Origin of the sequence: Evtepia sp., from assembly GCF_034090835.1 — a bacterium.
Classification (GTDB): Bacteria; Bacillota; Clostridia; order Oscillospirales; family Oscillospiraceae; genus Evtepia.
The window spans coordinates 1-52,286 of sequence record NZ_JAXDRS010000005.1 but is presented as its reverse complement, the minus strand read 5'-3'; the positions used below and the strand labels follow the sequence as shown (position 1 = coordinate 52,286).

At 57.3% G+C, this 52,286-nt stretch carries 57 protein-coding genes, 1 tRNA gene, 2 pseudogenes and 2 riboswitches; of the genes and pseudogenes, 6 read left to right on the top strand and 54 right to left on the bottom strand.

Annotation, left to right across the window (positions count from 1 at the left end; genetic code table 11):
- The 6 genes and pseudogenes from SOR61_RS00800 to SOR61_RS00775 form a co-directional block, all read right to left on the bottom strand.
- A pseudogene (locus tag SOR61_RS00800) lies at window positions 1–94 on the bottom strand (30S ribosomal protein S7); the annotation flags it as partial.
- A gap of 210 nt (window positions 95–304) precedes the next feature.
- Window positions 305–727, bottom strand: a complete 423-nt coding sequence (gene rpsL / locus SOR61_RS00795; protein WP_320610804.1) for a 30S ribosomal protein S12 — start codon at window positions 725–727, stop codon at window positions 305–307.
- A 98-nt stretch (window positions 728–825) separates the two neighbouring features.
- Window positions 826–1,068, bottom strand: a complete 243-nt coding sequence (locus SOR61_RS00790) for a ribosomal L7Ae/L30e/S12e/Gadd45 family protein (protein ID WP_320610803.1) — start codon at window positions 1,066–1,068, stop codon at window positions 826–828.
- A gap of 200 nt (window positions 1,069–1,268) precedes the next feature.
- Window positions 1,269–1,547, bottom strand: coding sequence for a DUF1294 domain-containing protein (locus SOR61_RS00785; RefSeq protein ID WP_320610802.1), 279 nt, complete (start codon window positions 1,545–1,547; stop codon window positions 1,269–1,271).
- Window positions 1,544–2,797 (bottom strand): DNA polymerase IV, encoded by a 1,254-nt coding sequence (locus tag SOR61_RS00780; protein ID WP_320610801.1) that lies wholly within the window; start codon window positions 2,795–2,797, stop codon window positions 1,544–1,546. Before SOR61_RS00780 ends, SOR61_RS00785 begins: the two co-directional genes overlap by 4 nt.
- A 108-nt stretch (window positions 2,798–2,905) precedes the next feature.
- Window positions 2,906–3,526 carry an ECF transporter S component gene (locus tag SOR61_RS00775; RefSeq protein ID WP_320610800.1) on the bottom strand — a complete coding sequence of 207 codons (621 nt, stop codon included), beginning with the start codon at window positions 3,524–3,526 and terminating at the stop codon, window positions 2,906–2,908.
- A gap of 135 nt (window positions 3,527–3,661) precedes the next feature.
- A riboswitch (FMN riboswitch) is annotated at window positions 3,662–3,790 on the bottom strand.
- Window positions 3,791–3,945: 155 nt separating this feature from the next.
- On the opposite strand from SOR61_RS00775, the gene SOR61_RS00770 reads away from it, so the two are divergent.
- A complete protein-coding gene (locus tag SOR61_RS00770; protein ID WP_320610799.1) occupies window positions 3,946–4,455 on the top strand; it encodes an SLOG family protein in 510 nt (169 codons plus the stop codon).
- 55 nt (window positions 4,456–4,510) lie between these two features.
- Here the strand turns inward: SOR61_RS00770 and ftsZ are convergent, their stop codons facing one another.
- The 24 genes and pseudogenes from ftsZ to SOR61_RS00650 all read right to left on the bottom strand — a co-directional run bounded on the left by ftsZ (window position 4,511) and on the right by SOR61_RS00650 (window position 28,436).
- Window positions 4,511–5,611, bottom strand: coding sequence for a cell division protein FtsZ (ftsZ, locus tag SOR61_RS00765; protein WP_320610798.1), 1,101 nt, complete (start codon window positions 5,609–5,611; stop codon window positions 4,511–4,513).
- Between the two features lie 154 nt (window positions 5,612–5,765).
- Window positions 5,766–6,524: an FtsQ-type POTRA domain-containing protein gene (locus SOR61_RS00760; protein ID WP_320610797.1), complete on the bottom strand. Its 759-nt coding sequence runs from the start codon at window positions 6,522–6,524 to the stop codon at window positions 5,766–5,768.
- A gap of 11 nt (window positions 6,525–6,535) precedes the next feature.
- The gene (locus tag SOR61_RS00755) at window positions 6,536–7,291 is read right to left on the bottom strand and encodes a hypothetical protein (RefSeq protein ID WP_320610796.1); all 756 of its coding nucleotides are present in this window, start codon (window positions 7,289–7,291) and stop codon (window positions 6,536–6,538) included.
- Entirely contained in the window at window positions 7,239–7,712 is a 474-nt protein-coding gene (locus SOR61_RS00750) for a hypothetical protein (RefSeq protein ID WP_320610795.1), read from the bottom strand. Before SOR61_RS00750 ends, SOR61_RS00755 begins: the two co-directional genes overlap by 53 nt.
- Before the next feature lie 125 nt (window positions 7,713–7,837).
- On the bottom strand, window positions 7,838–8,950 hold the full coding sequence (murG, locus tag SOR61_RS00745; protein ID WP_320610794.1) for an undecaprenyldiphospho-muramoylpentapeptide beta-N-acetylglucosaminyltransferase: 1,113 nt from the start codon (window positions 8,948–8,950) through the stop codon (window positions 7,838–7,840).
- Between the two features lie 32 nt (window positions 8,951–8,982).
- Window positions 8,983–10,191 (bottom strand): putative lipid II flippase FtsW, encoded by a 1,209-nt coding sequence (gene ftsW, locus SOR61_RS00740; RefSeq protein WP_320610793.1) that lies wholly within the window; start codon window positions 10,189–10,191, stop codon window positions 8,983–8,985.
- 46 nt (window positions 10,192–10,237) lie between these two features.
- A complete protein-coding gene (gene mraY, locus SOR61_RS00735) occupies window positions 10,238–11,266 on the bottom strand; it encodes a phospho-N-acetylmuramoyl-pentapeptide-transferase (protein WP_320610792.1) in 1,029 nt (342 codons plus the stop codon).
- 86 nt (window positions 11,267–11,352) lie between these two features.
- Window positions 11,353–12,798 carry a UDP-N-acetylmuramoyl-L-alanyl-D-glutamate--2,6-diaminopimelate ligase gene (locus SOR61_RS00730; RefSeq protein WP_320610791.1) on the bottom strand — a complete coding sequence of 482 codons (1,446 nt, stop codon included), beginning with the start codon at window positions 12,796–12,798 and terminating at the stop codon, window positions 11,353–11,355.
- Between the two features lie 44 nt (window positions 12,799–12,842).
- A complete protein-coding gene (locus SOR61_RS00725; protein WP_320610790.1) occupies window positions 12,843–15,230 on the bottom strand; it encodes a penicillin-binding transpeptidase domain-containing protein in 2,388 nt (795 codons plus the stop codon).
- Window positions 15,231–15,348: 118 nt separating this feature from the next.
- Complete coding sequence (locus tag SOR61_RS00720; protein WP_320610789.1) at window positions 15,349–15,873, bottom strand: hypothetical protein; 525 nt, start codon at window positions 15,871–15,873, stop codon at window positions 15,349–15,351.
- 41 nt (window positions 15,874–15,914) lie between these two features.
- Entirely contained in the window at window positions 15,915–16,856 is a 942-nt protein-coding gene (gene rsmH, locus SOR61_RS00715; RefSeq protein WP_320610788.1) for a 16S rRNA (cytosine(1402)-N(4))-methyltransferase RsmH, read from the bottom strand.
- Between the two features lie 272 nt (window positions 16,857–17,128).
- On the bottom strand, window positions 17,129–17,608 hold the full coding sequence (locus SOR61_RS00710; protein WP_320610787.1) for a hypothetical protein: 480 nt from the start codon (window positions 17,606–17,608) through the stop codon (window positions 17,129–17,131).
- A gap of 46 nt (window positions 17,609–17,654) precedes the next feature.
- Window positions 17,655–18,164, bottom strand: coding sequence for a pantetheine-phosphate adenylyltransferase (coaD, locus tag SOR61_RS00705; RefSeq protein ID WP_320610786.1), 510 nt, complete (start codon window positions 18,162–18,164; stop codon window positions 17,655–17,657).
- Between the two features lie 40 nt (window positions 18,165–18,204).
- Window positions 18,205–18,753 carry a 16S rRNA (guanine(966)-N(2))-methyltransferase RsmD gene (rsmD, locus tag SOR61_RS00700; RefSeq protein ID WP_320610785.1) on the bottom strand — a complete coding sequence of 183 codons (549 nt, stop codon included), beginning with the start codon at window positions 18,751–18,753 and terminating at the stop codon, window positions 18,205–18,207.
- 3 nt (window positions 18,754–18,756) lie between these two features.
- Window positions 18,757–20,583 carry an excinuclease ABC subunit UvrC gene (gene uvrC / locus SOR61_RS00695; protein ID WP_320610784.1) on the bottom strand — a complete coding sequence of 609 codons (1,827 nt, stop codon included), beginning with the start codon at window positions 20,581–20,583 and terminating at the stop codon, window positions 18,757–18,759.
- A 105-nt stretch (window positions 20,584–20,688) separates the two neighbouring features.
- The gene (locus SOR61_RS00690) at window positions 20,689–20,952 is read right to left on the bottom strand and encodes an HPr family phosphocarrier protein (RefSeq protein WP_021920272.1); all 264 of its coding nucleotides are present in this window, start codon (window positions 20,950–20,952) and stop codon (window positions 20,689–20,691) included.
- A 132-nt stretch (window positions 20,953–21,084) separates the two neighbouring features.
- Window positions 21,085–23,460, bottom strand: coding sequence for an endonuclease MutS2 (locus tag SOR61_RS00685; protein ID WP_320610783.1), 2,376 nt, complete (start codon window positions 23,458–23,460; stop codon window positions 21,085–21,087).
- Complete coding sequence (gene recO, locus SOR61_RS00680; protein WP_320610782.1) at window positions 23,444–24,229, bottom strand: DNA repair protein RecO; 786 nt, start codon at window positions 24,227–24,229, stop codon at window positions 23,444–23,446. The genes SOR61_RS00685 and recO overlap by 17 nt, the downstream gene beginning before the upstream one ends.
- A complete protein-coding gene (locus tag SOR61_RS00675) occupies window positions 24,183–24,347 on the bottom strand; it encodes a hypothetical protein (protein WP_320610781.1) in 165 nt (54 codons plus the stop codon). The genes recO and SOR61_RS00675 overlap by 47 nt, the downstream gene beginning before the upstream one ends.
- Window positions 24,348–24,434: 87 nt before the next feature.
- Window positions 24,435–25,355 carry a GTPase Era gene (gene era, locus SOR61_RS00670; protein WP_407066486.1) on the bottom strand — a complete coding sequence of 307 codons (921 nt, stop codon included), beginning with the start codon at window positions 25,353–25,355 and terminating at the stop codon, window positions 24,435–24,437.
- Window positions 25,356–25,400: 45 nt separating this feature from the next.
- Window positions 25,401–25,877 (bottom strand): annotated as a pseudogene (gene ybeY, locus SOR61_RS00665) (rRNA maturation RNase YbeY); the annotation flags it as partial.
- The gene (locus SOR61_RS00660) at window positions 25,864–26,847 is read right to left on the bottom strand and encodes a PhoH family protein (RefSeq protein ID WP_320610780.1); all 984 of its coding nucleotides are present in this window, start codon (window positions 26,845–26,847) and stop codon (window positions 25,864–25,866) included. The gene SOR61_RS00660 and the pseudogene ybeY, both read right to left, overlap by 14 nt.
- Window positions 26,844–28,112 carry a sporulation protein YqfD gene (locus tag SOR61_RS00655; RefSeq protein WP_320610779.1) on the bottom strand — a complete coding sequence of 423 codons (1,269 nt, stop codon included), beginning with the start codon at window positions 28,110–28,112 and terminating at the stop codon, window positions 26,844–26,846. The genes SOR61_RS00660 and SOR61_RS00655 overlap by 4 nt, the downstream gene beginning before the upstream one ends.
- Before the next feature lie 27 nt (window positions 28,113–28,139).
- Window positions 28,140–28,436 (bottom strand): YabP/YqfC family sporulation protein, encoded by a 297-nt coding sequence (locus SOR61_RS00650; protein ID WP_320610778.1) that lies wholly within the window; start codon window positions 28,434–28,436, stop codon window positions 28,140–28,142.
- Window positions 28,437–28,614: 178 nt separating this feature from the next.
- On the opposite strand from SOR61_RS00650, the gene SOR61_RS00645 reads away from it, so the two are divergent.
- Window positions 28,615–29,094 (top strand): GNAT family N-acetyltransferase, encoded by a 480-nt coding sequence (locus SOR61_RS00645; protein WP_320610777.1) that lies wholly within the window; start codon window positions 28,615–28,617, stop codon window positions 29,092–29,094.
- 57 nt (window positions 29,095–29,151) lie between these two features.
- Here the strand turns inward: SOR61_RS00645 and SOR61_RS00640 are convergent, their stop codons facing one another.
- Window positions 29,152–30,546, bottom strand: coding sequence for a citrate synthase (locus SOR61_RS00640; protein ID WP_320610776.1), 1,395 nt, complete (start codon window positions 30,544–30,546; stop codon window positions 29,152–29,154).
- A gap of 314 nt (window positions 30,547–30,860) precedes the next feature.
- On the opposite strand from SOR61_RS00640, the gene SOR61_RS00635 reads away from it, so the two are divergent.
- Both SOR61_RS00635 and SOR61_RS00630 read left to right on the top strand, forming a co-directional pair.
- Window positions 30,861–33,104: a hydratase gene (locus SOR61_RS00635; RefSeq protein ID WP_320610775.1), complete on the top strand. Its 2,244-nt coding sequence runs from the start codon at window positions 30,861–30,863 to the stop codon at window positions 33,102–33,104.
- 8 nt (window positions 33,105–33,112) lie between these two features.
- Window positions 33,113–34,333 carry an NADP-dependent isocitrate dehydrogenase gene (locus SOR61_RS00630; protein WP_320610774.1) on the top strand — a complete coding sequence of 407 codons (1,221 nt, stop codon included), beginning with the start codon at window positions 33,113–33,115 and terminating at the stop codon, window positions 34,331–34,333.
- Window positions 34,334–34,388: 55 nt separating this feature from the next.
- Here the strand turns inward: SOR61_RS00630 and SOR61_RS00625 are convergent, their stop codons facing one another.
- Both SOR61_RS00625 and SOR61_RS00620 read right to left on the bottom strand, forming a co-directional pair.
- Window positions 34,389–35,732, bottom strand: a complete 1,344-nt coding sequence (locus tag SOR61_RS00625) for an acetyl-CoA hydrolase/transferase C-terminal domain-containing protein (RefSeq protein WP_320610773.1) — start codon at window positions 35,730–35,732, stop codon at window positions 34,389–34,391.
- Window positions 35,729–36,166, bottom strand: a complete 438-nt coding sequence (locus tag SOR61_RS00620; protein ID WP_320610772.1) for a MaoC/PaaZ C-terminal domain-containing protein — start codon at window positions 36,164–36,166, stop codon at window positions 35,729–35,731. The genes SOR61_RS00625 and SOR61_RS00620 overlap by 4 nt, the downstream gene beginning before the upstream one ends.
- Window positions 36,167–36,340: 174 nt before the next feature.
- Between SOR61_RS00620 and SOR61_RS00615 the strand changes: the two genes are divergently transcribed.
- Both SOR61_RS00615 and SOR61_RS00610 read left to right on the top strand, forming a co-directional pair.
- The gene (locus SOR61_RS00615; RefSeq protein ID WP_320610771.1) at window positions 36,341–37,249 is read left to right on the top strand and encodes an AraC family transcriptional regulator; all 909 of its coding nucleotides are present in this window, start codon (window positions 36,341–36,343) and stop codon (window positions 37,247–37,249) included.
- A 38-nt stretch (window positions 37,250–37,287) separates the two neighbouring features.
- A complete protein-coding gene (locus SOR61_RS00610; protein WP_320610770.1) occupies window positions 37,288–38,319 on the top strand; it encodes a putative ABC transporter permease in 1,032 nt (343 codons plus the stop codon).
- Between the two features lie 39 nt (window positions 38,320–38,358).
- On the opposite strand, the gene thiT is transcribed toward SOR61_RS00610, so the two are convergent.
- The 21 genes from thiT to rplR all read right to left on the bottom strand — a co-directional run bounded on the left by thiT (window position 38,359) and on the right by rplR (window position 52,209).
- Entirely contained in the window at window positions 38,359–38,919 is a 561-nt protein-coding gene (thiT, locus tag SOR61_RS00605; RefSeq protein WP_320610769.1) for an energy-coupled thiamine transporter ThiT, read from the bottom strand.
- Between the two features lie 59 nt (window positions 38,920–38,978).
- A riboswitch (TPP riboswitch) is annotated at window positions 38,979–39,089 on the bottom strand.
- Window positions 39,090–39,174: 85 nt separating this feature from the next.
- Window positions 39,175–39,250, bottom strand: a tRNA-Thr gene (locus SOR61_RS00600).
- A 224-nt stretch (window positions 39,251–39,474) separates the two neighbouring features.
- The gene (tsaD, locus tag SOR61_RS00595) at window positions 39,475–40,485 is read right to left on the bottom strand and encodes a tRNA (adenosine(37)-N6)-threonylcarbamoyltransferase complex transferase subunit TsaD (RefSeq protein WP_320610768.1); all 1,011 of its coding nucleotides are present in this window, start codon (window positions 40,483–40,485) and stop codon (window positions 39,475–39,477) included.
- A 15-nt stretch (window positions 40,486–40,500) separates the two neighbouring features.
- A complete protein-coding gene (locus tag SOR61_RS00590; protein WP_320610767.1) occupies window positions 40,501–41,130 on the bottom strand; it encodes a GNAT family N-acetyltransferase in 630 nt (209 codons plus the stop codon).
- Window positions 41,127–41,573, bottom strand: a complete 447-nt coding sequence (rimI, locus tag SOR61_RS00585) for a ribosomal protein S18-alanine N-acetyltransferase (protein ID WP_320610766.1) — start codon at window positions 41,571–41,573, stop codon at window positions 41,127–41,129. The genes SOR61_RS00590 and rimI overlap by 4 nt, the downstream gene beginning before the upstream one ends.
- A gap of 24 nt (window positions 41,574–41,597) precedes the next feature.
- A complete protein-coding gene (gene polA, locus SOR61_RS00580; protein WP_320610765.1) occupies window positions 41,598–44,243 on the bottom strand; it encodes a DNA polymerase I in 2,646 nt (881 codons plus the stop codon).
- A gap of 179 nt (window positions 44,244–44,422) precedes the next feature.
- The gene (gene rplQ / locus SOR61_RS00575) at window positions 44,423–44,764 is read right to left on the bottom strand and encodes a 50S ribosomal protein L17 (RefSeq protein WP_320610764.1); all 342 of its coding nucleotides are present in this window, start codon (window positions 44,762–44,764) and stop codon (window positions 44,423–44,425) included.
- Window positions 44,765–44,816: 52 nt separating this feature from the next.
- Complete coding sequence (locus SOR61_RS00570) at window positions 44,817–45,764, bottom strand: DNA-directed RNA polymerase subunit alpha (RefSeq protein ID WP_320610763.1); 948 nt, start codon at window positions 45,762–45,764, stop codon at window positions 44,817–44,819.
- Between the two features lie 77 nt (window positions 45,765–45,841).
- The gene (gene rpsD / locus SOR61_RS00565) at window positions 45,842–46,444 is read right to left on the bottom strand and encodes a 30S ribosomal protein S4 (RefSeq protein WP_320610762.1); all 603 of its coding nucleotides are present in this window, start codon (window positions 46,442–46,444) and stop codon (window positions 45,842–45,844) included.
- Window positions 46,445–46,468: 24 nt separating this feature from the next.
- A complete protein-coding gene (gene rpsK, locus SOR61_RS00560; protein ID WP_021918811.1) occupies window positions 46,469–46,867 on the bottom strand; it encodes a 30S ribosomal protein S11 in 399 nt (132 codons plus the stop codon).
- 17 nt (window positions 46,868–46,884) lie between these two features.
- On the bottom strand, window positions 46,885–47,253 hold the full coding sequence (gene rpsM / locus SOR61_RS00555) for a 30S ribosomal protein S13 (RefSeq protein WP_320610761.1): 369 nt from the start codon (window positions 47,251–47,253) through the stop codon (window positions 46,885–46,887).
- 20 nt (window positions 47,254–47,273) lie between these two features.
- Window positions 47,274–47,387: a 50S ribosomal protein L36 gene (gene rpmJ / locus SOR61_RS00550; protein ID WP_006573428.1), complete on the bottom strand. Its 114-nt coding sequence runs from the start codon at window positions 47,385–47,387 to the stop codon at window positions 47,274–47,276.
- A 29-nt stretch (window positions 47,388–47,416) separates the two neighbouring features.
- Entirely contained in the window at window positions 47,417–47,644 is a 228-nt protein-coding gene (infA, locus tag SOR61_RS00545; protein WP_320610760.1) for a translation initiation factor IF-1, read from the bottom strand.
- Window positions 47,645–47,647: 3 nt separating this feature from the next.
- Complete coding sequence (locus SOR61_RS00540; RefSeq protein WP_320610759.1) at window positions 47,648–47,932, bottom strand: KOW domain-containing RNA-binding protein; 285 nt, start codon at window positions 47,930–47,932, stop codon at window positions 47,648–47,650.
- On the bottom strand, window positions 47,929–48,690 hold the full coding sequence (gene map / locus SOR61_RS00535; protein WP_320610758.1) for a type I methionyl aminopeptidase: 762 nt from the start codon (window positions 48,688–48,690) through the stop codon (window positions 47,929–47,931). The genes SOR61_RS00540 and map overlap by 4 nt, the downstream gene beginning before the upstream one ends.
- A 2-nt stretch (window positions 48,691–48,692) precedes the next feature.
- On the bottom strand, window positions 48,693–49,325 hold the full coding sequence (locus tag SOR61_RS00530) for an adenylate kinase (RefSeq protein ID WP_320610757.1): 633 nt from the start codon (window positions 49,323–49,325) through the stop codon (window positions 48,693–48,695).
- Window positions 49,326–49,338: 13 nt separating this feature from the next.
- On the bottom strand, window positions 49,339–50,679 hold the full coding sequence (gene secY, locus SOR61_RS00525) for a preprotein translocase subunit SecY (protein ID WP_320610756.1): 1,341 nt from the start codon (window positions 50,677–50,679) through the stop codon (window positions 49,339–49,341).
- The gene (rplO, locus tag SOR61_RS00520; RefSeq protein ID WP_320610755.1) at window positions 50,679–51,119 is read right to left on the bottom strand and encodes a 50S ribosomal protein L15; all 441 of its coding nucleotides are present in this window, start codon (window positions 51,117–51,119) and stop codon (window positions 50,679–50,681) included. Before rplO ends, secY begins: the two co-directional genes overlap by 1 nt.
- 13 nt (window positions 51,120–51,132) lie before the next feature.
- Window positions 51,133–51,315 (bottom strand): 50S ribosomal protein L30, encoded by a 183-nt coding sequence (gene rpmD, locus SOR61_RS00515; protein WP_320610754.1) that lies wholly within the window; start codon window positions 51,313–51,315, stop codon window positions 51,133–51,135.
- Between the two features lie 15 nt (window positions 51,316–51,330).
- Window positions 51,331–51,831, bottom strand: coding sequence for a 30S ribosomal protein S5 (gene rpsE, locus SOR61_RS00510; RefSeq protein WP_320610753.1), 501 nt, complete (start codon window positions 51,829–51,831; stop codon window positions 51,331–51,333).
- An 18-nt stretch (window positions 51,832–51,849) separates the two neighbouring features.
- Window positions 51,850–52,209 carry a 50S ribosomal protein L18 gene (gene rplR, locus SOR61_RS00505; protein ID WP_320610752.1) on the bottom strand — a complete coding sequence of 120 codons (360 nt, stop codon included), beginning with the start codon at window positions 52,207–52,209 and terminating at the stop codon, window positions 51,850–51,852.
- Window positions 52,210–52,286 lie beyond the last annotated feature (77 nt).

Below are 52,286 nucleotides of genomic sequence, written 5' to 3'. Positions count from 1 at the left end.
GCATAATGCTGTTGATCAGCTTAGTTACCAGTACGGAACGGTACATAGGATCGGGCAACACTTCCCGCTTGGGTACGTTTCCTCTTCTGGGCACTTTGCTTCCCTCCTTCATAAAAAAATGATTTCATAGGTACTCGAAAGGCCGTTGCCTTCCGTGTTGGACAAAAGGTCTTGTCCTGTGCCTGCCTTGAGAGCTTCCCTAAACCGTACCGGTTTTATATGGTAAGCGACTCACGGCAAAGCCATTGCTTTGCGCTTGAGCGCAAAATTGCGTTAAAAAGTTGGTTTGGTCGGAACCGAATGATTACTTCTTGCCGGCCTTGGGTCTCTTTGCACCATACTTGGAGCGAGCCTGCATACGGCCCTGCACGCCCTGGGTATCCAGGCTGCCGCGGATGATGTGATAACGAACACCGGGAAGGTCCTTCACACGGCCGCCGCGGATCATAACCACAGAGTGCTCCTGCAGGTTGTGACCAACACCGGGGATGTATGCGGTGACTTCGTAGCCATTGGTCAGACGAACACGGGCGATCTTACGCAGTGCGGAGTTCGGCTTCTTAGGAGTAGAAGTACGAACGGCGGTGCACACACCTCTCTTCTGAGGGGAGGGCAGATCAGTCTCCTTATTCTTCAGGGTGTTCAGGCCCTTCTGCATAGCGGGGGAGTTGGACTTGTAGGTCACCTGCTCTCTTCCCTTGCGGACCAGCTGATTAAAAGTAGGCATATTGTTCCTCCTTTCCTAAAAAATACATTGGATTTATATTCTAACCGCATAGAAGAAAACTATGCGGAGAATATCAAATGAATGGATTTTTTCTGGATTCACTCCACAATGGCGGCCACGGCGCTGCCCACTGCGATCCCGCAGGCATTGCCCAGCGCTGCCATGGTCGGTACCAGTTCTGTCTCAGTCCCATTCTCCTGGCACAGAGCTGCGATGGGTTCCGTCACCCTGGGGTCAGCATTCTCTGCCAGAAACACCCGGCGGGCGCTGCCGTTTTTCAGTGCGCGGGCCACCTGCTTGGCGCCAGTCACTTTCTTGGCCGTTTTCAGATCGGTCAACATGGTGTTTCCCTCCCCCGCTCCAGAAGATTCCCGGGCACCTCTGTGCTTTTTCCGAAAATCCTCTGTCTAAAATAGTTCATCGCAAGCTTGAATTTTAGCATACTTTCCCCTCTTCGTCAAGTAGTGACTCTGTGAGAAGATCAGTCCGCTTTTCCTGGCGGCTTGGGCAGTTTTACCCTGAATCCATCCCTCTGTTTTTCTCAGCGGATGAATGTATGCCAGTAAGAGACGCCCAGCGCTGCCGCGATCTGAAGGACCAGGATCGCCGGCATCCCCAGCTTGAAGGTCCAATGCCGGGTCTTATGGTGAAACATGCTCATGCCAAGGATGGCGCCGATGCTGCCCCCCAGAAGCGCTGACAAGAAGAGGGTCCTTTCCGGAATACGCCACTTGTCATGGGCCGCTTTCCACTTGTCGATCCCCATGAGGGCAAAGGCAATTAGATTCCACACCACCAACCAGATCAGAAGTAGTATCATTCCTCTTTCTCCTCCTCGTCTCCTACGCTCTGCTCATCGCCTGCAATCTCCCGGGCCAGTCTGGTCTCCCGGGGCCCATATCCTATGATGCTGCCGCCATATTTATCCCGCAGCAGATCCATGGTCTGTTCCAGTTTCTCCTGCTTCACCCGACGCAACGGGACTTGCGGGGCAAACAGATCCAGCTGTTCCCCTGCCTGGTCCTCAGGCAAAAGCCCGGTTGCTGTGACCGTCAAAGCCCGGACCGGCGCACTCCAGTTCCAGCAGCCAGCCAAGAGCTCCATGACGCCCTCCACCAGCTCCCTGGTCAAATGGCTGGGGGCAGCCAGCCGCTTCTGTCGGCTGACCGTCTGAAAGTCCGGACTTCGCACCGCAATCTGCACGGTGGTACACTTCATCCCGTGCCGCCGCAGTCGCATGGCCACCCGCTCGGAAAGCATCTGCACCCCGACCAGGATCTCTCCCCGCCCCACCAGATTCCTGCGGAAGGTCAAACCATTTCCCACAGACTTGGGAGGCGGCCGGTCCCCTGCCGGGCGCACCGGGCTCCGATCCTCTCCCAGGGCATACTGATGGAGCTGCGCTCCGTTTTTCCCCAGGAGTTTCTCCAGCTTCTCCTGCGGGACCGCCGCCAGATCTCCGATGGTCTCGATCCCATGGGCGGCCAGGATCTTACCAGAGGCCCGCCCAACAAACAGCAAGTCTGTCACCGGCAGCGGCCATACGATATCCCGGAAGTTTTCCCGGCTGATCACTGTGGTCGCATCCGGTTTTCGATAATCGTTGCCCAATTTCGCAAAAATTTTGTTGAAAGATACCCCCACCGATACGGTAAGGCCCAGTTCTTCCCGGATCACCCGCCGGATCTCGTCCACCAGCTCCCTGGGGTCTCCCCCAAACAGGTGCAGGGTCCCCGTGACATCCAGCCAGCTCTCGTCGATCCCAAAGGGCTCTACTAAATCAGTATATCGTTCATAGATCTCCCCGGCCAGCTTGGAATAATAGCGGTACTTCTCATGGTGGGCCGGCAGCAGGGTCAGATCTGGGCATTTCCGACGAGCCTGCCAGATGGTCTCCGCCGTTTTTACCCCCATGGCCTTAGCCGCTTCGTTCTTTGCCAGGATCACCCCATGGCGGGAGGCCGGGTCACCGCACACCGCCACCGGCTTGTCCCGGAGCGCAGGAAACCCCAGAAGTTCCACTGAGGCGTAGAAGGAATTCAGGTCGCAATGAAAAATGATCCGCTCCATAGCGCTCCCTCCTCTCCGGTCTACTTTATCATAGAAAAAAGAAAGCGGCGAGACGCTCCCACCGCTTTCTTTTGATTCATAAGATCCTCTTTCGACCCTGCTGTATCCTTACTGCTCCGCCTGGACGTTGCCTTCCATGTTCGTGTGCTTCTTCCAGCTCTCCCCATGGATAAGGTGGCGGGAAACCGTCTTGTAAACTACGAAGGTGATCACGGAGTTGACCCCTGCCTTAATAAGGTTGAAGGGAACGATCACAGGCACCAGCAGGGTTGCCACGAACCCACGGTTCGCCGCCACAGCAGCCGCATCGCTGATGTCGGGGGTGATGAAGTAAGGCGTAATGAAGTAGTTGAACACCACCATTGCCATGGTCATAGCCAGGGTGCCCACAACCAGAGCCACAACAGCCCCCTTCTTGGTCCGATGCAGACGATAAATGTTGCCTGCCACCAGAACCAGCGTGGAAGTCGCAAAGATGTGCATGGCGATGCCCATCACACCGCTCTGGGCGCTCACGGTAAAGCCCTGGATGAGGGAGGTCACCACCGTCAGCATCACGCCAGCCAGAGGTCCAAAGGCAAAGGTCCCGATCAGGATGGGGATGTCTGCCGGGTCATATTCCAGGAACGGTGCAGCCGGGAAGATGGGGAAATGGACCACATAGACCAAAACGATGGACAGGGCCACCAGCATGGCCATTACAACAAGCTTACGGATTTTTTGATTCATAAAAAAACACTCCCAATTTGCAATGTAACACCCGAAAAACAATGTCTTCCAGGTGCTAACAGGCATACTGGGGGCGCTCAAAAACCGCAAAGCCCAAAAGGCTTTACGCTATGACACCACAGATATGGTGCGTCAGCACGTCTTCTCCCATCCAGACTATTACTGTCGGTCCCGGAATTGCGCCGGGTCAGCTGCCTTTGGAACACCAAAGCGCTCGCGGACTTTACCGCCGGTGGGGACTTACACCCCGCCCTGAAGACATCCTATTTCGTTGTCCGGTTCTATTATACCTGCTTCTTTCAAAAATGCAACCCTAAAATGACACATCTTCCAGCCCTTCTCCCCCTGGTTTTCCGTTGACTTTCCACAGGCCCCGTTATACTATAAGTCATAGTGCAACATTTCTTTCCGAAAGGAGGATGACTGTGACCCCAGATATTACCTGCTGCTTTACCGGACACCGTCCCAGCCGCCTGCCCTGGGGAAGCCACGAGGAGGATCCCCGCTGTCTGCGTCTCAAAAAACAGCTGGATTCCGCCATCCTCCAGGCCTATGAACAAGGATACCGCCACTTTATCTGCGGAATGGCCCGGGGCGCCGACCTCTATTTTTGTGAAGCTGTGCTCGCACTCCGCTCTCTGCATCCTGAGATCACCCTGGAAGCTGCCATCCCCTTTCTGGGGCAAGCCGACTACTGGCCCATTGCCGAACGCCAGCGCTGGAACGCCCTTCTTCTGCAATGTGACTTTGAAACCGTAGTGCAGCACCACTATTCCAATGGGTGCATGGACCGGCGCAACCGCTATATGGTAGACCATTCCTCTCTTCTCATTGCCGTGTACGACGGCATCCCCAGCGGCGGCACCAAGAATACCCTGCTCTACGCCTTGAAGAATGACCTGCAGGTCTCCATCTTAGATGTCGAATGACCGCTCCCCGATAAAAAATGCCCCCTGCGGATCCGCTGGGGGGCATCGATCATTTTTATCTCTCGCGGTTGAAGATCTTGAAGATCTCCTTGTAGGGATCGTCGTCCTCGGAAGAACCAGCATCCTTGCCGGCAGCAGCGCGGCCACCCTTTACACCCTTTTCCGGTGCAGCCGTTGCAGTGGACTTGCTGTTCATGATCTTCTCGTCGAAGCCGGTAGCAATAACGGTGACGCAGATCTCGTCCTCCAGGTTCTCGTCGAAGGTAGCACCGAAGATGATGAGGGCGTTGGGATCGGCAGCCTCCTGCACCAGGTTGGCAGCGATCTCCACTTCTTCCAGACCCACGTCGGTGGAACCGGTGACGTTCACCAGCACGCCGCGGGCGCCGTTGATGGAAGTCTCCAGCAGGGGGCTGGAAACCGCTCTGCGGGCAGCTTCCTCTGCCTTGTTCTTACCAGCAGCGCGACCCACACCCATGTGTGCCATACCGGCGTCCTTCATGACAGCGGACACGTCGGCAAAGTCCAGGTTGATGAAGCCGGTATTCTTAATGAGGTCAGAGATGGACTGCACTGCCTGACGCAGCACGTCGTCGGCCACTTCGAAGGCGTTGGCCAGGGTGATCTTCTGCTCGGTCACAAACTTCAAACGGTCGTTGGGGATGATGACCAGAGAGTCTACCTTGGTCCGCAGGTTCTCAATGCCCAGCTCAGCCTGCTGCAGACGGCGGCGACCCTCGAAAGAGAAGGGCTTGGTCACAACGCCTACGGTCAGGATATCCATCTCCTTGGCCAGATCAGCCAGGATGGGTGCAGCGCCGGTGCCGGTGCCGCCGCCCATACCAGCGGTGATGAACACCATGTCGGTGCCCTCAAGCGCCTTGGAGATCTGGGTGCGGCTCTCTTCTGCGGACTGACGGCCTACCTCAGGATTGGAACCTGCGCCCTGGCCCTCGGTCAGCTTTTCGCCGATCTGAATCTTCTGGTTCGCGCTGGAGACGGCCAGTGCCTGCTTATCGGTGTTAACAGCGATGAACTCAACGCCCTTCACACCAGACTCAACCATCCGGTTGACCACGTTGCTGCCGCCGCCGCCAACGCCAATTACCTTAATATTAACAACGGAATCTACTCCGGTATCCAATCCAAACGCCATGATCGATCCTCCTAAGTGTGTTTATCTAAAAATGCAGCCAAATTCACGTTTTGTTTTATTGTATCTCCCTTTCTCCGGCAGGTCAATAGAAAAGTGCGAATTATTCTCCATCTTTTTTTAAAATTTTCCCACGGCAGAAAGACGCTTTTTTTCCTTACATATCGCTGGAAGCGATGGGTGTATCCGTTTTCAAATCAATGGTTCCCCTCTCATTTGCGCCTAAAGTGGCCACAATCGCCTCCAAAATCCGGATTTTTCTTTCAAAATCCGCATTGTTCAAAATCTTTACTTTCAAGCGGTCCTCATAGAAGAAAACCACCTCTGTCCGGGACGATGCATCGATCTCAGAAATCTTATCCACAATGCCCCGACTTTCTATGGCCTGGAGGAGTTTCAGCAGCCCGGCCAGCTGATCCCCGTTTTCCTGCGGCACCTGCGCCTGCTGGCCCTGCTGAGGATTCTCCAGCGTCAGTCCCTCTACGTCAATGTACTCCAGGGCCAGGGTGTCGTCTACTTTCTCCAGCAGCTTCCCCTGGGAGTCAATGACCCACTCTGCTCCGTCCCCACTGGACATGACCGCCACAGGCACTGACTCGGTCAGCACCAGTTTCAGCGTGGTGGGAAACCGCTTCTGTACGTCCACATGGTTGACATAAGAAAGCCCCTTGTAGATCCGCTGGGCGATCTGCTCCCCCGGCGTGAGAATCAGGTTGGCTCCCAGCTCTACATCCGCCACGGACAGCACCTGCTCCTCAGAGTAACGTTCGTTCCCCTCCACGGAGACGAACTCCACCCGGAAAAACACCGTACATGCTCCTACCACAGAGACCACGATCAAAAGGCAGGTCACGATGGTATAGAGCAGGCTGTTTCGCCGTCCTTTCTGTTTCTTTTCCCTTTGCTTTTTTGCCATGCCGTTTTCCTCTATCCTGTCCGGCGGCTGATCCTGCCGCCTAATTCCTGCAATCCGGCCTCCAGCCGCTCATAGCCCCGGTCCATATGCTGCAATCCCCAGATCTGACTGCTCCCTTTTGCACCCAGGACCGCTACCACCAGCGCAGCACCCCCGCGAAGATCCGTGGCCTCCACGCAAGCGCCTCTCAGGGGGCTCCCCAAAATATGTGCGGTGTCCCCCTCTGCCCTGATCGATGCCCCCATGCGGGCAAGTCCCTGAAGATATCGGAACCGGTGGTCAAATATCTTCTCAATGATCCGGCTCTTTCCCTCTGCCGAAGCCAGCATGGGCTGCGCATCCGTAGGAAAGCCCGGATACGGCCCGGTGGTCACCGTGCCGATCCCCCGCAGGGGCCGTTTTCTCTGGATCCAGATCCGGCGGTTCTCTTCGCAGACAATGCGGCAACCTGCTCCTGTCAGCGCTTCCAGCACCGGCAGAAGATGGCCGCTCTCTGCGCCCAGGATCTCCCCTTCTCCTCCTGCAGAGGCCACCGCGCAGAGATAGGTCGCCGCTGCGATCCGATCGCTCATCACGGTATACTCCCCGGCGTGGAGAGGGCGTCCTCCCTGGACCACGATGCATCCCGAGCCCGCGCCGGTAATCTCCGCACCCAAACTCCGCAGAAACCCTTGCAGATCGACGATCTCCGGTTCCCGGGCTACATTATAGAGTTCAGTCCTTCCCTTGGCCCCGCAGGCCGCAGCTATGGAAAAACAACCGTCCATTCCAGCTGCGCACTTCCGCACCCAGGCCCTGGAAGGCTCGAATATGCAGGTCAATGGGCCGGGACCCCAATGCACATCCCCCAGGCCAGCAGGCCGAAGCCTGCCCGCCGCTGGCCAGCAGCGCCCCCAAAAAGAGAACGGAAGCCCGCATCTGGCCCATCAGTCCGTCCGGTATCGAATTGCCGCACCGATGGGTGGTATCCACATACACCGTATGTCCCTCTCGCCGGACCTTGCAGCCCAAACTGCGCAGGATCTCCATCGCTGCGGAAACGTCACTGAGGTCCGGGCAGTTATGTATCACGCTCTCCCCTTCCGCCAGCAAGGCAGCCGCCAGAATGGGTAAGGCACTGTTCTTCGCTCCCTGCACAGCAACGCGCCCCTCCAGGGGAAATCCGCCTGTTACCGCAAAATATTCCATCTTCTCTCTCCCCCACTTCCGGTCTGAGACGATCCCGGCTTCTTACAGGCAGGCACACTGTCTGTAAGATCCTGTATGGAATTCGTATCAGGCCATCCTATGCTGGAGAGAGCCCATTGGTTCCCTTAGGCTTTCACCAGGGAAAGCAGGGTCTCATAAATACTTTCCGCCGCCTGGGGATTCCCCATGGCAGCCATGGCACGGGACATATCCTGCCGCCGCTGCTCGTCTTTGAGCAGCTCTGCCGCCGTGCGATACAGGGTCTCCCCGCTGCACACCGGCTCAAGCAGCACCACCGCGCCGCCTTCCTTGGCCAGGACGTTGGCGTTCTTCTCCTGGTGGTGATTGGTCACGTTGGGAGAGGGCACGATCACCGCAGGCTTGCCGATCGCCGTCAGTTCCGACAGCGTGGACGCACCACCGCGGCACAGCACCAGGTCTGCCGCCGCCATCACCACCGGCATGTCGTAAATGTATTCCAACAGCCGAATCTCAGGCGGGAGCTTCTGGCCACCCAGGACCTTCGTCATGGAAGCGTAATTCCGGCCAGCACCATGGATGTGGTGGAAAAAGGGGCCCTCGTCCAACTCCCGGCGGATGAAGTCGGTCATATAGCCGTTCATCACGTCGGCACCCAGACTTCCCCAGTAAGACAGCAGAAGCGGGCGGTCATCCTGGATGCCCAGCGCCTCCCGGGCCTGCTGGCGTGTCAGCCGGAAAAAATCGCCCCGCACAGGGGTGCCGGTGACCACCACCTTCTCCGGGTCGCTGTAATGGGCCCGGGACTCCTCGTATCCGACCATCACCCGGTCGGCTACCTTTGACAGCCGCTGGGTGGTCAGGCCGGGCACAGCGTTGGACTCGTGCACTGCCGTGGGGATCCCCCGCCGGGCTGCCTCATGCACCACAGGATAGGATGCATAGCCGCCGGTCCCTACCACCAGGTCAGGCTGAAACTGGTCCAGAATCCGGACGGCTTCCTTCTTGGACACCGACAAATTACGCAGTGTCTTCAAATTATGCCGGATGCCCGCCGGGCTCAAAGTACGCCAAAAGGAGCTGATGGTGACCGTCTCCAGAGGGAATCCCTCCTTGGGTACCAACCGCTCCTCCATCCCGCCTTTGGCGCCCACAAAGAGCACCTGGCAGTTCTCCTGTCTTTCCTGAAACATCCGCGCCAGGGCGACGGCAGGGTTGATATGCCCTGCCGTGCCGCCGCAGGTAAATAGAATCTTCATGGTCTTCCTCCCTTTCCGGAATGGAACCGATATTATGTGATCGGGTTCTGACGGGTAATACTGAGCACCAGACCCATTTCCGCCATCTGGATCACCAGGGCCGTGCCGCCCGAACTAAAGAACGGCAGAGAAATGCCCGTAACAGGGAACAAATTGGTCACCACTGCCACGTTGGCAAACACCTGGAAGGCAAACAGGGTCATAATGCCCACCACCACCAGAGAGCCAAACCGGTCTCTGGCCCGCAGGGCCAGCCAATAGCCTCGAATGATCAAAAGGGCAAAGAGCGCCAAGATCAGCATGGCACCGATCAGGCCCAGCTCCTCGCAGACGATGGCAAAAATAAAGTCGTTCTGGGGCTCCGGCAGATAGAGAAACTTCTGCCGGCTGGCACCCAGGCCCAAACCAAACAGGCCGCCGGACCCAATGGCCATCAGGGACTGGATGGCCTGCAGGCCTCTGCCCAGAGGCTCGCTCCAGGGATCCCGCCACAGCTTGACACGGTCGGTCATATAGTCGGTTCCCATGATCATATAACCCAGGGCGCCGCCCACCACCACGCCGCCGATGATAAACCAGCGGATGGAGATGCCTGCAGCGAACAGGATGGCCGCAGCGATCACCACCATCTGGATGGTGGCCGACATATGGTGCTGGACAGCCAGAATGGCGATCATGATGACCAGCACGATCATGTAGGGGATGAGTTCAATAAAGCCGGAACGCTCCAGAAGATTCAAGAACCGTCCCATGACCGTCCGCTGATTAAAGCGCAGCGGGACCCGATCCTCCCGCTTGGACAGCCGGGAGGCAAAGAACAAAATAAGGCCCATCTTACCCAGCTCAGAGGGCTGCCACTGCACAGGGTATTTCAGCCAGCGGGTGGCGCCGCCGGCGGTGATGCCCAGTCCGGGGATCTTAACCGCCAGCATCAGAATGAATGCCGCAATGAGGATATAAATGGCCAGGCCCTCCAGGCCCCGATAATTGAGCTTGGAGATCAGGTACATCACGGCAAAGCCCAGCAGCGCATAAACCGCCTGCCGCTTGAAGTAGTAGAACGCATCGTTATTGGTAACGTCTTTGATGTCATACCAGGCAGTGGGGAACGACGCCGACAACAACATGACGAGGCCAATCACTACCAGGAGAATGGTCAGCAAAAGGAAGGGCATATCCACCTGTCCCTGCACCCTCTGCTGCTTCGGTCTGTTTCTTTTGGTTTTCAATGCTTTTGGCACGAAGCAATCCCTCCCGGATCCTATGCACCCTGCGTCCTCCGGTCACTCACAGGGCAGGAAACCGCCCCATGACCCCAAAAAACGCCAGGATGCAGAACACCAGCGAAATGCCGGTAAAGACGAAAAACAGTTTCTTCTCGCTCCAGCCACCCATCTCCAGATGATGGTGCAGGGGGGCCATACGGAAAATTCTCTTGCCATGGGTCGCCTTGAAATACACGATCTGGATGATATCAGACAAGGTCTCCACAATGTAGATAATGCCCACCAGAATGAGGATCAGGGGCAAGTCCAGCGCAAAGGCCATGCCGCAGACAGCACCCCCCAGGAACAGAGAGCCGGTATCCCCCATGAAAACCTTGGCCGGGTGGAAGTTGTACAGCAAAAAGCCGATCAGCCCGCCGAACAACGCACCGGCCATCACCGCCATACCCAGGCTGCCCTGCCGCTGCCAGCTAATCTGGCCATAGGCAAAGGCCGCTGTGAAAAAGGCGCAGACGGGAAGGGTCACACCGGAAGCCAGGCCGTCCACACCGTCAGTAATATTGACGGCGTTGACGGTTCCCGTAATCACCAGGGCGGCAAAGATCATGTACACCACCCAGGGAAGCTTCCACTCTGCCCCAAAGAAGGGGACATAGAGATTGGGAGACAAAATACCGATCTTCCGAAGGATCACAATAAAGAGAATGGCTGCCGCCAGCTGGAGCAAGAATTTCTGGCTGGCGGTCAGGCCGGTATTCTCCTTTTTCTTGATCTTCGCGTAATCATCCAAAAAGCCAATGAGACCTAACACCAAGGCAAACAAAAGCACCACCAGACTGGTGAAGTCTCCCTCCATAAAGATACTCCTGGCATTGATGACCAACACCGAAACCACAGCCGCTGCAATAAACATCAGGCCGCCCATGGTGGGGGTTCCCTGTTTTGTCATATGCCAAGTGGGACCATCCTCTTTAATCGACTGTCCTGCCTTGAGCCGGCGCAGCGCCGGGACGAGCACTTTTCCCAGGAGCGCACTGATGACAAATCCCAGGATGACAGCGGCTCCGATCTTTACGAAAACGAGATCCATGCCTTTGCACCTCCGCATTTTTTCACATCATTCATATCTCTCCGGCGGCTTCCTCTCTCTCGAGAGAATCACTCGCTAAAAGGGCATTATAACCCATTCTTTCGAAAAAAGGAAGCGATTTCTTCCCTTTCGTCCAAATGATTTCTCTGCCCCTTCACTTCCTGATAGGTCTCATGTCCCTTGCCCGCCAAAAGGATCACATCCCCAGCCCGCCCCATAGCCAGGGCGGTGCGAATGGCCTTTCGCCGGTCCGGTTCCCAGACCAGGGTCTGGAAACCCGGGGGAAAGCCAGCGGCGATCTCATGCATGATCTTCTCCGGTGCCTCAGTGCGGGGGTTATCTGAGGTGAGGATCACGCAGTCTGACAGGCCAGCGGCGATCTCTCCCATGATGGGACGCTTGCTCCGGTCCCGGTCTCCGCCGCAGCCGAAGAGACATAGCAGGCGGCATTGGGTCACGGAACGAGCTGTAGTCAAGATTTTCTCCAGGGCGTCGGGGGTGTGGGCATAATCGATCAGCACCGTGTACGGTGCCGGAACCGGGACCACTTCTGCCCTTCCTTTTACCCCAGGTACCTTTGCCAGGGCAGCGATCACACCGTCCAGCGGCAGGCCCAGTCCCAGGGCACACCCAATGACCCCCAACGCATTGTACACCGTAAATTCGCCAGGGATGGGCAGGGTAACCGAACCCGATCCCTCCGGCGTCACCACGGTGAAGGACACGTGGTCCGGATACAAGCGCAGGTTCTTTGCCAGAACCTCCGCTTCCTTTTTGTTTTCTGCATACGTATGGCGAAGGCAGGGAGCCGTCTGCGCAAACCGGCGTCCCACACTGTCGTCCAGGTTAAAGAATCCTTCCTGACACTGGGCGAACAGCCGTTCCTTTGCTGCGGCATAGGCCTCCATGGTTCCGTGGAAATCCAGGTGGTCCCGGGTGAGATTGGTGAAAATCCCTCCCCGAAACCACAGTCCGGCCGTCCTCTCCTGCGCCAGCGCATGGGAGGAGACTTCCATCACTACATGGGTGCACCCACTCTGCTCCATCTGCGCCAACAAGTGGTGCAGGGTATAAGCGTCGGGCGTGGTACGCTCCGCCGGAAGGACCTCTTCCCCAATGAGATTTTGATTGGTTCCAATAAGGCCCACCTTGGTATGAAGCACTTCTTCCAGCACCCATTTTAACAGATATGTGGTGGTGGTTTTTCCGTTGGTTCCGGTGATGCCTATCATCGTCATACGGTCCCCCGGCCGGCCAAACCAGTTGGCCGACAAAAGCCCAAAGGCTTTTCGGGGATCCTCTGTCAGAAGCCATGGACCAGGGATCTCCGGCGGACAGCGGCAGACCACCGCCGCCCCTTTCTCCATGGCCTCCTGCAGGAACGCTGCACCGTCGTATCGCTCCCCTTCGATCGCAACGAAGAGGGCGCCGGGCCTCACCGTTCTGCTGTCACAAGTAAGTGAAGTGATTTCAACGTCCTGACCGACTCGGTCCGTCAGGGCAATGCCCCGGGTCAACCGGGATAACTGCAAGGTTCCACCTCCGAAGAAAGTCCCTCCTGTTCCGCCTGGCTGATTTACCAGTCCTGAACAGAGTCATCGGTAAACTTCACTTCCACAGACGTCCCCACTTCCAGGGGGGTTCCAGGTGCTATCACCTGTTCAAAGACTTTGCCATCCTTGCCGGAGCCGGTGGCGTTCAAATAGAGCTCCAACCCTTCCAGCTTTGCTTTGGCCTCATCGTAGGTCATACCGGTGAGATCGGGCATGGTGACCGTCTCGCCGGACTTTTGTGTGCCCATGTACAGAACGACAGAGCTTCCCGCAGGGATCGAACTGCCCGCAGCAGGGATCTGGTCGGTGACCACGGTACCGTCCCCGGAGGTTCTGCAGTTGAGGCCCAGCTTGGCCAAAGCCGCCTGGGCGCTCTCCAGGGAGCTCCCCCGCAGGTCCGGAATGGTGACCCCGGTGTTTGCTGTCGCAGTGTCGCTCTTCTTGTAGCCCATATAGTCCAGAATGTTGGCAATGAGTTCGCCGGCCATGGGTGCTGCCATGCTGCCGCCGCTGATGTAAATACCGTCGGCTGTGGTGTTGGCGCCGGGCTGGGCAGGCTTGGGCCAGTCGTATCCCAGGAGGACGACCACTTCAGGATCGTCTGCCGGAGCAATGCCTGCAAAGGAAACAATGATACGGTCCGGGCTGGTCAGGGTCTGGGAACTACCCGTCTTGCCGCCGATCTTATATCCTTCCACATAGGCGTTTTTACCGGTGCCGTTTCTGCTGCTGACCACGCTCTCCATGTAGGTGCGCATCAGGTCCGAGGTCTCCTGGCTGATGACCTGCCGGATCTCGTGGGGCTCATGGTAGCTCACCACGTTGCCGTCCGAATCGGTCACCGACTGCACCAGATAAGGCTGCATCAGGTGGCCGCCGTTGACCACCGCCGAGAGCGCTCTCACGATCTGCAGGGGCGTAGCCTGGAAACGCTGACCAAAGGAAGCGGTTGCCAGAGAGGTCACACCGGAAGGACTGATGAACTCAGACTTGGGCCAGAAATAGCTGTTATACTCGCCGGGAAGCTCAATGCCGGTGGTCTCTGTAAAGCCAAAGTCCTCCCAATACTGGTAGAAGGTCTCTGCGCCCAGGCGATTACCGATCTCGATCATACCAGGGTTGCAGGAATTCACCAGCACCCGCTCCAGAGACTGGCTGCCATGGCCGCTTCGGGCGCTGCATCGAATGTCATGGTCGCCCACGTGGACCACACCGGAGCAGTAGAAGCTGTCGGTAGCAGGGTTCACCACGTTCTCCTCCAGCGCCGACGCCATGACGATGGGCTTAAAAGTAGAACCCGGTTCGTAGGAGGTGTTCAGCAGCTTACTTTCCCACTGCTTCAATCTGGCCTCGTTCTCTGCTTTTTCATAGTCCTCTTCCGACACCGCCGGGTCATCCTTCAGCTTTTCCAGATCAGACAATGCAAGGGGGTCGGTAATCACACTGGGATTGTTGGGGTCATACCCCGGCGTACTGGCCATGGCCAGGATGGCCCCGGTATCCGGGTCCATCACCACGCAGAAGGCACCGTTGATGACATCAAACTTCTCCACGCCTTCCTGCAAGGTCTTTTCCGCATACATCTGAATGGTCGCGTCAATGGTGGTGTGGACATCATAGCCATCGGTCGCATCCACATAGCTGGAGTAGGGAGAGAGCATCTCCGTACCCGAAGCGTTCTTGGACATGACGATCCGTCCGTCTTCACCGGCCAGCTCGCTGTTCATAACTGCCTCCAGGCCGTAGGCACCCACCCCTTCGCTGTTGACAAACCCAATGACATGGGAGGCCAGAGAACCATAGGGATAGTACCGCTTGGAGTCATCGGTCAGGTACAGACAGCCTTCCAGATCATTCTCGTCAATGAACTGCCGGACCTGGTCTGCGATGTCATCCTCCACCTTGCTGGCCAGCTTTTCCCAGGCGGAGTTGGTCTTATGCAGGCGCTCCATGATCTCGGCCCGGTCGATCTTCAGGATCTGGGACATGCCGTCTGCGATCACATTATAGCGCTCTTCTACCTTCTGCTCCCGCTCTGCGTCAATGGCGGTCTGGCTCCGCTGGTTGCCATACTCATCCTTTTCCTTGACTTCCACAGTTTTGATCACGTCCCGGGGAGAGAGGATCACGTTCTGCACAGAGGCGCTGATGGCCAGCGTGGCGCCGCTGGCGTCATAGATCGCTCCGCGGTGCGCCGTGGAGGAGACCTCTCGGGTCTGCTGGGTGATGGCCTTTTTCTCCAGGGTCTCATGCTGCACCACCTGAAGCTGCCACAGCTTGCCAAACAGGACCACAAAGGTCCCGATCCCAAACACCACCGCCAGTACGACGATGCGCTGTAAGCCTTTTCCGCTCAGTCGTTTGCTGATAGAACGTCTCGGCCGTCGTTCTCTTTTTTCTTTGAAAGCCATTGCATTCCACCTACTTTCTGTTCATCGGTCCTATTTCGTCCAAGGTAAGATGGGGGCGCAAGAAATCTCTTTTCTCACGCCCCCACGTTCTCTCTTTCCTATCTTATGTACAGCACAGTCAGAAGTATTCCTTTACTCCATTGACAAAATCCTTGGCAAAGGATATGACCTTCTCCTTGATCCCGGACCCCTGGTAGTACTCTACCTGATCCGGCTCCGCCAGCTCCAGCGTATAGGTCTGCCAGCTCTGGATCTTGTTCATCTGGCCGCTGGACAGCATCTGTGCCTCAATTTCCTGTAAGTCATAGGCCAGCTCATACTGAGCCATCAACTTGGTCTCTTCACTCTTTAATTCGTTGAGATCATTGCGCAGGCTCACCGCCTGATCGTTGACCATCACCAGCTGCGCATAACTCATCAGGGTGACCACGACGATCGCAGCTACTACAAAAATCGATGTAACAAGCAACGGCAGCGGTTTCCATGCCGCCTTTGGCAGTTTCTCGGCCACTGGGATGCTCTCCGGCCGTTTTCTCGCCTGCTCGTGAACCTTTGTCTGCTCCATTGGTTCCTCCGATGCCTCTATCTTCAAGGCTGCATTGCCGTCGTACACTGCGCCCAACCCCTTTCCAGGAATCTTCAAAATCTACTCCACCTCATCCGTTATTTTTGAGGAATACGTCCTTATATTTTTTCTGCGACACGCAGCTTTGCGCTGCGGGCACGGGGATTCTCCTCCAGCTCCTGCTGGCCGGGCAGGATCGGCTTACGTCCCACCAGCTTGATCTGAGGCTTTTTCCCACACACACAGACGGGGAAGTTGGGCGGACAATCACAGCCCTTGGCCGCTGCCGCCATCTCACTTTTCACGATCCGGTCTTCCAGAGAGTGGAAGGAGATCACCGCAAGCCGCCCGCCGGGGTTCAGCCGGGGGATGGCGGACTGCATCATACGGGAAATCGCTGTCAGCTCATCGTTCACGGCGATACGGATGCCCTGAAAGCTCCGCTTGGCCGGATGCTGCTTTTCCCGCAGGGCTGCTGCGGGCATGGCGCTGCGAATGATCTCTACCAACTGGCCTGTTGTCTCAATGGGGGCAAGCTGACGGGCGCGTTCAATGGCGCCGGCGATGGCAGAGGCATACCGCTCCTCTCCGTACTGGGAAAGGATCCTCCGCAGCTCATCCCGGGGCCACTGGTTCACCACGATCCAGGCTGTCAGTCCGTCATCCCGGCTCATGCGCATATCCAGCGGTGCGTCATGCATATAAGAGAATCCACGTTCCGGGTCGTCCAGCTGAGGAGAGGACACGCCCAAGTCAAAGAGCATTCCATCCACACCGGGGATCCCTGCCTCTTCCAGCAGCTGATCCAAATCGCCGAAGTTGCCATGAAGAAAGGTAATGTGATCTGCCCACGGGGCCAAACGGGCGCTGCCCTCCTCCAGAGCCTGGCGATCTCTGTCAATGCAAATCAGGCGGCCACCCTCCGTCAATCGCTTTGCGATTTGTTCCGAGTGCCCACCTCTTCCCAGGGTTCCGTCAATATAGGTCCCGTCCGGCCGGATGTTCAATGCCTGGATGCATTCCTCCAGCAGGACAGGGCGATGTGCATAGTCTGAACTCATGGACGAAAAAGCTCCTCAAAAGACGCAATGTCTTCGTCTGTGTTGCAATACAGGAAGTGAAAAACGGCTCCCCTCCACTGCTTCTTTTCCGCAGTGTTTGCCTTACTATTATAGAAGCATTCCCTGTAAAAAGCAACTGTTTTTTGCCGGGTGTCGGATTTTCTTACCCTGTCTGCCTCCACTTTATCTTCGCTTTTCTTCCTGAAAATTCCACTCCTGCCACAAGATATAGAAAAGCGACCGCCTTTCGGCGGTCGCTTTCACACGGTTTCTTATTCGTCGTCATCCTCGTCTGCCTCTGCGTCATACATGGGGCGGCGGCGGGGCTGGGGCCGGGGAGAACCGGCGTCATGGTCCCCGCCCAGAGCGCTGCGGAACTTGGCGTGGGACAGCTTGACCTCGTCGTAGGCGTCAGCCACAGCTTCCTCCATACGGCGCAGGGCGTCCTCGCAGTACTCGTTGGCAGCGTTCTTCAGCATCCGGCAGGTTTCCTCTGCCTGTGCGATGATCTCATCTGCCTTTTCCTGGGCCTGACGGACGATCACGTCCTCGTTCACGATTCGCTTGGCGTACTCCTCAGCCTGCTGGCGAAGGTCGTCGGCTTCCTGCTTGGCGTGGGCAATGTAGTCGTTCTTGTTTGCCACAAGGTCCTTTGCCCGCTTGATCTCTGCCGGGAACTCTGCCTTCACGTCGTCGATCATGTCCAGGATCCGGTCACGGTCGATAACACATTTATCGCTGCTCAGCGGCATGTTTTTTGCTTCTTCAATCTCCGTATATAAAAGGTCCAGTAATTCTTCAAGACTGCTTGCCATCGCATTCATCGCTCCTTATTTCCAATTTCTTTTTCACGTCCTCAAGGATTTCGCGGGGCAAAAACTCACTGAGGTTGGCATGATATCTGGCCAGTTCCTTGGCCACCGACGAACTTAGATAGGTGTACTTTTCGCTGGAAGGGAAAAACACCGTGTCCAAATCAGGGTTCAGCTTGCTGTTGACCATGGCCATCTGTACTTCCTGCTCATAGTCCGACACGGCGCGCAGCCCTTTCACCAGCACCCGGGCGTCCTTCTTCTTTGCATATTCTGCCACAAGACCGTAGCTCACGTCAAACTCCACATTGTCTACGTGGATGCTCTTCCTCAGAAGTTCGATCCGCTCCTCCGGTGTAAACAGTCCACCGTTCTTTTTGGAATTTACCATCACGCATACGATCACCTTATCAAAAGCCGCCGCAGCGCGCTTAATGATGTTGATGTGCCCCAGCGTGACCGGATCAAAGCTTCCGGGATAAATTGCGGTCTTCATACGATTTTGTCCTCTCCTTGTTCAGCACCCGTGCCAAGTCTCAGTCGGCCTCGCGTCGATACAGGGCTGTTTTGATTTTTCCATACCGGTACGTTTTCTGCATCCGATACGGTGGGGAAACCTCAGGCCAGGATTCATCCGAGCCAATTTCGCAAACTATTATACCATTTTCCGATACAATGTCAATCTCTGCGATGGTTTCCATCGCTTTTTCCAAGAGTCCGCTGCCGTAGGGGGGATCCAGGAAGATCAGGTCAAAGGTCTCCCGACACCGGGTCAAAAACGCCAGGTAATCGCCCTGCACCACAGAGGCCCGGTCAGACAGGTCTGTGATCGCCAGGTTCTCCCGGATCATGGCCGCTGCCTCCCGGCGCAGGTCCACAAACGTACAGTGGGCCGCCCCTCGGGAAAGGGCCTCGATCCCCATCTGCCCCGTACCGCCAAACAGGTCCAGCACCCGCCGGCCCTCGATCTCAAACTGGATACTGGAGAAGATCCCTTCCTTGACCCGATCAGTGGTGGGTCGGGTCTCCATGCCCAGAGGCTCCTTCAGCTTTCTGCCCCGGGCCGATCCTGTAATGACTCGCATCGCCTACTCCTCCTTTTTGCTCCTGAAATACTGATAAATGGCCAGCGCTGCCGGCTTGGGAAGCACGGCCTCCAATTCACGCAGCTCCGCCTGCCGCACTGCTTTCACACTGCCGAAGGTCTTCAGCAGCTTCTTGCGGCGGCTCTCCCCGATCCCGGGGATCCGCTCCAGCACGGAACCCGTGCTGCTCTTGGTATGCTGCTTATGGTGAAACCCTACCGCCGAGCGGTGGGTCTCCTCTTGAATCTGTCCGATGAAGGAAAACAACGCCGGAACTCCCTGGATGCCGATCTCCTTCCCCTGGGCTGTGATGAGAGCCCGGGTGCGGTGCCGGTCGTCCTTCACCATTCCAAACACAGGAATGGAAAGGCCCTCTTCTTCCAGCACCCGCTCTGCCACCGCCGCATGGGTCTCCCCACCGTCGATGAGGAGAAGGTCCGGACGGCTGGCAAAGGCCTCGTCCCCTTCCCGGTCCCGACGGAACCGGCGGCGGAGGGTCTGCTCCATGGAGGCGTAATCATCCGGTCCGGACAGGTCCCGCAGCTTAAAGTAGCGGTAAGCCCCCTTTCGCGGCTTTCCCTCTTCAAACACCGTCATGGCCGCCACAATGTCCGACGCCCCAGTGTTGGAAATGTCATAGGCCTCGATCCGGTGCGGGGGTGCAGGCAACTCCAGCTTCTCCGCCAGGAGCAACAAGATCTTTGCCTGCCGCTCCTCTCGGGTGGTAACCCGTTGACACTCCTCTTTGGCGTTTTCCTGGGCCATGCGGATCAGGTCCGCCTTGGCTCCTCGCTGGGGCGTGACCAGCTCGACCTTTCGCCCTGCCTGGTGGGACAGAAGCCGTCCTATGGCCGGACTGTCCTCTAAATTCTCAGGCAGAAGGATCTGCCGGGGTAAGATGCCGCGGCTGCCATAATACTGGACCAAAAACGCCGACAAAATCTCCTCCGGTCCCTCGTCGCCTGTCTGGAACAGTTCCAGATCCCGGCTGGTCAGCTCTCCTTCCCGGAAGTGAAGCACCGCCACGCCTGTGCGGACCTCTCCTTGATACAGGCCAAGTACATCCGTGTCCGCCAGATATCCAGAGACCACCTTCTGCCGCTTCCCCAGCAGAGAAATGGCCCGCAGACGATCCCGGAGGGCGGCGGCCTTCTCAAACTCCAGGTTGTCCGCCGCCTGGGTCATCTGCTGGGTCAAGTCTTTTTCTACTTCCCCAAACTTTCCCTCCAACAGACGGATTGCCTGGTCGATGGCCTGCTGGTGCTGGCTCTGGGGCACCTCTTTTTGACAGTAACCGTCGCACTGCCCCATGTGATGGTTCAGGCAGGGGCGCTCCTTTCCCTGGTCTCTGGGAAACTTCTTGCCGCAGGAAGGAAGTTTTAGGGCAATCCGCAGCGCATCCAGAATGGACTGGGTGTCGTGCCGCCCACCAAAGGGGCCAAAATATCGGGCCCCATCCTCCTGCATCCGTTCCACCATGGAAAACCGGGGATACCGGTCCTGCACCGACAGGCGAATATAGGGGTAGCCCTTGTCATCCTTTAAAAGAATATTATACCGAGGCCGGTGCCGTTTAATCAAAGAGTTCTCTAGGACCAAAGCCTCAAACTCCGACCCCACCACTATGGTGTCAAAATGGTCGATCTGCGACACCATGGCCCGGGTCTTTTCCCCGTGGGACGCCTGGTCCTGGAAGTATTGGGACACCCGGTTTTTCAGAGCCTTGGCTTTCCCCACATAGATCACAGTCCCGCTCTGATCCATCATAAGGTATACCCCGGGTTTCAGCGGCAGGCTATGGGCCTTCTCTTTCAGTTCTTCAAAGGTCAACGGTCTGCCCCCCTTCCCCGTGCGGTTCCAAAGCCATCTGTTCTTTGCCCTGAGAGTGAAAAAAAGCGCCGCTTAAGCGGCGCTTTTTCTGTTCCTTGTTACGAATCAGTCGGCAAAATCGGAACTGATCAGTTCCACCAGTGCGTCCACCGCATCCTTTTCATCGGTGCCGTCGGCAATGAGGTCAATGGTGCTGCCCTTGATGATGCCCAGGGAGAGCACGCCGAGCAGGCTCTTTGCATTGACTCTCTGCTCGTCCTTCTCCACCCAAATGGTGCTCTTGAACTCGTTGGCCTTCTGGATGAAAAAGGTTGCGGGTCTTGCGTGAAGACCAACCTGATTGTTAACAGTTGCCTGCTTAATATACATAGATATTCCTCCCGATTTCTTTCCCTGAATGCTACCATAAGGATAGCAAATTTTTTCCGGTCCGTCAATGCCAATTTTCCAGGCACAGCGCAGAATTTATCACAAATTTTTGGATTTTCGCAACGCCCTTTTTCACTTGAGTTCCACGATGGTCACACCGGTTTCCCCTTCGCCGTACCGGCCCAGGCGGAAACTGCTGACACCTTTGCACCGTTTTAAATAGGTATGGACCGCTTTTCGCACCGCACCGGTCCCCTTGCCGTGGATCACCGTCACCTGGGTCAGGTTCCCCACGATGGCCCGGTCGATAAATTGGCTCAGAACCATCTCCGCCTCGTCGGTGGTCATCCCTCGGAGATCTACCTCGGCCTTGGCGCCCAGGCTGCGGAGTTTGTGTTCCGTGCGGCGGATGTACTGCTTGGTGGCTTTCTGGGCCTGGGTCTCACCCTCCACCACCCGGACCTCTTCCTGTTTGGCGGTGATCCGGAGGATCCCCGCCTGGATCTGGAGCACGCCGTCCTTATTGACCGACAGCACCGATCCTTGGGTCCCAGTCTTCAAAATGGTCACAGTATCTCCCTTGGCTGCGGGGCGAACCATAGGCGGGGGCGCCGCTTTTTCCTCTGCCCCCAGCTTGCCTTCTGCGTCGTTCAGGCGGCGGCGCAGGCCAGCCCTCTGGTCGTTGACGGTCTGCCAATCCCCCTCCTTGCTGGCCTTTTTCTTCATGTCGCTGAGCTCCCGGAAGACCTGGTCCGCCGTCCGGCGGGCCTCCTCCAGGATCGCGCGGGCCTCTGCTTTTGCTCGGGCCTCGTTCTTCTCCTTCTCCTTCTGCAGACTGTCTCGGTAGGCCTGGGCCTTTGCCGACGCCTCCTCCATCTCCAGACGAAGCCGGGCTGCCCGCTGCTGCTCCCGTTCCATCTCCTGGCGCTGCTGCTCCAGCTTGGTGAGAACGTCCTCAAAATGGATGTTCTCCGCCGTGATCCGGGCGTTGGCCTTCTGGATGATATCCTCAGACAGCCCCAATCGCTTGGAAATGGCAAAGGCGTTGGACTTTCCCGGGATCCCCACCAACAGGCGGTAGGTAGGCGCCAGGGTTTCCACGTCAAACTCGCAGGAGGCGTTCTCTACCCCCGGGGTGGTCATAGCATATACCTTGAGCTCTGCGTAGTGGGTGGTAGCCGCCACCAGAGCGCCCTGCTGCCGGGCGTGCTCAATGATGGCTGCTGCCAGAGCTGCGCCCTCCACCGGGTCCGTGCCGCCGCCCAACTCATCAAAGAGGATCAGGGTTTCGTCGTCGGTCTCCTCCAGCATTCCTACAATGTTGCTCATGTGGGAGGAGAAGGTGGACAGGGACTGGGCAATGGACTGTTCATCCCCGATATCCGCCAGAACCCGGGCGCACACCCGCACAGAACTGCCATCCGCCGCAGGAATATGCAGACCGCACTGGGCCATAAGGGTCAACAGTCCCAGCGTTTTCAAAGTTACAGTTTTACCACCGGTGTTAGGGCCGGTGATCACCAGGGTGTCAAAGGACTCCCCCAGTTCCAGGTCGTTGGCCACCGCCGTCTTGGGGTCCAAGAGAGGATGGCGGGCTTTCCTCAGACAGATCCCCTTGGAGGACAAGACGGGCTCCATACCCTTCATTTGCACCGACAGTTTCCCTCGGGCAAAGATGCCATCCAGCAAGATCAGCAGGTCATAGTTCTGGCTGATGTCCTCCTTGAAGGAGGCAGCTTCCGCTGACAGCTCCGCCAGAATCCGGTCGATCTCTTTCTCTTCCTTCGCCTGCAATTCTCTCAGCTCGTTGTTGGCCTTCACCACCCCCATGGGCTCAATGAAGAACGTGGAGCCGGAGCCAGACAGGTCATGGACCAGACCGGGCACTTCATTTTTAAACTCGGACTTCACCGGCACAACATACCGGCCAGACCGCATGGTAATGATGCTCTCCTGCAAATATTTGGACTGGGAGGAAGAGATCAGCTTTTGCAGAATATCCCGGACCTTTCCTTCCGTGGCCCGCATGTGCCGGCGGATGGACGCCAGCTCCGGGCTGGCGGAGTCCGCCAGTTCTCCGTCTCCTACAATGGAGCCGGTGATCTTGTCCTCTAAAAAGCGGTTGGGATGCAGGGAGCGGAACAGATGGTCGATGGGCGTCTTCTGCTCTCCGTCAGTCTCTCCGTAGTCTCGAGCCGACCGGGCTGCCGCCAAAACCGCAGCAATATCCAGCAGTTCCCGGGTGTTCAGGCTGCCGCCCATATCCGCCCGCTGCAGGGAACCTGCCACCGGCTTCACCCCGGAAAAGGAAGGGCTCCCCCGCAGCACCATTCGGTCCACCGCCGCAGAGGTCTCTTTCAGCCGCCGGGCCACTTCCTGGGGATCGGTCTCCGGCCGGAGCCGCCGGGCCCGTTCCTTCCCCTCTTCCGTCACCGCCTGGGCCGCCAGCAGGTCCAGCACCCGAGGCAGTTCCAGGGTTTGCATGGATTTTTCAAACAGTTCCGTCATGGAATCCTCCTTCCTGGTCCTGTGGAACCAATTGTTTATAGTAATCTAATGTACGAAATCCCCTCTCCTGCTGGGTCATCAGAAAGGCCTCACAGGCATCCGACAACAGCCGCAGGCTCTCTGGGGACAGCGCAAAGGAAAACAACTTCTTGGGATTCCCCAGCACAATGTGCCGGGCCGCTGCCAAGGCACCGGGAGACAGGGGCATGGACACCCCGCCCCCTACCTGACTGCGGCAGCGGGCGCAGTGAAGTACCCCCTGGGACAGGTTAAGCCGGGCATCTTCCGGCTCCGGTGCACCGCAGACAGCGCACCCATCCAAAAGGGGCTCATACCCCGTCAGGCACAAAAGCCGCAGTTCAAAGGCCGCCTTCACCAGCCGGGGTGGTTTTTTTAACCGATCCAAGGCATATAGAGCGTTCAGCAAAAGGGACAACAGCTCTGGGGCAGCCTCTCCCTCCTGGGCGGTAACCTCGGTCACCTCCGCAAAGTAGGAGGCCAACGACAGCAGCTCCAGCTCCTGCCGCACATGGAGAAACTGTTCCAGCGGATCTGCTTCCATCAGGGTCAAATACTCTCCCCGCTCGTTGATGGTCAGATCCGAGTACACCAGGAGCTGGCTGCCCGCCATGAGCCGGCTGGTTTTCCGCCGGCATCCCCTGGCTTTCACCGTCCGTTTCCCAAAGTCCCGGGTCAAAACCGTGAGGATCTTATCCGCTTCCTTATAGGTTGTCTCCCGGAGAACGATCCCCTGGGTAGTTAGACGCATGGTTGTCCCTTCTCTCCCGTCGTTCCTTCTGCTCCCGGCGCTCCTTGGCCCGGGCGAGAAGGTAGGCTTCCGGCAGACCTGTCTGAAAGAACAGATCCCGCAGTTGTTTCGATGTCATGGGCGTCGTCCTCCTGACCAATGGTTCTTCCCTTAGCCTGACAGAAACCCGCCCGTTTTATAATCGGTAAATTTTGTGGGACCTTCCTCAGTCCCGGTTGTCAAACCCAAAGTTCCGGATGAGGTTCAGGTTGTCCCGCCAGTTTTCCTTCACCTTGACCCAGGTCTCCAAGTAGACCTTGGTCCCCATGAAGCGCTCCACATCCTCCCGGGCCATGGTGGAAATCTTCTTGAGCATGGCCCCCTGCTTGCCAATGATGATCCCCTTATGGGAGGCCTTCTCACAATAGATGGTCGCATGCAGGTCGATGATCCCACTCTCCCGCTCGGAGAACTTGGTGACCTCCACTGCCGTGCCGTGGGGGATCTCCTTTTCCAGGCAGTACAGCAGCTTCTCCCGGATGATCTCCCCGCAGATCTGCCGCTCGGGCTGGTCGGTGACCACATCCCGGGGGAACAGCTGGGGGCCTTCCGGCAGGAAGGTACTCAGCAGATCCAGCAGCTCTTCCACCCCGTCCCGCCGCTTGGCGGAGATGGGGACAATGGCCGTAAAGTCGTGGACCTGGTTGTATGCCTCCATCACGGCCAGCAGCTGGGGCTTCTCCACGGTGTCGATCTTGTTGATCACCAGCACGGAGGGAACCTTCATCCGCTTGATCTGCTCAATAAGCTCCCGCTCCGGACCACCCACGTTGGCGATAGGCTCCACCAGGAGCAGAACGCCGTCCACGTCGGCCACGCTCTTCTTGACCACATCCACCATGTAGTCCCCCAGCCGATTGGCTGCCTTATGCAGACCCGGGGTATCCATAAAGACGAACTGACTCTCTCCCCGGGTGAGCACACCGCAGATCCGGTTCCGAGTGGTCTGGGGCTTGTTGCTCACAATCGCTACTTTCTCTCCCACCAGGGCATTGGTCAGCGTGGATTTACCCACGTTGGGGCGACCGCACAGGGTCAGGATGCCGCAGCGCTTGACTTCCGGCTCCTGCTGGACCTCCGGTTCCAGGGGCAGGTCCAGATCCTCGTTCCAGTGATCCCGGGTGACCCCCAGGCTCTCCAGGATGGCCTCTTCCCGCTGGCGCATCTGGGCTTTCTGGGGGCCTTCGTCCAGGTGGTCATACCCCAAAAGATGGAGGACGGAATGGACCGCCAGATAGGCGATCTCCCGCTGGACGCTGTGGCCAAACTCCTCTGCCTGGGCCTTGGCCCGCTCCACGGAGATGACCATATCCCCCAGGGGGCACAGTCCGGTCTCCGGGTCCAGCTCGTCCTCTCCTTCGCCGGTGGGCGGGACCCCCGGCGTCAGCTCCAGCATGGGGAAGGACAGCACATCTGTGGCAGCATCTACCTGCCGCTGCTCCTGGTTGATCTCCCGAATCCCCTCATCTGTGGTCAGGAGCACGTCCACCTCACAGGGGATCTCCACCTTCTCCTGCTCCAGTGCCGCAGTGATGACACGGGTGAGCAGGGGCTTATAGGGATTGGAGCCGGAGAGCTCCCAGTCAATATAGATATCATGCTTTTTCATTTCCATGTCTTGCCTTTCTTCTGTTCTCATCATCCTCGTAGGCCTTGATGATCCGCTGCACGATGATATGCCGCACCACGTCGCTGTCATTTAACCGGCAGATCGAGATGTCTTCCACATTTTTCAGCACCCGCATGGCCTCTTTTAAGCCCGAAACCTTATCTCCGGGCAGGTCGATCTGGGTAATATCACCGGTGATCACGATTTTAGAGCCAAAGCCCAGACGGGTCAGGAACATCTTCATCTGCTCCCGAGAGGTATTCTGGGCCTCGTCCAAAATAATAAAGGAGTCATCCAGGGTCCGGCCGCGCATATACGCCAGCGGCGCCACCTCAATGTTGCCCCGCTCCACATACTTGGCATAGCTCTCCGCCCCCAGCATCTCAAACAGGGCATCGTACAAAGGCCGGAGGTAGGGGTCGACCTTGCTCTGGAGGTCGCCGGGCAGAAAGCCCAGTCGCTCTCCCGCTTCCACCGCCGGACGGGTGAGAATGATCCGGTTGACCTCCTTGGCCCGGAAGGCAGACACCGCAGCCGCCACCGCCAGATAGGTCTTACCGGTACCGGCCGGGCCCACACCCAGGGTGATGGTATTGCGCTTGATGGCATCCACATACTTTTTCTGCCCCACCGTCTTGGCCTTAATGGGCTTTCCCTTCGCGGTGACGCACAGAACATCCGCCGCCAGGGTCTGGATCTTGTCTTCGTTGCCGGATTTCACCAGCTGGATCAGGTAGCGCACCGTCTGCTCATTGATGGCTTCTCCCCGGGCAGACAGGCCAATGAGCCCCTGGATCACCTTGGTTCCATACATCACCGGCTCCGGTTCCCCGCTGATCTTCAGCTGGTCATCCCGTACTACCACCATCACATCCAGTTCCCGCTCGATGAGACGCATGTTCTCATCAAAGGACCCGAAAATACCGATGGCGTCTTCCATCCGCTCAATGCTCACTGTCTGTTCCATCATTGGCTTTGCTCCTTCTCCTCTTCTGTTCCTTCCTGGGAAAACCGCTGGACACTCCCGGATTTTTCCTGGGTATCCTTCTCCACGGTGCGGCCGATCTGCTCGGTGCACTCCGCATACAGGGTCACGATCAGGCAGTCCCCCTGCCGCCGGGTAGTGTAGTCCGCTTTCCGCACCTCGCCCTGGTCCATCTGCTCTTGCAGCGACGTCATGAGCCGCTCTCGCAGCAGCGCTTCCGCCTGCTTTTCGTCCAGGGTAACCGGAACGGTGGTATACTCCCGCACCTGCTCCTTCTCCCAAACAATCGGAAGGGTCTTCCCCTCTATGGGCGTCCAGGAACGTAATCGAGATATTATATCATACTTTTCATAGGGAATGCCAGCGTTTTGATAAAATTTCACCCGTCTTCCCAGGATTGACAGGCTATACCGGGTACATTCCTTTCCTGTATACACCTTTTTCTCTCCCCGCAGCATGATCTGCGCCGTCATGGTGTGTTTCGTTTCGGCCATGATTTTCCCTTTTGCCCGAACCAGCATAGTCCCCAGTTCCGTCCCCAGAGGAGGAGGGGCATCTAACACCATATCCCCGGAGATTAAAACATCCCCTTTGCACACCGCCTCCCCCTCCTGGAAGCAGGGGTCCCCGGCCCAGGGTTCCATATGGGTAATGACCCCGTCCGCAGAAGAGACCACATCCGCAGGACGCTTTTCATCCTCCCTTTCCGGAGGCATGGTCTTTTCCCGCACAATGACTTCTGCACGGGTCCCGTGCAGGTTCAGGGAAAAGAAGGTCAGTTCGTCCACCGCCAGCATCATCCGGTTCTCCACCTCCCGAATGGGAATGGATGGGCCATAGGTCCCCACGGACACCCCGCACAACCGCAGCTGACTGATGATCTCCTCCCTGGTTAAGGTCTCGTTCCCGGAGACATCCACAGTCAGCACGGTCCGGGAGCCGATCACCAGCGCCGCCACACAAAGCACGATCCCCGCCAGCAGGGCATACCGCCGCCGGAACCGAAGCAGGAAGAAGGGAATGCCCTGGTTCTTTCGCTCCTGGACGGTACACTGGGCCTCCTCCACCAAGCGGCACAGCCGGGAATACTGCCGGGCCGGAACCTTGACCACCAGCGTGAATGGGTCCTCACTGGTCATCTGCCAAAGTAGAAGCCCCTCACGGGCGCAGAGATTCAAAAGCGCCGTCGGCTGGGCCCCCGTGATCCGTACCGTGACCACACCTATCAGCCAGCCCATCCATTGTTTCACCCAGGACTCCCCCTTTCTCCCGCCGCCCTACAAAAGCTCCAGCCGATCCACCCAGCCGGTGATCCTCAGTTCTCCCTCCCGCATGGCCTTGATCTCTAACGATCGTCCTGTAATCTGAAGGACCCACTGCCCTGCGTCCACATGGATCTCTTCCTTCCCATAAGCCAGCACCCCTCGATACTTCTCCAGGTAGAGTTCCCGGTCACCGGTCAGCTCCAGGCGCGGCAGTCCACCCAGACTGTCTGCCGGTAAGTCCAGCAGTTGAGCAGTCCGCTCCCGCACGCCCACCCGGCGACGGGGCCGCTCCTTCTCCTTTTCCTCCATGCTCTGGACCTCATTCCCGTCACTGGTCTCCCCTATGTGTATGTGTCTTTCCCTCTTCCCTTGCCTGTCCGCCCTCCAAAGCAGAAAATCCCACAGAGACCCGAGACTTTTTTAACGAACTGTGCTATCCTTACTCCATCCCCTGACCATCTCAAAAGAAAGAAAGGAATGATCCCCTATGGCAGCATCGCTGTCTTTTCGCTTCGCAACAGAGGATGACGTCTCCAAAATCCTCTTTTTCATCAAAGAACTGGCCGCTTATGAGAAAATGAGCGACCAGGTCGTGGCCACAGAAGACCTCCTGCGTCAATGGATTTTCCAGGAACACAAGGCCGAAGTCCTCTTCGCCGTAGAGGACAGCACCGAGATCGGCTTTGCCCTCTTCTTCCATAACTTTTCCACCTTCCTGGGCCGGTCCGGCCTGTATCTGGAGGATCTGTACGTCCTGCCGGAGCACCGGGGCAAAGGGGCAGGAAAAGCCCTCCTCAAGAAACTGGCCGCCATTGCAGTCCAGCGTCAGTGCGGACGGCTGGACTGGTCCTGCCTGGACTGGAATCAGCCCAGCATCGACTTCTATCTCTCTTTGGGCGCAGAAGCCCTGTCCGACTGGACTGTATACCGGGCAGAAGGAGAAACCCTCAAAAAACTGGCTGAGTAAGCTGACTAGGCGCAAAAAAGGTGCAGACCTCAGTCTGCACTTTTTTTATCGTTTTCATTAGGGTTTGGGGGTGAACTTAAAGTTCAGGCGGGAAGTCCGCTCATCAATGGGATCGTAATGCACCCGCTTTACCACAGCCCGGTAAGCAGGACGCATGATCCGGTGGCAGGTCACCACTTCCTCGATGCGGTTGGCGCACCAACCGGCGATACGGGCCGAGGCGAAGAGAGGCGTGAACACGTCCTCCGGGATGCCCAGCATGGTATACACCAGACCGGAATACATATCCACATTGGCGCACATGGGAATATCTGTGCGGTGCTGCTCCTGGATCATAGGAATTCCATACTTTTCTACTTTCTCCAAAAGTTGGAAATCATCCCCGTAACCTTTCAGCTCTGCAATGTGCTTTGCATATTTTTTCAGCAGGACAGCACGGGGGTCAGACACCGTATACACCGCATGGCCCAATCCGTAGATCTTTCCGGAGCCGTCACCGGCCTCGCCCCGCAGGAGTTTGGCCAGGTAATCCTTGATGGAATCGTCGTCGTGGGGATTGACATTCTCCTTCACATAACGGAACATCTCCATCACCTTGGCGTTGGCACCGCCGTGGAGGGGGCCCTTCAGAGAGCCTACGGCACCGGCAATGGCACTATATGTATCCGTTCCGCTGGAAGACAGGGCACGGCAGACAAAGGTAGAGTTGTTGCCGCCGCCGTGCTCGGCGTGGACCATCAGCATCATGTCCAGCAGATGGGCCTCCTCTTCCGAGTAGCGCTTATTGGGGCGGATCATCCGCAGGAAGTTTTCTGCTGTGGAGAGGTTCTCCTCCGGATAGTGGATGTGCAGAGAATCTCCCTCGAAATAATGCCGTTTGATGGAGTAGGCGTTGGCCACGATGCTGGGGAACGCACCCACCAGCTTGATGGACTGAAGGAGAATGTTCTCGATGGAGGTGTCGTCCGGGTGGGCGTCGTAAGAGTAGAGAGACAGCACACATCGGGCCAGTTTGTTCATGATATTCCGGCTGGGATTCTTCATGATCATGTCTTCTGTGAATCCAGGGGGAAGTTTTCTGGCACGGTTGAGGATCTCGTTAAAGTCATTTAACTCAGAGTGGGAAGGAAGGTATCCCATGAGCAGCAGATAGGCCACCTCTTCAAAGCCGAAGGTATTCGCCTTTCGGTGGGCCTCCACGATCTCTGTAAGCTCAATGCCGCGGTAGTACAGCTGGCCGGGGGCAGGGATTCGGACGCCGTCCTCGATCATATAACCCTGAACCGAGCCGACCCGTGTGACACCAATGGGAACACCGGTACCGTCGCTGTTGCGCAGGCCGCGTTTGATATCGCCACGATAGTACTTCTCCCCAATATGGTACTCTTTTTCGATGTGTTGACTCAGAGAACCGGTATATTGTTCCAGAAGTACCGTATCATTTCTTATCATTGCATGGGTCCTCCTTCCGCATCGTATGCAGATTTTCCGAATCATTTTCGGAATCTTATAAAAATTACGTTATGGGCTTATTATACGTCTCCACCCCTTTCTATGCAAGAAAAATTTCTCTCCTGTCATATCTTTCTGCAAAATCTCCCTCTTTTCCCCGCCTTCCCCTGTCCTTTTTTCTGCAAAATCCGCAAGACAGAATCTGGATTTTACTCTTTGATTCTTGCGGAGAGTATGCTATACTTGACTGTAATCGTATATAATTTTCGTTGTATACGGATTGGTAAATTTCCCCAGAAAGGGTGACGATACGTATGATCACTTTGCATTCCGGCGGCGTCGTCTGGCAGAAGGGCGCTCCTGTCCCTGCCCCCGTCGCCTCCCTGAAAGACCGCGAAAAAACCATCGCCTATCAGATCTTCCGCAGCCACAACCAGCGGGAAGAGGAAGGCCAGCTCCATCTGAAGTTTGACAGCCTCATCTCCCACGACATCACCTATGTGGGCATCATCCAGACCGCCAAGGCCAGCGGCCTGAAAGAGTTCCCCGTCCCCTATGTGATGACCAACTGCCACAACAGCCTCTGCGCTGTGGGCGGCACCATCAACGAAGACGACCACGTCTTCGGCCTGTCCGCTGCTATGAAGTACGGCGGCAACTTTGTCCCCGCCAACCAGGCGGTCATCCACCAGTACGCCCGGGAAATGATGTCCGGCTGCGGCCGCATGATCCTGGGCTCTGACAGCCACACCCGTTACGGCGCCATCGGCACCATGGGCGTAGGCGAAGGCGGACCCGAGATCGTCAAGCAGCTGCTGAAAAACACCTATGACATCGCCTCCCCCCAGGTGGTGCTGGTCTACCTCACCGGGGAGCCCGCTCAGGGCGTGGGTCCCCACGACGTGGCCATCGCCCTGTGCGGCGAAGTCTATAAAAACGGTTTCGTGAAAAACAAGGTTCTGGAGTTCGCCGGCCCCGGCATCAAGAACCTGCCCATGGACTACCGTATCGGCATCGACGTGATGACCACCGAGACCGCCTGCCTCTCCTCCATCTGGGAGACCGACGAGGCCGTTGAGGAATACCTGGCCATCCACGGCCGCCCCGAGACCTATACCGCGCTCCATCCCCAGGAAGGGGCTTACTACGACAGCATGATCACCATCGACCTGTCCAAGGTAGAGCCTATGGCCGCCCTCCCCTTCCATCCTTCGGAAGCCTTCCCCATCCGGGAGCTCATCAAGAACCCCGGCGATATTCTCCGGGACGTGGAGCTGCGGGCCGCAGAGCAGTTCGGCGGCAAGGTTTCCCTCTCCCTCACCGACAAGCTGGTAGACGGCAAGATCATGGTGGACCAGGGCGTCATCGCCGGCTGCGCCGGCGGCATGTATGATAACATCGCCGAGGCTGCCGCCATCCTCCAGGGCCATGACGTGGGCAGCGGTTACTTCTCTCTGTCCATCTATCCTCCCTCTGTGCCCGTAAACCTGGAACTCATCCGCAACGGCGTGCAGCAGAGCCTGCTGGAAGCTGGCGCCCTCTTCAAGCCCTGCTTCTGTGGTCCCTGCTTCGGCGCAGGGGATGTGCCCGCCAACAACGGCCTGTCCATCCGCCACACCACCCGTAACTTCCCCAACCGGGAAGGTTCCAAGCCCGGTGACGGCCAGCTCTCCGGCGTTGTCCTCATGGACGCCCGCTCCATCGCTGCCACCGCTCGCAACCACGGTGTCCTGACCCCCGCCACTGAGGTCTCTTATGTCCAGCCCAAGCAGGGGAAGCGCACCTTCGACAGCAACGTCTATGACCGCCGCGTCTACTTCGGCTTCGGTGAGCCCAAGCCCGACTACGCCCTGAAGTTCGGCCCCAACATCGCAGAATGGCCGGAGATCCCCGCCCTGGCAGACAACATGCTCATGCAGGTGGCTTCCGTCCTTCGGGACCCCGTGACCACCACCGACGAGCTCATCCCCTCCGGCGAGACCTCCTCCTACCGTTCCAACCCCATGAAGCTGGCTTCCTTCGCCCTCTCCCGCCGGGACCCCGACTACGTCCCCCGTGCTCTGGCCACCCAGGAGATGGAGACCGCCCGTCAGGCCGGTACCATGACCCCCGAAGTGAAGAGCGCCCTGGACAAGCTGGGCCTGGGTCAGGACGATCTGGCTTCCATGCAGCTGGGCTCCGTCATCTTCGCCAACAAGCCCGGCGACGGCTCTGCCCGGGAGCAGGCCGCCTCCTGCCAGCGTGTGCTGGGCGGCTGCGCCAACATCTGCTATGAGTTCGCCACCAAGCGTTACCGCTCCAACTGCGTCAACTGGGGTATGCTTCCCTTCACCCTGGACGCCAACGACCAGTTCACCTGCCAGCCCGGCGACTTCATCTATGTTCCTCAGGTAAAGGAAAAGGTCCTGAACGGAGACGACACCTTCCCCGCCAAGGCAGTCACCGCCGAGGGCGTCAAGGACCTCACCCTCTACCTCAAGAACACCACCGCAGAGGAGCGGGAGCTGCTGCTCACCGGCTGCCTCATGAACCACTACGCCGCCCAGAACAAGGCTTGAGGTGAACCATGGAACGAATTAAAATGCCCAACCCCATCGTGGAGATCGACGGGGACGAAATGACCCGAATCCTCTGGGCCATGATCAAGGAAGAGCTCATCACCCCCTTTGTGGAGCTCAACACTGAGTACTATGACCTTTGCCTGCCCAACCGGGACGCCACCGACGACCAGGTGACTGTCCAGGCAGCAGAGGCCATCAAGCGCCTGCACATCGGCGTGAAGTGCGCCACCATCACCCCCAACCTCCAGCGGATGGAGGAGTACAACCTGAAAAAGATGTGGAAGTCCCCCAACGCTACCATCCGTGCAGCGCTGGACGGTACCGTCTTCCGTGCTCCCATCCTGATCTCCAAGGTCAAGCCTGTGGTCTCCTGCTGGAAGAAGCCCATCACCATCGCCCGTCACGCATACGGCGATATCTATAAGGCAGTGGAATATCGGGTGCCCGGCCCCGGTAAGGCAGAGCTGGTCTTCACCGACGAGAACGGCGTAGAGACCTCCCGCCAGACCGTCTTTGAGTTCAAGGGCCCCGGCGTCCTCCAGGGCATGCACAACCGGGATGACTCCATCCTCTCCTTTGCCCGCTGCTGCTTCACCTACGCTCTGGAAGTGGGCCAGGATGTGTGGTTCTCCTCCAAGTACACCATTTCCAAGGACTACGACCAGACCTTTAAGCTTCTCTTCCAGAAGGTCTTTGACGAGGAGTTCAAGGAGAAGTTTGAGGCCGCTGGTCTCACCTACCGCTACGCCCTCATCGACGACGTGGCCGCCAAGGTGATCCGCTCCGAGGGCGGTATGATCTGGGCCTGCAAGAACTACGACGGCGATGTGATGAGCGACCTCATCGCTGCTGCCTCCGGTTCCCTCCCCATGATGACCAGCGTGCTGGTGAGCCCCGACGGCAACTTCGAGTACGAAGCTGCCCACGGTACCATCACCGACCACTATCGCCGCCATCAGAAGGGCGAGGCACTCTCCTCCAACCCCCTGGCCACCATCGCTGCCTGGGCAGGCGCCCTGAAGAAGCGGGGGGAAATGGACGGCAATGCCGCCCTGTCCCACTTCGCCGACTGCCTGAACCAGGCCGGTCTGGACGTCTTTGAGGAAGGCTATCTGTCCGAAGATCTGGCTCCCCTCTGTCCCCCGGAAGGGCTGAAGGAAATGCCCGAAAACAGCAAGCTCATGAAGCTCATCCGCGCCAGACTGGAAACGCTGCTGGCACAATAACCTCTTCTGAAACAAAATGGAGTCAGCCAAAATGGCTGACTCCATTTTTATCTGTTTAGTAATACATGTACGCATTGGCCTTCTTTCGCAGCTCAGCCCGGAAGTCTGGGTGGGCCACCGCAATGAGGTTTTCCACCCGCTGCTTCACGGTCCGTTGGCGAAGTTTAGCCACCCCGTACTCCGTAACTACCATGTCCGTCAGGTTCCGGGAAACCGAAACAATAGCCCCCGGGTCCAAGGTAGGAACGATCCTGGAAAGGGTCCCCTTCCTGGTGGTGGATGTCTGGGCCAAAATGGCCCGGCCTCCCTTGGAGTGGTAAGCACCCCAGGCGAAGTCCGTGGCACCGCCGGTGCCGGAATGCTGGAGAGGTCCGATGGACTCTGCGCACACCTGCCCGGTCAAATCAATTTGCAGAGAAGCATTGATGGACACCACATTGTCATTCTGGGCAATGACATAGGGATCGTTGGTGTACCGGCTGCGTTTCACGCACAGCCTGGGATGCTGATCCACAAATTCATACAGGAAGGCATCCCCAGAGATAAACGAACCTACGGTGATCCCCTTGTCGATTTTCTTGTATCGGTTGGTGACCGCTCCCGCCTCCATCAGGTGGGCCATGGAGGTGCCGATTTGCTCCGTGTGGATCCCCATGTCATGTTTATCCATGAGAGAAAAGCCGATGGCGTTGGGGATGCCCCCGAATCCCAGCTGGATGCAATCGCCGTCCTTCATCATCTCTGACACATACCCGGCAATGGTTCGCTCCTTCTCCCCAATGGGAGGATCGCTCAACTCGTAAATGGGTTCATCCACCTCATAGATCACATCTGCCATGGAGACCGGCAGTGCATTTTCCCCCCATACCATGGGTGCCCGGGCGTTGACCTCAAAAATGATCTTATCCGCTCGGTAGAGATTCTCCAGGGTCATGATCAGGTCGCAGCTCAAATGAACATACCCACGCTTATCCATGGGAGAAACCTGCCCCACAAATACGTTGGGCTTCAGGCTCCGCTGGATCTCCTGGCCATAGTTGTGCTGGTTGACCGGGAAGTAAGAATACAATCCACTGCCTCGTGCCCCGATGGACCAACGATCGTAGAAAAACGTATTGATGTGGAACTTCCCTGCCAGAGAGGGGTCACTGGCTACGGGATATTCATACCGGTCAATACAGGTCCAGCACTCCACCCCTTTGTTCAGCCGGGGGGCTATGGTGTGCAGCTGGCTGAGAAACCCTTTGGGTTCGCTGCCGTGGGAGGCCCAGATGATACAGTCCCCATCCTCAATCAGGTCGAGGGCGTCCTGAACGGTACCCAGCCGGGCTGCATACAGGTCCCGAGGCTTCTGGTTCCGGTAGGCTCCCTTTAAGTAATCCTGATGCCAACGGTTCATCCTTCCCCCTCCTTCTTGGTGTCCAGCACCTTCATGTAATGCAGGCAGCGGAGGACGACTTCCCCCCGCTGGTTGGTCATGACACACTCCCCTGTGGTCTTACGCTTCTGCTCGTCCACTTCGGTGATCCAGTAGGTGGCGGTGATGGTGTCCCCAAAGTAGACCGGTTTTAAGAAACGCACCCGGTCATATCCCATGGCCAGAATATCCTGCCCGCTGTCCACCCCCGCCATTCCGCTGACGGTAGAGCACAGGCTAAAGGTCAGACAGCCGTGCACTAGCCGGGTGCCGTAGGGCATTTTTTTGCAGTACTCCTCATTCACGTGGGCCGGGAACAGATCTCCAATGATCCCGGCAAACATGTATACGTCACACTCTGCAAAGGTCTTGGTGAGGGTAAATTCTTTTCCAATCGTAAAACCCAGCGTTCCCATGGTATCCTTCCTTTCCTCTTCCCAGTTGGCTCTTGCGGCGGTCTGTTTGTTGTGTTAAGATGCCTTCAAACACCGTTTTCTTTATTGTACCATCTTTTCTCAGGAAACTCAGGGACGATTTCCCAATCTTATGGTGATTTTTCACATTTCAATGAATACTGTCCGGAGGTCTCTATGCAGATCACACAAATCCGAACCGACCATACCCTGATGGCCGTGGAGCTGCGCAGCTCGGCAGACTTTCCCATCCGCTTCTATCTGGACGTGATGGACGAATTTGACCAGTCCTGCATCCGCTGGCACTGGCACCCTGAGCTGGAGTTTAACGTCATCACCCGGGGAACCATGGAGTACTACGTGGAAAACGACCACTTTACCCTCTCCGCCGGACAGGGCATCCTGAAAAATGCCAATGTACTCCACATGGCGGAGCCCTCCAAAAACACCCCCAACGCAGAGATGTTTTCCATCATCATGGACTCCTCCTTTATTGCGCCGCCCCAAAGCCTGATCTATCAGAAATACGTAGCCCCGCTGGGAGGAAACCAAGGATTCCGCTGCCTTCCTCTGGACCCTGCCCTCCCCTGGCAGGCAGACATCCTGGACTGTCTCCGCCAGGCCTATGAGCTCAGCCTGAAGGAAAACGGAGCCTATGAGCTGCATATCCACCGCCTTATGTGCCAGGTCTGGCAGTCCATTGCCGAGCACAGCCACGAACTGCCCAGACAAACCCTCTCTCCAGCGGAGCTCACCAATCAAGTCCGCATCAAACGCATGATCTCTTACATCCAGGAAACCTTTCCCCAAAAGATCACCCTGGATGACATTGCCGCCGCAGCCAGCGTCAGCCGGAACACCTGCCTGAACTGTTTCCGGACCGTACTGGGACTCTCCCCTTTGGAATACGTGGCCAACCTTCGGATCGAACTGGCCCTCCATCTGTTGGTCTCCACCACCATGCCTGTGGCTGAAGTGGCCGCTGCCTGCGGCTTTGAAGACGCCGGTTATTTTGGAAAAGCCTTTCGGAAGAAAACCGGCCTCTCCCCCACCCAATACCGAACCCGCCGCCTGCAAGCCGAATAGCGGCAGGCAGGAAATCTCTCTTTCACGAGGTGCTTACCATGCCGTCTTACGCTGTGGAGCAATGGCTCCTTCTCTTCTACTTTTACTGCTTTTGCGGCTGGCTTTGGGAGTCCTGCTATGTCTCCGCCCGCCAGCACCAGTGGGTCAACCGTGGCTTTCTCCATGGCCCCCTTCTGCCCATCTATGGAACCGGTGCGATTTCCATTTTGTTCGTGACCCTTCCGGTCAGAGACAGCATCCCCCTGATTTTCCTCCTGGGCATGCTGGCCGCTACCCTTCTGGAGTGGATCACCGGTATTATCATGGAATGGCTCTTCCATGTCCGTTACTGGGACTACTCCACCCAGCCGTTTAATGTAGGAGGGTATATCTGCCTCACCAGTTCTCTGGCCTGGGGCGCTTTCTCCATCCTCCTGCTTCGGTTCCTCTATCCCCCGGCAGAGTTCCTGCTGTTCCGCATCCCCCAGTTCCTGCTCCTGCCTCTGGCCTGGGGTATCACCGTTCTCTTTGCCGTGGACATGGTGCAATCCTTCCGGGCTGCCCTGGATCTCCGCAAGCTCCTCACCACCCTTACCGAGGAGCACGAAACCATTCGCCGTCTGGCCAAACGGGCGGAAGTGCTCTCTGCCTTTGCCGAGGATGATCTGGAGCGCTTCCGCGCCCGGACCCAGGAAGAACGACTCCTGCTGGCCCAGCGGCTGGAACAGGCCAAAGCCCAGCATCAGCAGACCAAAAAACAGGCCCAGGAAGAGCTGCTGCGCCTGCGCCGGGCCGCTCGTCTGAAAGCCTCCGAGGCTGTCGCCGCCACCCTGGAATCTCTGGAAGCTCGCCTGGAAGAACGCGCCTCCGGCAGTGCAGTCCAGTCGGTGCAGGCGGAACTGAAAGAAGCCATAGCACGGCTGCGCACCCAGCAAACGGAAATCAAAAACCGCAGCTTCGCCCCCTATCGCCGGGCCCTTCGCATCCTCCACGGCAACCCCTCTGCACAGGCCAAGCGGTATCGGGATGCACTGGAGTCCCTGCGTACCATCAGCAAACACCGTCCCTTCCAGAAAACAAAAAAGCAATGAAAAAAAGCACGCAGATGCGTGCTTTTTTTCATTGCTTTCTCATGTCTTTTTCCGCAGGTCGGCCCCTGTCAGATACTTGTGCATGGGCTTATACAAAATCCCAAACACCACCAGGCAGAGAATCATATCGATGACCATATAGAATCCGTTATACAGGAAGGAGTAAATCCACGGAGACGTCATCGTCATGCCGAAAAACTCGTCCGGCATGTACATGGCCCAAACGGTAGCGCCGACAATCAAGTGCACCAGGAAACGGGCTGCACTACCCAAAATCGTTCCCCAGAAGATACCCTTTTCCTTTCCCTTGCACAGACCTGCCACACCAAGCACAGTAAAAGCCAGTAAATAGTCCCCGATGATGGACTGCCAGCTGATAGCAAAGCCGCCATCAAACATAACCTGCAAAACGCCGTAGGCAAAGCCGGAAACCAATCCCCATTTGAAACCCCAACGTACCGCAAACAAAAAGATCGGCAGCATGCCCAGGGTGATGGAGCCACCCCAGGGCATCTCCCAAATCTTGATCATACTCAGCACTTGGGCCAGCGCCACAAAAATGGCACCCTCACAAAGCATTTGAACCTTTTTTTCTTTCATAATATCCTCCTTTTTCAGGAAATGGCAGAAAAAATCCCCGTGACAACAACCGTCACGGGGGAGTCTCCTCTACACAGTTCCTACGCCGGCATTATCCGGATCAGGTTCCTGGGTCAGGGTGGCAATACACCCACTCTCAGCCAACTTGCGTCAGCCCCCCTATGACAAATTTTCAGCTTCTTCCCTTTCATTATAAAAGGTTCTCATCCCTTGTCAAGAGAAAAAACACCGTACACCAGTTTTGGTGTACGGTGTTGGAGCTGGAGATCGGACTTGAACCGACGACCTGCTGATTACGAATCAGCTGCTCTACCGACTGAGCCACTCCAGCAAGGGTATCTTTCAAGCAAACCCGTGGCAATTATTATACCACGGAATTTCATCTGCGTCAATCACAAATTACTATACACATGGTATAACCGGGCAAAACCCCTATTTCTCAATGGTTTTGCCCGGTTCTTTCCGTATATTGGCCAAAAATTCTACAAAGAGTTATTCACATTGTCCACTTACTTATCCACACAGTGTGCACAATTTGCGCACACCTGTCCTTTATTATCCTTGGGAAATGTCCCGGTTGGCATAGGCGTTCAAGTCGGTTCCTCCGCGAGTCCCAGCCAGATACTCATAGTAGGCCTGGCTGCCGATCATAGCGCCGTTATCTCCACACAGTTTCAGAGGCGGCAGATAGAGGCTCCACCCTTCCTTTTCACAGGCGGTTTCCAGATCCCGGCGAATTCTGGAGTTGGCGGCCACGCCGCCTACCACGGCAACCTTTCCATAGCCCTTCTCCCGAGCCGCTGCAATGGTCCGGGGAACCAGCTCATCGCTGACTGCGCCGGAGAAAGAAGCTGACAGGTCCGAGAGGGGCAAGGTCTCTCCCTTCTGCTCTGCCTTATGGATGAGATTCAGCATGGCCGTCTTTAATCCGGAAAAAGACATGTCCAGAGGAGCGTCGGGAATATGAACCCTGGGAAGGGTAAACCGCTGGTCATCCCCTCCCTGGGCTGCCCGGTCCAGAGGGCCGCCGCCGGGATAGCCTAACCCCAGCACACGGGCAATCTTATCAAAGCACTCCCCTGCTGCGTCGTCCCGGGTGGCGCCCATAATTTCCATTTCTGTATAACCCTTCACATCCACAATGAGAGAGGTCCCACCGGACACACACAGACACAAAAAGGGGGGCTCCAGTTCCGGATAGGCCAGGTAGTTGGCCGCAATGTGTCCCCGTACATGGTGCACCGGGATGAGAGGCACACCAAGGGCATAGGCGACCGACTTGGCAAAGCTCACCCCCACCAACACCGCGCCGATGAGTCCGGGGGCATAGGTGACCGCTACCGCGTCAATATCCTTTCGCTCTAACCCCGCCTGACGCAGCGCCTCATCCGCCAGGGAGGAAATCACTTCAATATGTTTGCGGGAAGCAATCTCCGGCACAACGCCTCCGTAGATTTTATGCATCTCTACGGAAGACGCAATACAATCTGCCAAAACCGTTCGGCCATCTTTGACCAGTGCCACCGCAGTCTCATCGCAGGAGGATTCTACTGCAAGAATTATCATGATGTTCCATCCTTTCTATTCTTCCATCCCGGGCAGCGTTGTCTGCTCCGCCCAGGACTCCGGCGGCTCCAATGGTTTTGCCGGGTCACGGGGAATCTGAATATAGCGATCATAAGCCCACTGGGTAAATTGGGACCGATACAAAGCCTGATGGCTGGCCATTGCACCGGCTTCGGTCCCCTCTCCGTTGGGGGAATGAAGGCACACTTTATAATGCACCCCAAAGAGCATACAGTCATATCCCAGGAAGGTATAGCCATTGCGCCGGTAAAACTCGATCCGGCGCCGCCGGATGGCATCCTCCGGCCCGCCTTCCGGCGCTTCCGACTCGATGATAATGCCATCCCAGTTGGAAAACGTCTGGGACAACAGGCGAAGGATCTCACCGCCCAGTCCCTGATTCCGCCGGGCAGCCGTCACGCCCAGGTAATCCACCAGCACATATCGCTGGTCTGGATCTTCCCACAACAGGGCGTATCCCACCAGGGTTTCCCCTTCAAAGGCACCCACAGGCCGGTAGGCCCCAGCCTGACAGAGCTTTTCCATGGCGGCATAGGGCTTCAGCTCCGAAGGAGGAAAGGCCTCCGTCAGTTCCGTCTGGTGCAGCCATGCCAGCTCTTCCAAACTCAATGCCCGCAGCTTCATCGTTGAAACTCCCTGGTGAGCAAAAGGGCATCCTCCCGGGGATTCTCATAGTAATCCTTCCGGCGGCCTGCTTCCCGGAATCCATTCTTCTCATACAGCGCAACCGCCGCTGTGTTGGAAGGCCGGACCTCCAGGGTAAGAAACGCCAGATGCGCCTGTCCAAACCGGCAGAATACATCCAGCAGACGGTCTGCGATCCCCTGCCGACGGCAGGAAGGCCGCACTGCCACGTTATCAATATAGCCCTCGTCGAGAATCACATGAAGGCCGGCGTATCCCAGCACAGAACCGTCTTCCCCTTCTGCCACAATAAAGGACGCTGTATCGTTATACAGTTCTTCCTCCAGCATGGCCTCGTTCCAAGGCGTAGTAAAGCACATCCGTTCCAACTCTGCCACACCTGCCAGATGGGACCGGTCCATTGGTACCAATTGATATTCCATTCTGCGCTCCCTTCTTATGTGCCCTCAGTCTTTTGCCTCTGCCCAGCTGCGGCCGGACCCTACGTCGGTCAGGAGGGGAACCAGGAAATCTCCCGCACCCTCCATCTCTTCCACCAGCAGTGTCTTGACCCGTGCCTCCTCTTCCAGCGGGCACTCTACGATCAGTTCGTCGTGGACCTGAAGGATCAGCCGGGCCTGCAGCCCTTCTTCCTCCAACCGACGGAACACCCGGATCATGGCCAGCTTCATCACATCCGCTGCGGTTCCCTGAATGGGCATGTTCAGGGCCACCCGCTCTCCAAAGGAGCGCAGATTATAGTTGGAGGATTGCAGCTCCGGCAGCCAGCGGCGGCGTCCCATTAAGGTGGATACATATCCATCCTCCTTGGCCCGCTTCTTCACCTCATACATATAGGTCCGAACCCCGGAGAAGGTGGCCAGATAGCGCTCCATATACTCGTCTGCCTCCCGCCGGGTCACCCCAATGTCCTGGGCCAGGGAAAACCCGGAAATGCCATACACAATGCCAAAGTTCACCGCCTTGGCTCGGCGGCGCAGTTCCGGTGTGACCTCCTCCACCGGCACTCCAAACACCTGAGAGGCCGTATGGGCGTGAATGTCTTCCCCGGAACGGAAGCTCTCGATCATCTTCTCGTCCTTCGCCATGTGGGCCAGCAGACGCAGTTCGATCTGGGAATAGTCTGCGTCCACCAGGGTCCAGCCGGGGCGGGCAATGAACATCTTCCGGATCTCCGCACCCAGTTCCGTGCGAATCGGAATATTTTGCAGGTTGGGCTCCGTGGAAGACAACCGTCCTGTAGCGGTAACGGTATTCTGGAAGGAGGTATGAATGCGCCCATCTTCCCCGATCACTTTGGCCAGCCCCTCCACATAGGTGGAGTTCAGCTTGGTCAGCTGGCGATACCCCAGGATGCTGTCAATGATGGGATGAGATAGCCGGAGCTTTTCCAACACCTCTGCGCTGGTGGAATATCCAGTCTTGGTTTTCTTCACCGGCGGAAGTCCCAGCTTCTCAAAGAGGATGTGCCCCAGCTGCTGGGTAGAGTTCAGGTTAAACTCCTCCCCTGCCTGCTCATAGACCTGGGCTTGCAGGCGGGTGATCCCCTCTTTCAGTACCTGGCCAAAAGCTTCCAGCGCCTGCTGGTCCACCAGCATGCCTGCCTGCTCCATGGCAGCCAGAACAGGACAAAGGGGAAGCTCAATTTTCTCATAAACTTCTGTCAATCCAAACGTTTCCAGCTTGCCCGGAAGGATTTGGTACAGCGCCTGGACCAAGGCACCGTGCCGGGCCATAGACTCCATGGCCTGTTTCCGGCTCTCCTCACTGTTCCAGGCTTTGGAACCCAGATAGTCCTTCACGGAAGGAAAGCTCTCTCCAAAATACTTGGCACCTACTTTATCCAAGTCATAGCTGCCGTCGGTGGGCGACAGCAGATAGGCTGCAATGGCCCCATCAAAGCAGAATCCCTCTGCCTGGAAGCCCCGTTTCAGGGCCTGGCTCATGGTATCCTTACAGTGATACCCCAACTTTGCAATCTCCGGCACAAAAAAGGCCCGCAAGAACCAATCATAGTCCGGGAAATCCTTCTCCGTCACCAGAACCGCCTGGTCTCCCCAGCATACGGTCAACACCGACAGATCAGGCAGCGTCAGCACAGCAACGGTCTGCTCCTTCCACTGGCTCAGAAGGTCCTCTGCTCTGCTCCGCTCCTTCACTTCCTCTAATGTACAAGCAATGCACTGTCCATGCTGCTCCCCCTGCTGGGTCTCGACCCCATCCAGCCCCATCTGGCTGAGCAGCTTATGAAACTCCAGCTGAAGGAAGAGTTCCCGCAGAAGGACGGCATTCACCGGCTTCCGAATGGTTTCCTCCGGGGTGAAGTCCATGGGGGCGTCGCAGTGGATGGTACACAGATCATAAGACTGGAATGCACTCTCCCGTCCCTCGGTGAGTTTTTTCTTGACCCCTGGCTTGGCGTTCAAGGTCTCGTCTTCCAGCCGGCGATAGATGGTCTCCAGCGTCCCATTCTCATGGAGCAGAGCCATGGCAGTCTTTTCTCCCACCCCAGGCACCCCGGGGATGTTATCCGAGCTGTCCCCCATAAGGGCTTTCAAATCCACCATCTGGGGAGGAGCAAAACCGTAGACCTCCTGGAAGGTCCCCGGGTCCATCTCCTTGGTGGTGGTCTTACCCATCCGGGTGGTCACCAGCTCAATATAGGTATGGTCTGTAATGAGCTGAAGGGAGTCCTTATCCCCTGTGGCCACCCGGCAGTCCCAGCCGGCGGCTTCGCATCGGCGGGAGATGGTACCAATGAGGTCGTCTGCCTCCCAGCCGGCCAACTCATAGCAGGGAATATTCATGGCGTCCAACACCTGTTTCAGCACAGGGATCTGCACCGCCAGGTCCTCCGGCATCTTCTTTCGCTGGGCTTTATACCCCTCGTAGGCCAGGTGACGGAAGGTGGGCTCCTTCCGATCAAACGTCACGCACAGTCCATCCGGGTCCACCTCTTCCTCCATCCTGCGCAGGATGTTCAGAAAGCCGTAGATGGCGTGGGTGGGAAACCCCTCTCCATTGGTCAGGGGATGCATCCCAAAGAAGGCACGGTTTACAATAGAATTTCCGTCGATTACCAGCAGCTTCATAGGTTCACTTCCTTGCTTGGGGAGACGCATTCCCCTTAAATTCACTCAGTAATAAGTTATTGTACCACAAACCGCAGGAAAGAAAAAGAGGGCTTCCCTCTCGGCATACAAAAATCGGGCAGTCAAAGACTGCCCGATTTTCTCCCACAGCAGAGACTGCTGTCAGGTATTCCGTTGTATTACACCAGCTGGATGATTGCCATCTCGGCAGCATCGCCCCGGCGGGGGCCCATGCGTACGATCCGGGTGTAACCGCCGTCGCGGTTCATATACTTCTGGTTCACCTCAGTGAACAGCTTGTGAGCAACATCCTCCTTGGTGATGAAGGCCAGAGCCTGACGATAAGCTGCCAGGTCATTCTTCTTGGACAGAGTGATCATCTTCTCTGCCAGAGGAGCCACTTCTTTTGCGCGGGACAGAGTGGTCTTGATCTGGCCATTCTCCAGCAGATAGGTCACCATGGCTCTCAGCATGGCTTTCCGCTGATCGGTCCGCTTGCCAAGCTTACGGTTACCGGACATGTTGGTTCAACTCCCTTCGGTTTTGATGGTTCGGTCTCCCCCGAACCTCAGGTCAATTGTCTTCGCTGGCCAGGGACAAGCCCATCATGGCCAGTTTGTTAATAACTTCTTCCAGAGACTTCCGCCCCAGATTACGTACCTTCATCATTTCATCCTCTGTCTTGGAAATGAGGTCCTCCACAGTGTTGATGTTGGCACGTTTCAGGCAGTTAAAGCTTCTCACCGACAGATCCAGCTCTTCGATGGTCATCTCCAGCACCTTATCGCGGATGTCGGGAGACTTTTCCACCACCGTGGACTTGTTGCCCATGGTTTCGCTGAGATCGGTGAAGAGCATAAAGTGGTCACAAAGGATGCGGGCGCCCAGGGATACGGCATCCCGAGCTGCAATGGTTCCGTTGGTCCAAACTTCCAGCGTCAGCTTGTCGAAGTCGGTCAGATCCTTCACGCGGGTGTTCTCCACGGTGTAGTTGACCTTCTTCACCGGCGTATAGACAGAGTCAACAGGAATCACCCCGATGACCGTCTGAGGCGTCTTGTTCCGATCGGCGGGAACGTAACCTCTGCCGTGAGACAAGGTCAGCTCCATGTTCAGAACTGCCTCCGGACCGAGGGTGGCAATGGGATGCTCAGGGTTGAGAATCTCCACCTCGCTGTCGGCTTTGATATCGCCGGCAGTGACAAGGCCCTCTCCCGATGCCTCAATATACACCGTCTTCGTGCCTTCGCTATACAGCTTGGCAACAATCCCCTTTACGTTCAGGACAATTTCTGTCACATCCTCTTTCACACCGGGGATCGAGCTGAACTCATGCTGAACGCCTGCAATCTTGATGCTGGTGACTGCGGTGCCGGGCAGAGAGGACAGCAGAATCCGGCGAAGAGAGTTGCCTAACGTGGTGCCATAGCCGCGCTCCAAAGGCTCGACAATGCACTTCCCGTAGGAGTTGTCTCCAGGCTTCTCGATGCATTCGATGCGCGGCTTTTCGATTTCTACCATTTGTTACCCTCCTTCTTACGTCGGCGGACCTTTGATCCGCCGTATCGTCATTCCGTTTTCCTGCCGAGGGTAGCTTATTACTTGGAGTACAACTCGACGATGAGGTGTTCCTCGATGGGCATGTCAATGTCCTCACGGGCGGGCATCTTGGTCACAGTACCCTTCAGGCTGTTCTTTTCCCGCTCCAGCCACTGGGGAAGGGTCACCATCACGGCGTCTTCACCGGTCAGTCTCTTGAACTTCACGGAGGAACGGCTCTTCTCGGCAACTTCGATCACGTCACCGGGCTTCACCAGGAAGGAGGGGATGTTCACTCTCCGGCCGTTCACGGTGAAGTGGCCGTGGTTCACCAGCTGACGAGCCTCGCGGCGGGTCATGGCGAAGCCCAGGCGGTACACTGCGTTGTCCAGGCGGCGCTCCACCAGGACCAGCAGGTTTTCACCGGTCTTACCGGGCATACGGGATGCCTTCTCATAGTAAGCACGGAACTGCTTCTCCAGAATGCCATAGACGAACTTGACCTTCTGCTTCTCCGTCAGCTGCAGAGCATACTCGCTCTTTTTCTTTCTCATCTGACCGCCGGGGTTACGGTTGGTCTCCTTCTTGCTGTAACCCATAACGGTAGGAGAAATACCCAGCGCCTTGCAGCGCTTGGCGATCGGCTGTGTATTCTTTGCCATAGTTGTTTTTCTCCTTTCCTTCGATCAGACGCGGCGTCTCTTGGGGGGACGGCATCCGTTGTGAGGAATGGGAGTCACGTCCTTGATCATGGTGACTTCCAGACCCACCGCCTGCAGGGCACGGATGGCAGCCTCACGGCCGGAACCGGGGCCCTTCACGTACACTTCCACGCTCTTCAGGCCGCAAGCCTCGATGGCAGCCTTTGCGGCGGTCTCGGCGGCGGTCTGTGCAGCGTAGGGGGTGGACTTTCTGGAACCGCGGAAGCCCAGGCCACCGGCGGAAGCCCAGGACAGGGCGTTGCCGTTGGTGTCGGTCACGGTCACCATGGTGTTGTTGAAGGAAGAGCGGATATGGACGGCGCCCTTCTCAATGTTCTTGCGCTCACGGCGTCTTCTGACGACCTTCTTCTTGGGGTTAGCCATAACGATTCTTCCCTCCCTTACTTCTTCTTGTTCGCGACGGTACGCTTGGGACCCTTGCGGGTACGAGCGTTGGTCTTGCTGCGCTGGCCACGGACGGGCAGGCCCTTGCGGTGGCGCAGGCCTCTGTAGCAGCCGATCTCGGTCAGGCGCTTGACGTCCATTGCCACGTCGCGGCGCAGGTCGCCTTCGACCATGTAGTCGCGGCCGATGACCTCGCGCAGTGCGGCCTCATCCTGCTCGGTGAGGTCCTTCACGCGGGTGTCGGGGTTGATGCCCGTTGCTGCCAGGATCTTGTTGGCGCTGGTGCGACCGATCCCGTAGATATAGGTGAGGGCGATCTCGATTCTTTTATTCTTCGGCAGGTCAACGCCGGAAATTCTTGCCATACTTCTTCAGCGCCTCCTTATTAACCTTGTCTCTGCTTATGCTTCGGGTTTTCGCAAATGACCATAACTTTGCCCTTGCGCTTGATGATCTTGCACTTTTCGCACATGGGCTTGACGGACGGTCTTACTTTCATGATTTTCTACCTCCTGTAAGCCTGTTGCTTTACTTGGTGGATTTGCTACGCCAGGTGATCCGACCCCGTGTCAGATCATACGGGGAAATCTGGACCGTTACCTTGTCGCCCGGCAGAATACGGATGAAATTCATCCTGAGCTTTCCGGAAATATGAGCCAGAATCACATGGTCGTTTCCGATATCGACCCGGAACGTGGTGTTGGGCAGGGCCTCAACAACAGTCCCCTCCAGCTCGATCATGTCGCTTTTTGCCAAGCGTCATACCTCCTTGGTCTCACTGAACCTATTCTGGAGAGCGGCCAGCGCCCTCCTGATTTCACTGTCCAGCACCGGCTCGCCGTTTCGCAGGCAGTCGATGGCCGGGTGCGTCCAGACCCCCGTGGAAACAACGTGCTTTCGCCGTTTTTTCTTGGGAGTCTCAATTTTTCTGCGCTTGCCGTCTGCCAGCCAGAGGAAGTCGCCCTCCGCCCGGCATACCAGGAAGAGGTCTCCCCTGTCGTGGCCGGCAGCCGACCGCACAACGTCTCCAGGCAGAAACGTCATGGGCGCAGATCCCCCACGCGGGTCAGGATCTCAGGATCCCCCTTTGTGATGAGGATTGAGTTCTCATAGTGGGCGGCCAGGGAGCCGTCGGCCGTTCTTACCGTCCAGCCGTCGCGCATCACTTTGACTCGCCAGTCCCCTTGGTTCACCATGGGCTCCACCGCGATGGTCATTCCGGGAGCGAGCCGGGGACCATGGCCGGGTTTGCCGTAATTGGGAACTTCCGGGGATTCGTGCAGATTGGCTCCTACGCCGTGACCGACGTAATCCCGCACCACCGAGAAGCCGTTGTCTTCCACGTACTTCTGCACGGCGTGGGAAATATCGGAGACACGATAACCGAAGCGGGCGTACTTCATACCCTCCCAGAAAGACTGCTCCGTCACAGCGATCAGTCTCGCTGCCTCGTCGCTGATCTTTCCGCAGGCATAGGTGCCCGCGCAGTCACCGTGGAAGCCGCCGATATAGGCGCCTACATCCACACTGACGATGTCGCCTTCCTGCAGGACCAGCTTGCTGGGGATCCCGTGGATGACTTCATCGTTCACCGAAATACAGGCCGAGCCGGGGAAACCCCCGTAGCCCAGGAAAGAGGGCTTCGCGCCCTGGCTTTCGATGAATTTCCGAACTGCGGTATCTATTTCAAGAGTGGTTACGCCAGGACGTACCATATTGCCCGCCAGCTCGCGGGCCGCCGCGGTAATTTGTCCTGCGCGGCGCATCCCCTCAATATCTCTGGGTGACTTTAAGGAAATCATGGTTAAAGCCCCAGTGCCTTCAGAATCGCAGCAGTTGTTTCAGCCACTGTCGGCTGGTTGTCTACGGTTTTGAGCAGGTTTCTCTCTGCGTAGAAATCTTTCAGAGGTGCGGTCTCCTTGTGGTAGACCTTCAGGCGGTCGCGGACGACCTCAGGCTTATCATCAGCCCGGGCCTCCAGCTTGCCGCCGCAGGCGTCGCACACACCCTCCACTTTCGGAGGCAGGTTCTTCACATGGTAAGGTGCACCGCAGGAGGCGCAGACACGGCGTCCGCCCATACGATCTACGATCTCATCGTCGGAGATCTCCAGGGAGACGACGGCGTCAAAGGTGATCCCTGCCTTTTCCAGGGCCTCGGCCTGGGGAATGGTGCGGGGCACGCCGTCCAGGATAAAGCCCTTCTGGCAGTCTGCCTCGGCCAGACGCTCGGAGATCACGCCGATGATCACTTCATCGGGGACCAGCTTGCCGGCGTCCATATACTCCTTGGCCTTCAGACCCACGGGGGTGCCGTTCTTCACGGCGGCCCGCAGGATGTTGCCGGTGGAAATGGTGGGAATGTTGAGCTTTTTACAAAGGATCTCTGCCTGGGTGCCTTTGCCAGCACCCGGAGGGCCTAACAGAATCAGTTTCATAGTATGATACCTCTTATTCCAGGAAGCCCTTATAGTGCCGCATGAGCATCTGTGCCTCGATCATTTTGACCGTCTCCAGAGCGACGCCGACCACGATGATGACGGAGGTGCCGCCGATGGACATGTTCACGATCCCGGTGATGTTCTCGGTAATAATGGGCAGGATGGCTACGATACCCAGGTAAATGGCGCCGAAGAAGGTCAGACGGGAGAGTACCTTGGTCAGGAACTCAGCCGTAGGACGGCCGGGGCGGAAGCCCGGAATAAAGCCGCCGTTCTTCTTCAGGTTGTTGGCTACCTCCACAGGGTTAAACTGGATGGTAGCGTAGAAGTAGCTGAACATGATGATCAGCAGGAAATAGATCACTGCGTACAGAGCGCTCGTGGAGTTAAAGACCGTGAGGAAGGTGTTCCAAGCGGTCCCCTCCTGCTGAGAGGAGGGCACGAACATGCCGATGGTGGCAGGGATCATTGCAATGGACTGCGCAAAGATGATGGGCAGCACGCCGCTGAGGTTGACCTTGATGGGGATGTGGGTGGACTGACCACCGTACATCTTCCGGCCCACCACGCGCTTGGCGTACTGAACGGGAACCTTGCGCTCAGAGTTGGTGATAAAGACGATGAAGACCACCAGGGCCAGCATCCCGATCACCATGAGCACCACCAGGCCGGGGTTCAGCACGACGGTGTTCTTGATCTGCTCCTCGGTCCAGCCGCTCATGTCCAGGTGTGCCATCCAGTTTTTCAGGCCGGTGGACAAGGTCATGATCATGGCAGGGATCCGGGAAACGATACCGGTGAACAAGATGATGGAGATACCATTGCCCACACCGAACTCGGTGATCTGCTCGCCGAGCCACATCAGGAACACAGCGCCAGCGGTGAAGGACATCACGATGACGATGGCGGCCCAGACGCTCTCATTGTTCAGCAGGCCGTAGCTGCGGATCAGGGTGTAGTAACCGAAGCCCTGCAGCAGGCCGATGCCCAGCGTGGTGTAACGGGTAATGGACTGGATCTTCTTCTTGCCGTCCTCGCCGCCGTCCTTGGCCAGCCGCTCCAGAGCCGGGATGGCAATGGTCAGCAGCTGGATGATGATGGAGGCGTTGATATACGGCTGGATGGACAGCGCGAACAGCGTTGCCCTGGACAGAGCCGAACCACTCAGGGTGTTCAGCAGTCCAAAGATGGTGCCCGAATGGGCAGCGATATAGCTTTGCAGGTACTCGGTGTTGATATAAGGCACCGGGATGGCAGCGCCGACCCGGTAGATCAGCAGAGCGAAAACAACAAACAGGAGCTTACGACGCAGCTCCGGCAGCTTCCACGCGCTGCGGATGGTCTTAAACATCAGACCACCTCAGCCTTCCCGCCTGCCTCTTCAATTTTTGCCTTTGCGGAGGCGGAGAAAGCGCTGGCCTGCACGGTCAGCTTTTTGGTCAGGCTGCCTTCGCCGAGGATCTTCACGCCATACTCACACTTGGACAGGATGCCCTTGTCCAGCAGATCGTTGGCGGTGACCACAGCGCCATCCTCAAACTTTTCCAGAACGGAAACGTTCACGGCTTCGAGGGGCTTTGCAAAGATGTTGTTGAAGCCTCTCTTGGGGATACGACGAGCCAGAGGCATCTGACCGCCTTCAAAGCCCACGCGGACGCCGCCGCCGGAACGAGCCCACTGGCCCTTCTGGCCGCGGCCGGCGGTCTTACCATTACCGGAACCGTTGCCGCGGCCCTTACGATAGGCCTTGGGGTTGGAACCAGGAACGGGAGAAAGTTCATGCAGTTTCATGTCGCGCACCTCCTTACTGTTCCTCGGTCACCTTCAGCAGGTAACCAATGTGGGCGATCTTGCCCCGGGTGGCAGCGTTGTCGGGCTGCACGGTGGTGTCGCCGATCTTGCGCAGGCCGAGGGCTGCTGCGGTGGCCTTGTGCTTAGCGATCCGGCCGTTGAGGCTCTTGACGAGCTTAATGTTCAGATTAGCCATTGTTCAAAGCCCTCCTTAGCCCACGATCTCTTCCACGCTCTTGCCACGGATCCGGGCTACAGCCTCAGGACCGCGCAGGGACTTCAGGCCCTCCATGGTGGCGGAGACCACGTTCTGGGGGTTGTTGGAGCGCAGGCACTTGGTACGAATATCTTTGATTCCGGCAGCTTCCAGCACGGCACGCACGGGGCCGCCGGCGATGACGCCGGTACCGGGGGCAGCGGGCTTCATCAGCACGCGGCCGGCGCCGAACTCACCGATCACCTCGTGGGGGATGGTGGTACCGGACAGGGTGATGGTGAACATGTTCTTCTTGGCGGCTTCCAGGCCCTTGCGGATTGCCTCGGGGACCTCAGCAGCCTTGCCCAGGCCGAAACCGACCTTGCCCTTCTCGTCGCCGACGACGACCAGAGCGGAGAACTTCATCACACGGCCGCCCTTGACGGTCTTGGAGACACGGTTCAGGGAAACGACTTTTTCCACGTACTCGCTGGGTTCTCTTTCAAATCTAGGCATTTTCGTTTCCTCCTCCCATTAAAATTCCAGGCCGGCCTTACGGGCGCCCTCTGCCAGGGCCTTCACACGGCCGTGGTACAGGTAACCGCCGCGGTCGAAGACCACAGTGTCGATGCCCTTGTCCTTGGCACGCTGGCCGATGGCTTCGCCCACCTTGGCAGCAGCCTCGCAGTTGTTGCCGGCGCCCTCAAATCCCTTTTCCAGGGAGGATGCGGACACCAGGGTCACGCCCTTCGTATCGTCAATGATCTGGGCGTAGATGTTGGTTCCGCTGCGGAACACGTTCAGACGGGGTCTCTCGGATGTGCCGGAGACTTTGCCGCGAACGCGAGTATGACGCTTCTGACGCTGAGCGTTAGTATCGGGTCTCTTAATCATTTAGGCACACCTCTTTCTTACTTCTTCACGCCGGTCTTGCCTTCCTTGCGGCGGATGACCTCGTCAGTATATTTGAT

Coding starts and splice junctions, on each gene's coding strand:
- rpsL (WP_320610804.1), bottom strand. CDS start 727: ATGCCTACTTTTAATCAGCTGGTCCGCAAGGGAAGAGAGCAGGTGACC.
- SOR61_RS00790 (WP_320610803.1), bottom strand. CDS start 1,068: ATGTTGACCGATCTGAAAACGGCCAAGAAAGTGACTGGCGCCAAGCAG.
- SOR61_RS00785 (WP_320610802.1), bottom strand. CDS start 1,547: ATGATACTACTTCTGATCTGGTTGGTGGTGTGGAATCTAATTGCCTTT.
- SOR61_RS00780 (WP_320610801.1), bottom strand. CDS start 2,797: ATGGAGCGGATCATTTTTCATTGCGACCTGAATTCCTTCTACGCCTCA.
- SOR61_RS00775 (WP_320610800.1), bottom strand. CDS start 3,526: ATGAATCAAAAAATCCGTAAGCTTGTTGTAATGGCCATGCTGGTGGCC.
- SOR61_RS00770 (WP_320610799.1), top strand. CDS start 3,946: ATGACTGTGACCCCAGATATTACCTGCTGCTTTACCGGACACCGTCCC.
- ftsZ (WP_320610798.1), bottom strand. CDS start 5,611: ATGGCGTTTGGATTGGATACCGGAGTAGATTCCGTTGTTAATATTAAG.
- SOR61_RS00760 (WP_320610797.1), bottom strand. CDS start 6,524: ATGGCAAAAAAGCAAAGGGAAAAGAAACAGAAAGGACGGCGAAACAGC.
- SOR61_RS00755 (WP_320610796.1), bottom strand. CDS start 7,291: ATGGACGGTTGTTTTTCCATAGCTGCGGCCTGCGGGGCCAAGGGAAGG.
- SOR61_RS00750 (WP_320610795.1), bottom strand. CDS start 7,712: ATGGAATATTTTGCGGTAACAGGCGGATTTCCCCTGGAGGGGCGCGTT.
- murG (WP_320610794.1), bottom strand. CDS start 8,950: ATGAAGATTCTATTTACCTGCGGCGGCACGGCAGGGCATATCAACCCT.
- mraY (WP_320610792.1), bottom strand. CDS start 11,266: ATGGATCTCGTTTTCGTAAAGATCGGAGCCGCTGTCATCCTGGGATTT.
- SOR61_RS00725 (WP_320610790.1), bottom strand. CDS start 15,230: ATGGCTTTCAAAGAAAAAAGAGAACGACGGCCGAGACGTTCTATCAGC.
- rsmH (WP_320610788.1), bottom strand. CDS start 16,856: ATGAGTTCAGACTATGCACATCGCCCTGTCCTGCTGGAGGAATGCATC.
- SOR61_RS00710 (WP_320610787.1), bottom strand. CDS start 17,608: ATGCCGCTGAGCAGCGATAAATGTGTTATCGACCGTGACCGGATCCTG.
- coaD (WP_320610786.1), bottom strand. CDS start 18,164: ATGAAGACCGCAATTTATCCCGGAAGCTTTGATCCGGTCACGCTGGGG.
- rsmD (WP_320610785.1), bottom strand. CDS start 18,753: ATGCGAGTCATTACAGGATCGGCCCGGGGCAGAAAGCTGAAGGAGCCT.
- SOR61_RS00690 (WP_021920272.1), bottom strand. CDS start 20,952: ATGTATATTAAGCAGGCAACTGTTAACAATCAGGTTGGTCTTCACGCA.
- SOR61_RS00685 (WP_320610783.1), bottom strand. CDS start 23,460: ATGACGGAACTGTTTGAAAAATCCATGCAAACCCTGGAACTGCCTCGG.
- recO (WP_320610782.1), bottom strand. CDS start 24,229: ATGCGTCTAACTACCCAGGGGATCGTTCTCCGGGAGACAACCTATAAG.
- SOR61_RS00675 (WP_320610781.1), bottom strand. CDS start 24,347: ATGACATCGAAACAACTGCGGGATCTGTTCTTTCAGACAGGTCTGCCG.
- SOR61_RS00660 (WP_320610780.1), bottom strand. CDS start 26,847: ATGATGGAACAGACAGTGAGCATTGAGCGGATGGAAGACGCCATCGGT.
- SOR61_RS00650 (WP_320610778.1), bottom strand. CDS start 28,436: ATGGAGGAAAAGGAGAAGGAGCGGCCCCGTCGCCGGGTGGGCGTGCGG.
- SOR61_RS00645 (WP_320610777.1), top strand. CDS start 28,615: ATGGCAGCATCGCTGTCTTTTCGCTTCGCAACAGAGGATGACGTCTCC.
- SOR61_RS00640 (WP_320610776.1), bottom strand. CDS start 30,546: ATGATAAGAAATGATACGGTACTTCTGGAACAATATACCGGTTCTCTG.
- SOR61_RS00635 (WP_320610775.1), top strand. CDS start 30,861: ATGATCACTTTGCATTCCGGCGGCGTCGTCTGGCAGAAGGGCGCTCCT.
- SOR61_RS00630 (WP_320610774.1), top strand. CDS start 33,113: ATGGAACGAATTAAAATGCCCAACCCCATCGTGGAGATCGACGGGGAC.
- SOR61_RS00625 (WP_320610773.1), bottom strand. CDS start 35,732: ATGAACCGTTGGCATCAGGATTACTTAAAGGGAGCCTACCGGAACCAG.
- SOR61_RS00620 (WP_320610772.1), bottom strand. CDS start 36,166: ATGGGAACGCTGGGTTTTACGATTGGAAAAGAATTTACCCTCACCAAG.
- SOR61_RS00615 (WP_320610771.1), top strand. CDS start 36,341: ATGCAGATCACACAAATCCGAACCGACCATACCCTGATGGCCGTGGAG.
- SOR61_RS00610 (WP_320610770.1), top strand. CDS start 37,288: ATGCCGTCTTACGCTGTGGAGCAATGGCTCCTTCTCTTCTACTTTTAC.
- thiT (WP_320610769.1), bottom strand. CDS start 38,919: ATGAAAGAAAAAAAGGTTCAAATGCTTTGTGAGGGTGCCATTTTTGTG.
- tsaD (WP_320610768.1), bottom strand. CDS start 40,485: ATGATAATTCTTGCAGTAGAATCCTCCTGCGATGAGACTGCGGTGGCA.
- SOR61_RS00590 (WP_320610767.1), bottom strand. CDS start 41,130: ATGAAGCTGCGGGCATTGAGTTTGGAAGAGCTGGCATGGCTGCACCAG.
- rimI (WP_320610766.1), bottom strand. CDS start 41,573: ATGGAATATCAATTGGTACCAATGGACCGGTCCCATCTGGCAGGTGTG.
- polA (WP_320610765.1), bottom strand. CDS start 44,243: ATGAAGCTGCTGGTAATCGACGGAAATTCTATTGTAAACCGTGCCTTC.
- rplQ (WP_320610764.1), bottom strand. CDS start 44,764: ATGTCCGGTAACCGTAAGCTTGGCAAGCGGACCGATCAGCGGAAAGCC.
- SOR61_RS00570 (WP_320610763.1), bottom strand. CDS start 45,764: ATGGTAGAAATCGAAAAGCCGCGCATCGAATGCATCGAGAAGCCTGGA.
- rpsD (WP_320610762.1), bottom strand. CDS start 46,444: ATGGCAAAGAATACACAGCCGATCGCCAAGCGCTGCAAGGCGCTGGGT.
- rpsK (WP_021918811.1), bottom strand. CDS start 46,867: ATGGCTAACCCCAAGAAGAAGGTCGTCAGAAGACGCCGTGAGCGCAAG.
- rpsM (WP_320610761.1), bottom strand. CDS start 47,253: ATGGCAAGAATTTCCGGCGTTGACCTGCCGAAGAATAAAAGAATCGAG.
- rpmJ (WP_006573428.1), bottom strand. CDS start 47,387: ATGAAAGTAAGACCGTCCGTCAAGCCCATGTGCGAAAAGTGCAAGATC.
- SOR61_RS00540 (WP_320610759.1), bottom strand. CDS start 47,932: ATGACGTTTCTGCCTGGAGACGTTGTGCGGTCGGCTGCCGGCCACGAC.
- map (WP_320610758.1), bottom strand. CDS start 48,690: ATGATTTCCTTAAAGTCACCCAGAGATATTGAGGGGATGCGCCGCGCA.
- SOR61_RS00530 (WP_320610757.1), bottom strand. CDS start 49,325: ATGAAACTGATTCTGTTAGGCCCTCCGGGTGCTGGCAAAGGCACCCAG.
- secY (WP_320610756.1), bottom strand. CDS start 50,679: ATGTTTAAGACCATCCGCAGCGCGTGGAAGCTGCCGGAGCTGCGTCGT.
- rplO (WP_320610755.1), bottom strand. CDS start 51,119: ATGAAACTGCATGAACTTTCTCCCGTTCCTGGTTCCAACCCCAAGGCC.
- rpmD (WP_320610754.1), bottom strand. CDS start 51,315: ATGGCTAATCTGAACATTAAGCTCGTCAAGAGCCTCAACGGCCGGATC.
- rpsE (WP_320610753.1), bottom strand. CDS start 51,831: ATGCCTAGATTTGAAAGAGAACCCAGCGAGTACGTGGAAAAAGTCGTT.
- rplR (WP_320610752.1), bottom strand. CDS start 52,209: ATGATTAAGAGACCCGATACTAACGCTCAGCGTCAGAAGCGTCATACT.